This window comes from Bordetella muralis, from assembly GCF_965139205.1.
Lineage (GTDB): Bacteria > Pseudomonadota > Gammaproteobacteria > Burkholderiales > Burkholderiaceae_B > Bordetella_A > Bordetella_A muralis.
On record NZ_CBCSIU010000032.1, the window covers coordinates 1 to 42,098 of the forward strand.

Genomic DNA, 42,098 nt, shown 5'->3' on the forward strand with positions numbered 1-42,098 from the left:
CCCTACGGTGTCCGCNCCGGACCGGCCACGTGAAGCCCCCACGCAGCCACTGCCCCGCATCGACGCCAATAGCACTAAAACCGCCCCACGCCCTACAACATAACTCTCAAATGCTCATCCAAATGCCCCGTAGGCACCACCCTCCACCCACTCTGCGCATACCGCAACCACCTCCCCAACACGAGATGCGTCAGCAAACTAGCCCGAGCACTGACATCCGTATCAACCGGCAGATCCCCATTAGTCACCGCAACACGCAGCGACTGCTTCAGCGAAGCCTCAATCCGATCATTGATGTGATTGATCCGCTCCTGCAACCGATTATCCTCGGTTACCAGCGCATCCCCCGTCAGCACGCGCGTCATGCCCTTATTGCGTTCTGAAAACGCCAGCAACATCGACACTGTCTTGCGCGCCTGCCCCACACCATGCGGCTCGGCTGCGACGATCTGATTGACCAGGGTGAACAGGCTGACTTCGATGAATTCGATCAGCCCCTCGAACATCTGCGCCTTGCTCGCGAAATGTCGATACAACGCTGCTTCGGATACCTGCATGCGCGCCGCCAGCGCGGCCGTGGTGATACGCGCCGCGTGCGGTTGCTCTAGCATTTCTGCCAGGGTTTGCAGGATCTGGGTCTTGCGCTCGCCGGGTTTGCTGGCCATGGCTGACTACAGTTGGTCTGAATCAAGAGAAGAATGAATGCCCGCTATATCACTCGCAGCGGACGGCGACGGAGCAGTAAATCACTGACCGAGTTTACCCGCAAGTCGACGTAGCTCGGACGTTGGTTGTTGCGGCGAGCGAAAGGCGTGCCCGTGTGATAGACATGGACCGTTCGTAAGCCTACTTGGCGAGCGCCGCGCAGATTGGGCAGTGTGTCTTCGACCAGGACCGCTCGCGCTGCCGGCACGCCTTCGTGCGCCAGGACGTACCGCAGCAAGGCGGCAGACGGTTTGGGACGAAACTCGCCATGCAAACGCATGTGCTCAATGGCCCACATACTGTCGAAATGCCGCAAGATACCGAGGTGCCGCAGCACGTCGCGTGCGTAGTGAAACGGCGCGTTGGTGAGCAGGACCTTGCGCCCGGGCAACTGACGCAGCTTGCCCGCCAGGCCCGTCTCTGCACGGATCAACGGACGCACGTCAAAGTCGTGACTCAGACGCAGGAACGCATGAGGATCGATGCCATGATGACGCACCATGCCAATGACCGTCGCTCCATAGCGCCGCCAATATTTCGAGCGCAATTGATTGGCCGTGTCGATATCGACATTGAGCGATTCGGCGACTGCCCGGGTCATGCCATGATCGATACGCGGAAAGATCGCGTGTGAGCAGTCGTGCAGCGTGTTGTCCAGATCGAACAACCACAGGCGTTCGGACACGCCCGTGGCAACGCGGCGCGAGCGACGCTGGCGCGCCGCGGGCCGCAATAGATAGCGTTGTGCTCGCATCAATGCGAGCTGATCATGGTGCCAACGCCTTCGCTGGTCAGGATTTCCAACAACAGGCAGTGGGGTACACGGCCATCGACGATGTGGACGGAATTCACGCCGTTTTTCGCAGCATCCAGCGATGACGAAATCTTGGGCAGCATGCCGCCAGAGATGGTGCCGTCGGCGAACAGCTCATCGATGGTCTGGGCCGACAAGGTGCGCAGCAGTTTGCCAGCCTTGTCCAGCACGCCCGGGGTGTTGGTCATCATCAGCAGTTTTTCTGCGCCCAGGACCTCTGCCATTTTGCCGGCCACCACATCTGCATTGATGTTGTAGGCGGTGCCGTCCTCGCCATAACCAATAGGCGAAATCACTGGAATGAATTGATCGTCCTGCAGGGCCTTGACCACGGCGGGCTCGACCTGCGTGATGTCGCCGACAAACCCGATGTCCAGCGGCTCGGCGGGGTTCTCCTTGTTGGCCATCAGTTTTTTCTTGGCCTGGATCAACATGCCGTCTTTACCGGTCAGGCCGACGGCTTTGCCGCCTGCTTCGTTGATCATCATGACGATGTCTTGCTGGACCTGGCCGCCCAGCACCCATTCGACGACTTCCATCGTCTCGGCGTCCGTGACGCGCATGCCTTGGATGAACGTGCCTTGTTTACCGACACGACGCAGGGCATCGTCGATCTGCGGGCCACCGCCGTGCACGATGACAGGGTTCAGGCCGACCAGCTTGAGCAACACCACATCGTGGGCGAAACTGCGTTGCAGGCGCTCTTCGGTCATGGCGTTGCCGCCGTACTTCACCACGATGGTCTTGCCATGGAATCGTCGTATATACGGCAGCGCTTCGGAAAGAACAGCCGCCTTCAGAGCAGGCGACGAAACGACGGCAGGATCGGGGGTGTCGGTCATGGCAGAAAAACTCAGTCAAAAGGTCAGAAAAAATGAAAATGCCTGCGCCGGCGCGTAGAGATCGGCGCTGCCAGGGCAAGCATACGGCAGATTGTAGACCGCGCGTATGCCATATATCCAAAACCTATGTTGTTATGCCCGACAAATAACTGCTATTCAGGTAAATTGAGGGCGTTTTTGCAACGGCCACGGCTCACGAGGCCAGTGATTGTTTACTTTACGAGGTTATTTATGCGCTTCCCCTTTGTCCGGACGGCCCTGGTGGCCTCTGCATTTTTCCTGGCTGGCGCCGCTCATGCTGAAAAGCTGGTGGTGGGTGCGACACAGGTGCCGCACGCCGAGATTCTGGAGGTTGTCAAACCCGAGCTGGCCAAAGAAGGCGTGGAATTGGACATCAAGGTGTTCAGTGACTATGTGCAGCCCAATCTGCAGTTGGCCGACAAAGAGTTGGACGCCAATTTTTTCCAGCATCAACCGTATCTGGATACCTTTAACAAGGATCGCGGTGCGAAGCTCGTGGCAGTTGGCCTGGTGCACGTCGAGCCCTTTGGCGGCTACTCGCGCAAGCTGAAATCGGTGGCGGATCTGCCCTCGGGCGCGACGGTGGCGATTCCCAATGATCCTTCCAATAGCGGCCGCGCCTTGTTGTTGCTGCAAAAGCAAGGCGTGATCAAGCTGAAAGATCCGACCAACATCACGGCGACTCCGCTGGATATTGCCGAAAATCCCAAAAAATTGCAGTTCCGCGAACTGGAGGCGGCCATTTTGCCGCGCGCACTGGATGATGTCGCGCTGGCGCTGATCAATACCAATTACGCGCTGGAAGCCGGCTTGGTACCGACCAAGGATGCGCTGTTCATCGAGGGGGCGGACTCGCCCTACGCGAATATCGTGGTTACCCGCGAAGACAACAAGGACGCTCCGGCCATCAAGAAACTGGTCAACGCGTTACACACTCCTGCAGTGAAGAAATTCATCGAGGAAAAGTACAAGGGCGCGGTGGTGCCGGCGTTTTAAACCGTACCTGATAGCCGGGCTTGCCTACGAGGGCGGGCCCGGGATGGTGCAACAGTAAAAAGCCGAACCGGTATTCCGGTTCGGCTTTTTTGTATGTTGTCATGGAATGAAATTACGGGTTTTCCCTTATTTGCATACGTATGCAAGGCGTCGAAAGTGCAGCCACTTTAGGACTCACTGACCTTTGCTGGGATGCAATCATGATTCGCTATTTGAAGCGTGGCAGGACCGCTGCCGTAAAAACCGATGACGACACCAAAGTCCGAGCGACTGTCGAAGGCATCATCCGAGACATCGAGGCGCGTGGCGACGAGGCGGTACGGGAATACAGCCGCAAGTTCGACCAATGGGATCCCGCGGATTTCCGTTTGTCGCGCGCCGAAATCGAGGCGGCTCGCAAGCAGTTGTCCGATCGGGAAATCGAGGACATCGCATTCGCGCAAACGCAGGTGCGCAATTTCGCTCAGATACAGCGTGACTCGATGCGCGAGGTCGAGGTCGAAACGTATCCGGGGGTGGTCCTGGGCCACAAGCATGTGCCGATGAATGCGGTGGGGTGCTATATCCCGGGCGGCAAATATCCTCTGCTCGCTTCGGCGCACATGAGCGTTCTGACCGCAAAGGTTGCAGGCGTAAAACGCATCGTGTCGACGGCGCCGCCTTATCAAGGTCAGCCACATCCTGCCATTGTGACGGCCATGGACATGGCCGGTGCAGATGAAATCCTGGTGCTGGGCGGAGTGCAGGCGGTGGTGGCCATGGCTGTCGGGACGCCGAGTGTGGCGCCTGTAGATATGCTGGTCGGGCCCGGCAACATGTTTGTGGCCGAGGCCAAGCGCCAACTATATGGCCGTGTGGGCATCGATCTGTTTGCGGGGCCTACGGAAACGCTGGTGATTGCCGATGACAGCGTGGACGGCGAACTGTGTGCCGTCGATCTGCTGGGTCAGGCGGAGCACGGGCCGACTTCGCCGGCGGTGTTGCTGACAAACAGCGAGCAACTGGCACGTGACACGATGGCCGAGATTGAGCGTCAACTGGCGATCCTGCCGACGGCGGGCATTGCCGCGGTCTCATGGGCGGATTGCGGCGAGGTCATTGTCTGCGACAGTTATGAAGAGATGCTGCAGGTGGCCGACGAGATAGCTTCCGAGCACGTGCAGGTCATGACGCGGGATCCGGACTATTTCCTTAACAACATGACCAATTACGGCGCGCTGTTCCTCGGGCCGCGCACCAACGTGAGCTTTGGCGACAAAGTGATCGGCACCAATCACACGCTGCCGACCAATCGCAATGCGCGTTATACGGGCGGGTTGTGGGTAGGCAAGTTCCTGAAGACCTGCACCTATCAACGCGTGTTGACGGACGAGGCCAGTGCCGCCATGGGGGCGTATTGTTCGCGCTTGTGCCATATGGAAAATTTCGCCGGGCACGGCGAGCAGGCCAACATCCGCGTGCGCCGCTATGGTAATCGTCCCGATTTGCCGTGGTATCAACCGGTCGATGCCGAGGCGAGCGCATGATTGCTTTGCCTACAGGCCCTGACTTCCGGGTGGACGGGCGCCGTGCATTGGTGACCGGTGGCAGCGGCGGGATCGGGTTGGCCGCCGCCGCCGCGCTCGGCCGTGCCGGTGCGCACGTGACGGTAGCGGCGCGGCGTGAGCCCGAGTTGATGCAGGTGTGCGAGGCGCTGCGCGCCGAGGGGATCGCCTGTGCGTCCTTGGTGTTGGACGTGACGGATGCTGCCGCGGTGGACCATGCCATCGAACAGGGTGAGCCCTTCGATATCCTGGTGAATAACGCCGGGATGAACCGTCCCAAGCCGTTAGTCGAGCAACCTATCGAAGATATCGACGCCGTGCTCGATCTCAATGTGAAGGCTGCTTTTTATACCTGCCGCGCAGTAGCGCGCCGTTTATTGCAAGCAGGGTCGGCAGGGTCGATCATCAATGTCTCGTCGCAGATGGGGCATGTGGGAAGCCCGCGCCGCACCTTGTACTGTGCCAGTAAACATGCGTTGGAAGGAATGACGCGTGCGCTGGCGTGGGAGCTGGGCGGCGCGAATATCCGCGTGAACACGGTATGTCCGACGTTCATTGAAACGCCGATGACCGCAGGTATGCTGCAGGAGCCAGGTTTTCGTGATTGGATCTGTGCGCGTAACGCATTGGGACGTGTCGGCCGGCTGGAAGAGGTGATGGGAGCGATCGTCTTTCTGGCCAGTGACGCGTCCAGTCTGATGACGGGCAGTGCGTTGATGTTGGATGCCGGATGGACCGCCGCATGAAAACCGCTCCTCGTGCCCAGGATGTGGCCGATCTGGCGCAGGTGTCGCAGTCTGCTGTGAGCCGCACGTTTACTCCCGGGGCCAGCGTGTCAGAGGAAACGCGGCGCAAGGTATTGGCCGCGGCGCAGAGGCTGGGCTATCGGCCCAATGCCTTGGCACGCAGTCTGATTACGCGCCGCAGCCGTATCGTGGCGCTGGTGATGAGCTATCTCGAAAACCAGTTCTATCCGCTGGTGATCGAAAAGCTTTCGCAGAAGTTGCAGAAAGAGGGCTATCACGTCTTGATGTTCATCGCCGAGGTCGACGAGGCTGCGGATGGCGTGTTGGCGGAAATTCTGCAATATCAAGTCGATGGCATCGTGATGGCCTCGGCCATGCTGTCGTCTAACGTCGCGCAGAGTTGCGCCGAAGTCGGCGTGCCGGTGGTGCAGTTCAACCGGGTATCCATTCTCGGTGGGTTGGCTCGGCATGCCAGCAGCTCGGTGACCTCGGACAACTATGCAGGCGGTGCCAAGGTCGCACGGCTGCTGGTCGAACGTGGATATCGTCGCTTTGGCTATCTCGCCGGGCTGGAGGATTCGTCAACCAGCATTGAGCGGGAGCGCGGCTATCGCGATACGTTGCGTCAACTGGGACACGATGTCAGTTGCCGCGAGGTGGGACATTACAACTTTGATCTCGCGCAGGCTGCGGTGCGTCGCATGTTTGCGGACGATGCTCGTCCCGATGCCCTGTTCGTGGGCAATGATCACATGGCCATTGCGGTTTTGGACGTGCTGCGCCAGGAGGTCGGGCTGCGCATTCCCGAAGACGTCGCTGTGGTCGGGTTTGACGATGTCCCGCAGGCGGCTTGGGGAGCGTATCAATTGACAACCGTACGTCAACAGGTCGAACCCATGGTCGATGCCACCGTCAATCTGCTGCGTGAACAGATGCAGGCCGAGCTACGGCCGCGTGACGTGGTCGTGCCTTGCGACCTCATAGAGCGTGCGACCGTCAGATCCAAACCGAAAGACAACAACCTTTAACGGCGTGTATTGAGCACGCTGGCAATGATTTGCAGGAGACAACATGATCAGTCGTTTTTTTGTTAGCGGACAGTTCCAAAACCAAAACGCCCGCGGTGGAAGCAGCAAGCCGAAGGCGCAGCGCACGGGCTTTTTCATTCGCACCTTGATTGCAGTAGCCGCCATGGGGAGCGTTATGCCGATGGCTCAGGCGCAAGCGAATGACGCCGCGTGGCCCACCAAAACCATTCGATACATTGTGCCGTTCTCGCCCGGCGGCGTATCCGATGGCGTGGCCAGATTGATGGCAGAACAATTGAGCGCGCGGCTAGGGCAGTCGGTGATTGTCGAGAACAAGCCAGGCGTGTCAGGGCTGGTCGGTACGCAACAGGCGGCCCGGGCCGAGCCGGACGGCTACACCCTGGTCGGCGGCACTATCACGACACATGCCGTCAATCCGTTCTTCATCAAGTCGCCTGGCTACGATCCGGTGAAGGATTTCACGCCGGTTGCGCTGGTGGGCATGGTCAGCAATGCCTTGGTGGTTCGCGCCGATAGTCCGTTCAACTCGGTCCAGCAGGTCATCGATGCTGCGCGTGCGGAGCCAGATAATTTGACGTACGGCACCGCGGGCGCAGGGACTTCGCAGCATTTGTCGGGCCAGTTGTTCCAGTCCATCTCGGATACTCGCCTGCGTCAGATCATCTACAAGGGCGGGTCGCAGGCCATGGTGGATTTGATCGGCGGGCAAATCGATATGGTGTTTGAGACGGTCGCCGCAGCGCGTCCGATGATCGATGCAAAACGCGTCAAGGTATTAGGCGTCACCTCGGCACAGCCTTTGGCAGATCTGCCTGGGGTCAAGCCATTGGCTGAACTCGGGCTGCCCGGTTTTGAAATGCAGTCCTGGCAGGGTATCTTTGCACCTGCAGGCACGCCTGCTCCCGTCGTAGACCGGCTGGCGCGCGAGATAGCGGAAATCGTGAAGACACCGCAAGTGCGTGCCAAATTGATGACGCTCGGGGTCGCACCGGACGGCCGGGATTCGGCTGCATTTTCGCAATTCCAGCGCAGTGAGATTGAAAAATGGGGCAAAGTGATCAAGGATGCAGGTATTCAGGCCGATTGATCACACACGTCGCTGTATTCGGAGACAGTAATGACTGATGCACGTTATCCCTTGGACGGGCGGTTACCCGACATGCTGCGCAGTGGCAAGCCTCTGCGAGGTCTATTCAACGGCCTGCCCAGTCCGGCCATCGTTGAAATGTGTGCCTATGCGGGCTTTGATTTCATCATTCTGGACAACGAGCACGGCAGTGCGGATTTCGGGGTGACGGAACACATGCTGCGCGCGGCGCGTGCCACAGGCATCGTTCCCATCGTGCGTTGCTTTGAACCAGACCTGCCGCGCATCCTGGACATGGGGGCCAGTGCGGTGCAGGTACCCATGGTCGAGAGCGTTGCACAGGCACAGCGCCTGGCGGACATGATTCACTACCCGCCGGTGGGCCGGCGCGGCAGCGCATTCAGCACGCGTGCCGCAGGCTACGGCGCATTTGGCGGGGCCGGGCACACTCAGCGCAGCAATGACGGCATCGGATTCATTGCCATGATCGAAACCCCGGAGGCCATTGCCGTTGCAGGAGAGATCGCCGCAGTGGATGGCGTAGACGCGGTGTTTATCGGCCCGAACGATCTGGCCCATGCCATGGGATACGGCAGCGACTGGAATGCCGCGCCCGTGCAGCAGGCCATCGAGCAGGGGCTAAAGGCGATTGCCTCGGCAGGAAAGTGTCCGGGCATCATCGCGTTGACGCCCGCCGATGAGGAAAAGTACGGCGCCTTGGGGGCGCGCTATTTTGCCAATGTGTCGACCAGCATCATTACCAAGGCACTGGCGCAGGCGGCCTCGGGTGGCAAAGAGGCCCAAATGCGATACTGACTGTTGTGATCAGCCAGTCGCCAACGCTTTTTCCAGCGTGGCGTGAAATTCCGCCACGTCGTAGTCGCCCAGATAGCGTTTGATGATGTGGCCTTCCTTGTCGATCAGGAACGCCGTGGGAGTGAGTTTGACGTCGCCAAACGCGCGGGCGAGCTCGCCTTTGGTGTCCAGTGTCACCGGGAAGGGCAGCTTGCGCGTTTCGGCGTAGTTCAACACATAATTGGGCGGATCGTAGCTCATGGCCACGGCCACGGCCTCATAGCCTTTGGGGGCGTATTTCTTGTACGTCTCGATGGCGCCCGGCATTTGCTTGACGCAGGTGACGCAGCTCGTGGCCCAGAATTTCACCAGCACGACCTTGCCGCGCAGGTCTTGCATGCTGAATGTCTTGCCTTCGATCGTTGTGAAGGCGACATCGGGCGCGGTCGGGGCAGGGCGCCACACGAACCAGGCGCCGATGCCAGCCGCCACCAGGACGGCCAGGGTGAGAACGATTTTTTTCATCTTCTGCCTCGAGAAACCGCGGCATTCATACCGGGGAGAAAAGGGCGTAGCCGCAAGGCGGCCGGATTAATCTGTTGACCTATTTGATCGGCATGAGCTCGACACCGTTGGTGGCGTTGCCACTACCGGATTCGATGGGCGCTCTGGTTTGCGACGAGGTACTGGATGACGACGTCGTGCTCGATTTGGAGTCGCTCTGCCCGGACAGGCGCATGGCTTCTTCGCGGCTGATGGTTTCGAAGATCTTCACGACTTTGGTCACGCCGCTGACTGTCGAGGCGGCGTTGGCAGCGTAGTCGCCTTCGGCTTCGGTGACCAGACCCATCATGTACACCACGCCACGATCCGTCGTGATGTCAATCGTGGCAGACGGTACATACTTGGTGTTGATCAGCTGGGTTTTGACTTTGGATGTCAGCCAGGTGTCGTTGGAGCGGGTGCTAAACGACGCTGCAGGCCCGATATTGAGCTGATTGACTACTTTTTTGACGTGCTGGATGCCTTGCGCAATGGACGTGGCCTGGGTCTTGGCCTCTGCCGAGGGGACATCGCCCGTCAGCAGCAACACGTTGTTGTACGAGAGCGCATTGACGCGGGCACTGTCGCCCAGTTTGTCGCCGATTTGCTTCTCGGCCTTGAACTCGATGTTTTTGTCCTCGAGCTGAGCGCCAGACGTGCGCCGGTCCGTGATGACGACTGCGGTGGTAGCCGCGGCGCCGCCCACGATCAACGGGGCGCAGGCCGAAAGGGAAACCGCCGCGGTGGCGATCATGGCAGCCAGAAGCAGGGGGCGAGCAACCTTTTGAGTGTCCAACATTATTCGGTGTCTCCGAGAAGTAAGGCATCGATACCGTCACAGAGCGCATGCAACAGCAGGGAGTGAATTTCCTGGATGCGCATGGTGCGGTCATGAGGCACACATAAATTGACGTCGTGTTCGGTCAATAGTTCACTCATGACCCCGCCACCCTTGCCGGTCAGGACGATGATGGTCATTTCGCGGTCGTGAGCGGCCTCCATGGCGCGGATCACGTTGGCGGAATTTCCGCTGGTGGAAATCGCGACCAGCACGTCGCCCGGTTGCCCGAGCGCGCTGACCTGGCGTTCGTAGATTTCCTCAAAGCCGTAATCGTTGCCGACCGCGGTCAGAATGGCGGTATCGGTGTTCAGGGCGATACCTGCCAAGGGCAGCCGTTCGCGTTCGAAGCGGCCGACCAGTTCAGCAATGAAATGTTGAGCGTCGGCAGCCGAGCCGCCGTTGCCGCAAGCGAGAATCTTGCCATTGTTGGCCAGCGCCGCAAATAGCATATCGACCGCGCTGGCCAGGGGGGCCGACAGCGCGTGCATGCTTTCTTCACAGGCAGCCATGGCGTCGCGAAAGTGCGACGTCATTCTAGAGGTCATATCCATGCGCGCATTATCTCATGGTCGCAGGGGGACGCGGCGGACGCGCCTGCGGGCGGCGAGGTGGGTTCAAAGCGTGTCACGCCGGTATTCGCCCAGGGGCGCAGGCCGGCAAACTCAGGACGACTGTGCGAGGCACATCCGGCGTTCGCAGGAGAGATACACATGTCACCAAAACTATCCGCCTTTCACAGGCTGAATGCCGCCCGCAGCCATTCAATTTCATCGCCGTCAAAGGCGACCACGTCAAAGCGGGCGATCGGGGTATGGCCCTGCCAATACCGGCGTGCCAAGCCGGGCAACAGCAATGTCGCACTGCGAATGAGGCGTGCGCGTTTTTCGGGGCCGACACTGGCCGCGGCGCCGCCGTAGCGATTGCTGGCGCGGGCTCGGACCTCCACAAAGACCAGCATGTCGCCGTCCCGCATGACAAGGTCGATTTCGCCGGCACGACACCGGAGATTGCGTGCCAGCGGAACCAGCCCCGCGTCGATGAGCCGTTGCAGCGCGCGGTCTTCGTGCTCCGCGCCCACGCGTTGTGTTGGGGATGCCGATGGTTCGCGGTCCATGTCGCCATCTGCGGTGGACGCTCGAGCAGCTCGCCGGGCGGCGGCACGGCGCCGCTTGAGTTGACGCTGTTGCGCCTGCTGAGCGCGCGCGTAGGCAATATCCAGAAACGGGTCATGCATGGGGCCGGATGCCATCGTCTTGTCGGGGCGGCTACACTGACATACTTTGCTGTTTGGTGGTGTCCCGAATGAATCAAAATGTCCCATTGGCGCAGGCTGGCGATGCCTGGAGCCGCATGGCCGAGCGCGTGACTGGCCAGTACTGGCCCGAGGCCGCCTTGTACGTGGTGGCCACCCCGATCGGCAACCTGGGTGACCTGGGACTGCGCGCCTGGCAAGCCTTGGCGCAGGCAGATGTGATCGCTGCCGAGGACACGCGCTCCAGCCGCAGTTTGTTGGACGCCTGGGGAATCTCCACGCCGCTGATGGCCGCTCATCGCCATAACGAGGCCGCTGCTGCCCAGGACATTTGTCAACGCTTGGAACAGGGCCAGCGTGTCGCGCTCATCTCCGACGCGGGTGCACCCGCGGTCAGCGATCCCGGCGCACGCGTCGTGCGTGCAGTGCGTGCTGCCGGCTATGTCGTGGTGCCGGTGCCCGGGCCCAGCGCCGTCATCACAGCCCTGATGGGCAGCGGCGTGACCTCCGACGAAAATCCTGCCTATGCTTTCGCGGGCTTTGCGCCGCACAAGGCCGTGGCGCGGCAGCGCTGGCTGCGTTCGTGGTGCGCCTTGCCCGCTCCCGTCGTGATGTTCGAGTCACCGCATCGGCTTACGGCCATGCTGGCTGATTTACTCGAAGTATGCGGTGGACAACGAGAGCTGACGATCGCTCGCGAGCTGACCAAGCGTTTTGAGCAAATCGTCACACTGCCACTGGCGCAGGCCGCCGACTGGTTCGCCGAGGATGCTCACCGCGCCCAGGGCGAATTCGTACTGATCGTACATGCGGCACCGTCATCTGGACACGACGAGTCCGGTCCCGACGATCCTGCGACCCTCGTACTACTCGATGCCTTGCTCGAGACATTATCCGTGCGCGACACCGCAAAGGTCGCCGCAAAAGTCACCGGCCAGCCGCGAGACGTCATGTACGCGCTGGCACTAGCTCGCAAGGCAGATGTATGAAACTCCCTACTGCCGAACATCGCGTGATTTATCTGGACACCGAGACACCCTTGGGTCCAATGCGCCTCGCCGCGGCGTCACTGTCCAGTGCAAACGATGATTTCCCCGCATTGAGCGGCGCTTGGTTTCTGGACCAATGGGACCTGCCGGCCTACTCAGACGCATGGCAAAAGCACCCCGAACACCCGACACTCTGCCAAGCCGAAACAGAGCTGGCCGAGTGGTTTGCAAGCGAACGCCGCGAATTCGAGGTGCCGCTTGCCCCGCAGGGCACGCCGTTCCAACAGGCCGTCTGGGAGGCCCTGTTGGCGCTACCCTTTGGCACGACCAACAGCTATAGCGATCTCGCGTTGTCCATCGGCAAGCCCAAATCCGTTCGCGCTGCCGCCCAGGCCGTCGGTCGCAATCCGATTTCGATTTTCATTCCCTGTCACCGCATCATCGGCCGCGATACCTCGCTGACCGGATTCGGCGGCGGCTTGGAACGCAAACAAGCCTTGCTCAAACACGAGGGCCACCGCTACCTGGGCCATCATCCCCGCGTGCGCCGTGTAGACAACGGCCAGCTAGACCTGCCCTGGTGATGCCGTAACCGTCCTCAATAAGTCGCCAAGCTGGGCAAAATGCCGGTCCGATCCGCCACCTGCTGCGCCACATTCAATGCCGTAGCCCGATCGGCATAAGGGCCCAACCGCACCCGATACAGCGAGCCATTCTGCTGCACGACTGCGGGCACATTCCCCGCCGACGAATTCAACTGACTATTGACCCGCCGCACCAGCGCCTGCGCATTCGCCGGCTGGCTGAAGGCGCCCATTTGCAGATAAACCCCGGCAGGCTGGGCCGAGGCCGGCACAGGCGTGTTGGCTGCACTCGCGACAGCCGTAGCCGTATCCGCGGCAGCAGGGGCACCCGACACAGTGGCCGGCGCCATCGACGCCACCGGCGTGGGTTCCAATTCCGTCATCGTCAATGTCGACGATGGCAGCGGTGTAGGCGTGACCGTGTCTCCCCGGGCGGTGGACGCCGCCTCGCCAGTGGCCGTCACCACCGTCCCCCGCGACTGCGCCAGACGGATCTCTTCGGGCAGAATGCGCTCCACCGTCACCTCGCCGCTGCCGCTGCCGATCAAGCCCAGCTTATGCGCCGCGGTATACGACAGATCCATGATGCGGCCGCGATGAAATGGTCCCCGATCATTGACCCGGACAATGATCGTACGGCCATTGACGCTGCTGGTTACACGCGCGTAACTGGGCAGCGGCATCGTGGGATGCGCCGCCGTCATCGCGTACATGTCATAAGACTCGCCAATCGAGGTGCTGTTGCCGTGAAATTTTTTGCCATACCAGGAAGCCACTCCGCGTGCCTTGTAGGGCTTGTCCGGATCGGTGATCGGCACATAGCGTTTGCCCAACACGGTGTACGGACGGTTGGCCCCGCTAGCCAGCGGCTCGATACGCGGAATCGCATCCGACGTCGTATCGACATCAGCGGGCACATCTTTACCTGGACCGTCGTCCTTGTAATATCCGCCCGCCTTCCGGGGGCTGGTGGACGAGCAGCCTGCGATGATCACGGCCAGGCTGACCACAAAGGGCATCAGGAATTGGCGGGTGCGGATCACGTGTGTTCGTCCGGTAACTGGGCGCGGTGGCGTATCAACAACGGGTCGTGGTCCGCAAAGCGTTTAGCCAGCTGCTCGACGACATAGACCGAACGGTGTTGTCCACCGGTGCATCCGACAGCGACAGTCAGATAATTGCGCGTATCTTGCGTGTATTGCGGCAACCAGCGCCGCAAATAGCCCGTAATGTCGTCAATCATCTGTCCGACAACATCAAAGCTCGCCAGCCAGGTAGCGACAGGCTCGTCACGGCCCGTCAATGGACGCAAGTTGCGGTCATAGTACGGGTTGGGCAAACAGCGTGCGTCAAATACCAGGTCTGCGTCGTTGGGTACGCCGCGTTTATAGGCAAACGACTCGAACGTCAGCACCAACGGCGGCCGATCGTCTTGGATCAGATCGGCAATCCAAGAGCGCAATTGGCCCGGCGTCAGGCCCGAGGTGTCAATGACATGCTCCTGCTCCCGCAAGGGCGCCAGCAGATCGCGCTCGAGCGAAATCGCATCGAGCAGCGAGGGAGCTTGCCCACCCCGTGACAAACGGTCTGTCAGCGGGTGACGGCGGCGAGACTCGGAATAACGCTGGACCAGTGTCTGTGTGTTGGCATCCAGGAAAATGACCCGTAGCGACGTGCCCATGGCGCGCAGCGCGGTCACCACGTCAGGCAGCTCTGCCAGCTCTCCTGGGGAACGCACGTCGATGGCAATAGCGACCCGCTCCAGATTTTCATCGCGCGCGCTGGAGATGAACTCGCTTAGGAAGCGCACCGGCAGATTGTCGATGCAGGTATAGCCGGTGTCTTCGAGCATGCGCAATGCCACCGACTTGCCTGAGCCAGATATTCCGGTAATGAGGACGACTCTTAACATGACCCTGATTGTTGCATGATTTTGGCTACCCGTTCTCTACCGGATGCGTTGTGATGTGATCAGTAGCGCGCGGGAGCCGTACGAGCTTTCTGTACCTATCGGACTTGGCGGCGTAAGATGAGGCCGCCATGTCGTGCCGGCCGTTCATTGTCCTGATTTCTTTCCTTCGCAGCAATCAATGTCAGCATCCTCCATGTCAGCGTTTTCCTGTAGGTATCAAATGGGATGGCCCTTGCGCTGGGCGCTGGGCTGGGCTCTTGTGGCGCTAAGCGCTCTGTCGCCCGTTTCTGCACAATCTACCGCGCCGGGCAACGACATCCTGCAGCCGGATACCATGCAAGCGCGCGTGGCTGCCTGTACCGCGTGCCACGGCGCACAAGGCAAGGCGGGGGCCGATGGCTATTACCCACGGTTGGCCGGCAAGCCCAGCGACTATCTTTACCATCAGTTGTTGAATTTTCGTGACGGTTTAAGGCTATATCGGCCCATGACCCATTTGCTGGCGGGATTGCCGGACGATTATTTGCGTGAAATTGCCTCCTATTTTGCGGACCAGCATGTGCCGTATCCGCCTCCCGTTCGGCCGGTGGTGTCGGCTGATATGCTGGAGCACGGCCGGGTGTTGGCCATGCACGGCGATCCCGCACGCGGTTTGCCCGCATGTGTGGCTTGCCACGGTGCGGCGCTCAGCGGGCACTCGCCTGCGATCCCCGGCCTGCTGGGTTTGCCTCGCGACTATATCGGCGCGCAGATCGGCGGCTGGAAAAACGGACTGCGTCGCGCGGCCGCTCCCGATTGCATGGCTGACGTTGCTCACAAGCTCACACCGGAAGACATCGGCGCACTGTCGGCATGGCTGTCGTCGCGTCCTGTCGTAGAGCCATACCTGCCCGACCCAGCAGGGGCAACCACCTTGCCTGCCGAATGTGGCAGTCAGGCGCAACGCTGAGGGGCGGCATGAAACGCATCATTCAATATGGTCTGTTGACCTTGTTCGTGGCATGCCTGGCGGCCGTGGGCGTCTTGTATTGGATTGGTACCCGTGATGACGTGGCACCGAGTCCGGCTATAGCGCAAGCCGGCGCGGAATCGGCAGTCGCGGGGCAACAACTGATCGAACAGGGGCGCTACCTGGCCAGGCTCGGCAACTGCATGGGGTGTCATACGGTGCCTGGCGGCCAAACCTACGCAGGCGGTACGCCCATACCCACACCGTTTGGCACCTTGTATGGTCCGAACATTACGCCCGACCCCCAAGCCGGTATTGGTGCTTGGACCGCTGACGATTTTTGGCAAGCCTTGCACAACGGCAAATCCAAGGACGGAAGCCTGCTGTACCCCGCATTCCCTTATACGGAGTACACCCGGGTTTCGCGTGCGGATTCCGATGCGTTATTTGCGTTCTTGCGCACCGTGACACCCTCCAGTCAGCCTAGTCGAGCCCATGGGCTGAAATTCCCCTACGATCAGAGGGGGTTATTGGCGTTTTGGCGCGCTTTGTATTTCGAGCCGGGCGTGCTGCCAGAGGACGAGGGTCAATCTGCCCAATGGAATCGCGGCCGCTATCTGGTCGAGGGGCTGGGGCACTGCGCTGCCTGCCACGCGCCGCGCAACAGCCTGGGGGCGACACGAGCCGCAGACGGGCTGACCGGAGGCATGATTGCGGGGTTGGATTGGTATGCCCCTTCTCTGACCGCCGATCCGGTGAGAGGCTTGGGGAAATGGACTGCGCAAGACATCGCGGCGTTGTTGCGCACAGGCATGGCGCAGCACTCGACGGCCAGCGGACCCATGGCCGAAGTGGTGCTGGGCAGTTCGCAGTATCTGAGCGAGGCGGATGCTTTAGCCATGGGGACGTATCTGAAGTCCTTGCCTCCTACGCAGAGCAGCCTGGACGTCTCGTCCAACAACCAGTCCGACGCAGCCGCTCAGCCCTCGAACGCGGTAATGGACCGTGGGGGAAAGCTGTATGCCCAGCATTGTGCACAATGCCATCAAGACCAGGGACAGGGCAGCGGACTGGCATGGCCGCCATTGGCGGGCAATCCCACCGTGACCGCGCCGTCGCCGATCAATGCGATCCGTCTGGTGTTGGATGGGGCTTACGCGCCGGCCACGGCGGCCAACCCTCGGCCGCATGGCATGCCGCCCTTTGGGCAGGTCTTGGGGGACAACGATATTGCCGCGCTGATTTCGTTTATCCGATTCAGTTGGGACAACCGGGCGAGCGCGGTGACGGCATTCGAGGTCAAGCGTGTGCGGGATGCTTCGCGTTGAACTGAGCGCGTTTATTTGCTGCTTTGCAGGATCGCCATGGCCTGCCGTTCCATGAATTCGCCCAGCGTGTCGATGCCGCGCAGTTTCAGGATGGTATTGCGTACGGCGGCCTCGACCAGCACGGCCAGGTTGCGGCCGGCGGCCACCTGCAGCATGACTTTGCGCACAGGCAGGCCCAGCATGTCCTGCGTGATGTCTTGCAATGGCAGGCGCTCGAATTTGTCTTGAGCCGTCGCACGCACCAAATGCACGATGAGTTTCAGGCGCATTTTGCGGCGAACGGAGGTCTCGCCAAAAATGGTGCGGATATCCAGCAGCCCCAGTCCGCGCACCTCCAGCATGTTTTGCAGCAGGGGTGGGCAATGGCCCTCGATCATGTTTGGAGCAATGCGCGAAAACTCCACCGCATCATCGGCGACCAGGCCATGTCCGCGCGAGATCAATTCCAGCGCCAGTTCGCTTTTGCCCAGCCCCGACTCGCCCGTGATGAGTACCCCCAGGCCAAGCACGTCCATGAAGACGCCATGCACGGTGGTCGTGGGTGCGAGTTTCTTGCTCAGGTAGATCCGCAGCAGATCGATCAGCTGGGCGGCGGCTACCGGTGTCGATAGCAGGGGGACCTGATGCTGTTCGCATTGGTCGATCAGGTCCTGCGTTGGTGTCAGGCCGTCGGCCAGCAAAATGGCCGGCACGCCTCCGAGCAAGAGCTCGTCCATGAGGTGGACGCGGCGGCGGCGGTCGATGCGCTGGTAGTAGGCGATTTCCTCTTGGCCAAATACCTGGACGCGAGAGGGGTGGATGAGATTCAGGTGACCGACCAGGTCGGCGGCCGCCATGCCGTCGTCAGGAATCGCCCGTTGGGCCGCATTCTGACCTGCGATCCAGTTAAGGGGAATGTCACCAACGTTATCGTCGATCAGTTCCTGCACCGTCAGCATGGCGTTGTCCCGCGATATCAGCGTTGGCCGGTGGTCAGCATGCGGTGGACTTCGGCCGGATCGGTTTCCGTGGCCAAGGCCTCGCGCAGGGCTTTGTTGGACATGAGCTGGGCCAATTCGGCCAGAATGTCCAGATGCTGTTGGGTAGCCGTTTCAGGCACGAGCAGGCACATCAGCATGGAGACGGGCTCGCCATCGGGAGCATCGAATGCGATGGGCTGTGCCAGCCGCACGAAAGCGGCCAGCGGCGTTTCCAGCCCCTTGACGCGGCCGTGGGGCACGGCCACGCCTTGGCCCAGGGCCGTAGACCCAAGGCGCTCGCGAGCGAACAGGCTGTCGAACACAACGGTTCGGGCCAGACCGTGATGGTTTTCAAAGAGTAGCCCGGCCTGCTCGAATGCTCGTTTCTTGCTGGTAACGGCCATGTCGAGCACAACGTTGCCGGCGGGTAGGATGCGCGACAAATGATTCATGCGGGTCATTATAGAGTTTTATGCCGCAGTGCAAAAAAGCCCCCACGCTGCGCCCTCGGCTTGCTGCCCTCGAGGGGGAGCTTTTTGCCTTGGGGGCGGCCCGGCGGCAAAATCGCTGCGGTCGCTCGCCTGTTTGAATCCGAAAGCATAGTCGGTTCGGGGCCAGAATGAAAAGGGGGACGCCGAGTCAGGGGTGTAACCGGTGACAAAGGCCTGCGAGGGGAAGGGCGAGAATCTTGCCGATGCCCCGGCGGGATTGTTTCATCCTGCGGGACACCGGTGTCAGCATGATCCGTCGAGCGGATCTGGGATGGGGCTAGGTCGCTTACGTGCGAGCCCGTCGTACTGTAGAGGCCTTACGGGGAAGGCGGCGCGCTGAAGTCCGTTTGTCTTTTGACGGATTCAGCTGTATGGCTTTGCACCTTGTCTTTGTGTTTCAGGACTTGACGGTCGATCTTGTCGGCCAGAAGGTCGATGGCTGCATAGAGATTTTCGTCCACGGCTTCGCAGTGGATGTCTTTGCCACGTAGTCTCATCGTGATTTCGGCTCTATGCCGCAGGGGCTCTACTGAGAGCATAACCTGGGTATCGATCACGTGATCGAAATGCCGCAGCACTCGCGCCAGTTTGTTCATGACATATTCCCGGATGGCCGGGGTGACGTCGAGATGACGACCGCAGATGCTCAGGTTCATAGTGCGCTCTCCTTCTATATCAAAGAGAAGTTTGCCGTCAGGCCGTCCGTGGGCAAACGCGCTCCCTCGGGGGAGCAGCAAGCCGAAGGTGCGGCGAGGGCATTACAAGGTGCGCTTATCGCGCGGGAAAGTGAATAAAAGGGTCTCCTGTAGGAAAGATGAAATGGAACTCTGTTAGTACTAGTGTATAGACTCTATCGGGTAAAACAAGTCGGGTTCGCAGCAATTATTTTGCTTACATCCGGAAATGCTCACCCAGGTAAACGCGGCGTACGGCGGGGTCGCCCACGATTTCGTCAGGCTGGCCGTCGGTGAGGACTTTGCCCTCGCTGATGATGTAGGCGCGGTCACAAATACCGAGTGTTTCACGCACGTTGTGATCAGTGATCAGGACGCCGATCCCGCGGCCTTTCAGAAAACGAACGATGCGCTGAATCTCGATCACGGCGATGGGATCGACCCCAGCAAAAGGCTCGTCCAGCAAAATGAAACGCGGCCGTGTGGCCAGGGCGCGCGCGATCTCTACACGCCGGCGTTCGCCGCCTGACAAGGAAATCGCGGCACTCCCGCGGATATGACCGATCTGCAGTTCATCGAGCAGTGTTTCGAGCTGCTCTTTGATTTGTGGTTCGGATAGGGCTTTACCGTGTGCGTCAAGCTGCAATTCCAGGACTGCCCGGATGTTTTGTTCGACGGTCAGGCGACGGAACACAGATGCATCCTGAGGCAGATAAGACAGCCCCATGCGAGCCCGCTTGTGAATCGGCATCGAGGTGATGGCGGTACCATCGATTTCGATCCTGCCTGAGTCGGCCGGCACCAAGCCGACAATCATGTAGAAGCTGGTGGTTTTGCCGGCGCCATTGGGGCCCAGCAGGCCCACCACTTCGCCGCTGACAACCGACAGGGAGACGTCTTGCACGACGGTGCGGCCGTTGTAGACCTTGCGCAGGCCCGTGGCACGCAGGCTGCCTTGCTTGACGCCAGCGGCGGAGGGCGGCGGAGACGGCGTGCGGGTGTCAGTCATTGCTGCGGTACTGAGAGATGAAGAAGGATTAGCCATTAGTTTGTTTGGCCTTTTTGTTGCCCTTGCCGGCCCGGCATTCGGCGACTGCCGCATCGGCCTTGGAGCGCGGCTCGACGACTGAACGCACGCGGCCGCCGGGGGCAGAAGAGTTGGCACCGCCTTGCGCTTGGTAAACGCCGGTTTTTTCGTTGTAGCGTACCCGCTCGCCGCGGATCGTGTCGAACTGTTTGCCGCAGATATAGCGGATCACCACGGCTTGGCCGATCAGGTCGAATTGACTTTTGCTGCTGTCGTATTCAGCGCGCAGGCCCGTACCTTCGATGACGTCAAAAGTCTCGGGGCGCTCTTGGCGGATCGTGACGACTTTGCCCTTGTTCGCAATAGCCGTACCGTGCTGATTGCCCGCCTCGTCTTCGTTGACCTCGAGCTTGTCGGCGGTCAGTTTCATCAGCCCGCGTGTGAGCACCACGTTGCCCGTGAATACGCTTTGGCGTTTGAGGTCGTCATAGTGCAGCGTGTCCGACAAGATCATGGTGCTGGGCTCTTCAGCCGAATCGCTTTGCTGCTGCGCGTGAGCGTTGGCGCCCATACCTAGCAACAGCGTCGTCAGGAGCAAGGCGCCGGCACGTGCCACGCGGTGGCGGCAGGCCAAGGGGGCGACATGGGGGAAAGTTCTGTCTGTCATGGTCAATTCTGGTTGGCGCCGTTTCGAGTACGGCCACGTGTTTCGGAACCGGAAATCTCAACGTCGGTCGACGCGGAGACCTGGAGTTGCCGGGTCTTGTTGTTGTAGTGCATGCCAGTGCCGCTCATGCGCGAATTGCCCTTGAGGACGACGGCGGGCAGGTCGGTATAAATGACATCCTCATCAGGCAGGATGATGAGCTGTTCGCTGCGTACGTCAAGTGCATCGTTTTGGGCGTCTTGCTGGCGGTGCAAATGGGCCTTGCCGTTCATGACGATGCGTTTGCCGCCCTGTTCCATGACGGCGGTGTTGGCCGTCCCGACGGTGATGGGGTTGGCTTCTTGCTGGCCGATCGCACGCGGGGCAGTGACATGGTACGAATCGTCATCGGGGAAGTGCTCCACGTATTTGCCTTCCATGCGATTGATGGGTTTGCCCTGGGGGTCGGTGCGCAGCATGACAAAGTCGCGCGCCCAGGAATCCATTTCGTGTGTCAGACGGCGTGGCGGATCGACGGGAATGGCGCGTTGTGCGTAGTCGGCAGCCCACCAGGTGCAGGCCACCAGTGCAATCAACAACAATAATGCGATTAGTGCGGGAAGTCGCTCTTTCATGCCTGGCCGATGGGTTATTGGATGGCGCCTGCGCCCAGCAGGCCCGGCGCCATCATGAAGGGGCCGAGCCGGCCCTGCGAGGCCAACAGCAGGTCGCAGCATTCGCGTACCGCACCGCTGCCGCCTGGCTGCGAGGCGACCCAGTGCGCCGCCTGAGTGATATAGCCCGGCGCGTTGGGCACGCTTGCGGCAAAGCCCGCGCGCTGCATGGCCGGCAGGTCGATGATGTCGTCACCCATAAAGCCTGTCTGGTTGAGCGCGACGGCGTGTCGTTGTGCGAGTTCCGTCAGGGCACCGGCCTTGTCGCGGATGCCTTGCATGACGTCGGCAATCCCGAGTTCCGCTGCACGGCGGCTCACGATGGGGCCCGAACGCCCGGTAACGAGTGCGATTTTCAGGCCGCCCTCGGTGAGCAGGCGCAGGCCATGGCCATCCAGGGTATGGAACCGTTTCAGTTCCTCGCCGTTTTCACCGTAGTACAGACTGCCGTCGGTCAGTACGCCATCCACGTCGAAGACCATCAGGCGCACCGCGGCGGCACGTTCGCGCACGGCAGGCGGAATGCGGGCCAGCACCAGCGCTTCGGCGGGGTGGGGAGAAGAGCGGGGGATATTCATATTCATACTACCTTGGCTGCCATCAGATCATGCATATGCAAAGCGCCCAGCAGGGCTCCACTGGCGTCGACAACCAGCATCTGGTTGAGCCGTTGCTCGTCCATGAGGCGGGCGGCATCGACGGCCAGCGCGTCGGGGCCTATGCTGCGCGGCATACGGGTCATGCCCTGAGCGACGGTCAGATTGCGGATGTCGCCATGGCGTTCGATGAGGCGGCGCAAGTCGCCGTCGGTGAAAATGCCGACCGGTTTACCCGACGAATCTAACACGATGGTCATGCCCATGCCTTTTGCGGACATTTCTTCGAGGGCGGGGAAGAGTTTGGCGTCCTCCGCGACCAGCGGCAGGGCGGCGCCATCGCGCATGACGTCGCGTACGTGAGTCAGCAAACGGCGGCCCAGGGTGCCACCGGGATGCGACCGGGCAAAGTCCTCGGGGCCGAAACCGCGAGCCTCCAGGCAGGCGACAGCGAGCGCATCGCCCAATGCCAGCGCAGTCGTCGTGCTGGCCGTGGGGGCCAGATTCAGCGGGCAGGCTTCTTGAGCCACGCTGGTGTCCAGGTGCAGGTCTGCCAATTGCGCCAATTCGGATGCGGGGTTGCCGGTGATGGCGACCAGGCGGGCGCCCATGCGGCGGGCGACCGGCAGGATGGTGAGCAACTCCTGGCCCGAACCGGAGTGCGAGACCGCAATCAGGACATCGTCGCGGGTGATCATGCCCAGGTCGCCATGTATGGCCTCGGCGGCATGGACAAAAAACGCGGGAGTCCCGGTCGAGGCAAAGGTGGCGGCGATTTTGCGGGCGATATGGCCCGTCTTGCCGATGCCGCTGACGACAACCCGGCCGCGACAGGCCAGGAGCAGTTCTACGACGCGCGTAAAGTCGCCGTCCAGCCGGGCGGACAGGTCGACGATGGCCTGGGCTTCGATTTGCAGCGTGCGGCGTGCCGAATCGAGTGCCGTGTCAGGCGAGAGAGTGGGATGATCGGTCATGAGCGGATTTTAATCGCAGTATGGTCAGTTGCCGCCGGTCGGGGGCTATGGCATGCTGGCGCGGCAAAATTTCGTTTTTACTCGTTTTTTACTTAGACAGGTTTCTCATCATGTCCTCGTTTCCCGCGCCCGTATTGGGCACGCCCTTGTCTCCCTCGGCTACCCGCGTCATGCTGCTGGGCAGCGGGGAGCTCGGCAAGGAAGTCATCATTGCGTTGCAGCGGCTCGGTGTCGAGGTCATTGCCGTCGATCGCTATGCCGACGCGCCGGGTCACCAGGTCGCACATCGTGCGCACGTGATCACGATGACGGATCCCGAGGCCTTGCGGCGCGTGATCGAGCAAGAGCGCCCCGACGTAGTAGTGCCCGAGATCGAGGCGATTGCGACAGACGTGCTGGTGGCGCTGGAGGCGGCTGGCGCCGTGCGCGTCACGCCGACTGCGCGGGCGGCGCAACTGACGATGAATCGCGAGGGCATCCGCCGCCTGGCGGCAGAAACCCTGAACCTGCCGACTTCACCATATCGCTTCGTGGATACCGAGGCGGCGCTGCGCGAGGCCATCGAGGGCGGTATCGGCTATCCCTGCGTGGTCAAGCCGGTGATGTCCTCCTCCGGCAAAGGTCAGTCGGTGATTCATGGCGCCGACGAGATTGCCGCTGCCTGGCAATATTCCCAGGAAGGCGGCCGTGTCGGTGCGGGCCGCATCATCGTCGAGGGGTTCATCAAGTTCGATTACGAAATCACCTTGCTGACCGTACGTGCGCGGGCCGCAGACGGCAGTATCGAAACGTATTTCTGCGACCCGATCGGCCATCGTCAGGTGGACGGCGATTATGTCGAGAGTTGGCAACCGCATCCGATGTCGCCGGCGGCGCTGGAGCGTGCCCGCGATATCGCCCGTGCCATCACGGGGGATCTGGGCGGCATGGGGGTCTTTGGTGTCGAGTTGTTTGTGGCGGGCGACCAGGTCTGGTTTTCGGAGGTCAGCCCCCGGCCACATGACACAGGGATGGTGACGATGATTTCGCAGGTGCAAAGCGAGTTCGAGTTGCACGCGCGCGCGCTGTTGGGTTTGCCGGTCGATACGTCGCTGCGCCAACCGGGTGCCAGCAGCGTTATTTATGGCGGAGTCGACACCAAGGGCGTGACGTTTCATAACGTCGCCCAGGCGCTGGCTGAGCCGGGTACTGATGTACGGCTGTTCGGCAAACCGGAATCGTTTATTAAACGTCGTATGGGCGTGGCATTGGCGGTTGCTGCCGATGTGGACGCGGCCCGGGAAAAGGCCAAGCGCGTGTCGTCGACGGTGGCCGTCCAGGCCTGACCGCGTTGCATGCAGAATGCCGTGGCACCGCCTGCCACGATGAAAGCGCCTCCCCAAGGGGGCGTTTTTGTTTTGGGGCGGCCCTGCAATGGGAAGACCCCCACGCTGCGCCTCCGGCTTGCTGCCCCCCCAGGGGGCATTTTTGTTTTGGGGCGGCCCAGCAACAAAAAATTCACCACCCATTTGATTTTCGTCATGGCATGACGATTTGTGGGTGGAATCGTCACGACTTATGCATTCTGCAGCCGTATGATGCCGCGATTGCATTTCCAAGTTTCTTGATGGCGGATGGTCGACTTGTGCGCATCGCTGCGCATGAGTCAGTTGTCTTCATGTTCTATTTGTTCGATAATTTCAGAAATTTCTGAATTCAAAGTAACAAAATTATGCCGCTTAGCCCTCAAACAGAACGATTCGTACTGCATTTCGGCGAAATGGGCAGCCGCTGGGGCGTGAATCGCACCGTCGGGCAGATGTACGCATTGCTGTTTCTGTCGCCACAGCCATTACATGCAGACGACATCGCAGAGGCGCTGGGTTTTTCGCGCTCGAACGTCAGTATGGGGCTCAAGGAGTTGCAGTCCTGGCGATTGGTCAAGCTGGTCCATCGAGTCGGTGACCGGCGCGACTATTTCGAGACGCCTAAAGACGTTTGGGAGATCTTTCGCATCCTGATGGAGGAAAAGCGCAAGCGTGAAATCGATCCGACGTTGACGCTGCTGCGCGATACCTTGCTTGAGCCGCCCAAAGGTGAGTCAGAGGCTTATGCCCAGCAACGCATGAACGAGATGCTCGAACTCATCGAGTTGACAACGGGGTGGTTCGATGAAGTGCATGGCCTGCCTCCAGAGACGTTGCAACGCCTGATGCAGTTAGGGAAAAGGGTGCAAAAGGCCTTGGATTTTGCCGGCAAGCTGCGAGGCCGGGATTGACGTCGTGGCGTATATAGAGAAAGTTATGAAGTTGCCTTGTAGGTCCTTGTCAAGAAAGCGTCGGTTTACTCCTGATTTTCTTGGTCCCCGCGGCACACCCGCTGGGTTTATTCACGCCGTTGAGAGTATCGTATGCAACACTCATTGCGTCGGCTGTGGTCCACGCATGCCGTCGGGGTTCGTTGCCTGTCCGGGGAGAGCGGTCCATGGTTGATCTAGACGTTGTGAACCTGTCGCGGTTTCAGTTTGCCGCGACCGCGATGTACCACTTCATTTTTGTGCCGCTGACGCTAGGGTTGTCGTTCATCCTGGCCATCATGGAAAGTGTGTACGTCATGACGGGCCGGGACATCTGGCGCCGGATGACGATGTTCTGGGGCACATTATTCGGCATCAATTTTGCCTTGGGTGTGGCGACCGGCGTGGTGATGGAGTTCCAGTTCGGCATGAACTGGTCCTATTACAGCCACTACGTAGGCGATGTGTTCGGTGCGCCGTTGGCACTTGAAGGCCTCATGGCTTTCTTCCTCGAGGCCACGTTCGTTGGTCTGTTTTTCTTTGGTTGGAATCGCCTGTCCAAGGTCGGCCATTTGGTGGTGACATGGCTGGTGGCGTTCGGCACGAATTTCTCGGCGCTATGGATTCTGATTGCCAATGGGTGGATGCAGAATCCAGTTGGTGCGGTGTTCAACCCCGATACCATGCGGATGGAAATGACCGATTTTGCTGCGGTCATCTTCAACCCGGTCGCTCAGGCCAAATTCGTTCATACCGTGAGCGCAGGGTATGTCGCTGGGGCGATGTTCGTCATGTCGATCAGCGCCTGGTATCTCTTGCGTCGCCGTCACGTGGATCTGGCCAAGCGCTCCATGGCCGTGGCCGCCAGCTTTGGTCTGGCCGCATCGCTGTCTGTGGTGGTGCTGGGAGACGAAAGCGGCTATCTGACCACCGAGCATCAGAAAATGAAGATCGCGGCGATAGAGGCCATGTGGCACACCGAGCCGGCGCCGGCCAGTTTCAATCTGTTTGCGATTCCAAACCAGGCTGAGCGCAAAAACGATTTTGCCATCGAGATTCCGTATGTGATGGGCATCATCGGTACTCGTTCACTGACGACGCCACTACTCGGTATTGACGATCTGGTGAGGCGGGCGGAGTTCCGCATTCGCGAGGGCATCGTGGCATACCAGGCGATGGAGCGCATCCGGAAAAATCCCGGCGACGCCGAAGCGCGCATGGTGTTGGACAAAGGTTGGCCCGATTTGGGGTACGCCTTGTTGGTCAAGCGTTATCAGTCTGACCTGAGCAAGGTCACCGATGCCGATATCAAAAAGGCAGCGCTGGACACGATCCCGAATGTGGCGCCGCTGTTCTGGGCTTTCCGCATCATGGTCGCAGTGGGAATGTATTTGATCGCCTTTTTTGCGGTCGCATTCTGGTTGGCGTCGCGCGGGCGTCTGGATAGCCGGCCGGCCTTGTTGAAGATCGCACTGTGGAGCCTGCCGCTGCCGTGGGTGGCGATCGAAGCCGGCTGGTTTGTCGCCGAGTACGGACGTCAACCCTGGGTGATCGAAGGCGTCCTGCCTACGTACTATGCCGCCTCCGGGCTGACGTTTACCGATCTGGCAATCAGTTTGGGGATATTCCTGGTGTTGTACACCGTGCTGTTGATTGTGGGCGTGAAAGTCATGTTGCACGCGATCAAAGCCGGGCCCAAGACCGAGGCGCCCACATCGCGTCCCACCCAGGCCGACCCCGTGGCGGCTGCTGTTGATGCCTACTGAGCACGGAGACCGCACATGGAAACGTTGATTCCTTTTGACTACGCGACACTGCGCGTGGTGTGGTGGGGGCTGTTGGGCTTCCTGCTGATTGCTTTCGCCGTGATGGACGGCTTTGATCTGGGTATTGCGGCGTTGTTGCCGGTGGTGGCGCGCACTGATGCCGAACGGCGCGTGGTCATCAATGTCGTGGGCCCTGTCTGGGAGGGCAACCAGGTCTGGCTGATTACCGCGGGTGCTGGTGTGTTTGCGGCGTGGCCTCTGTTGTACGCGGCTTCGTTCTCGGGCTTTTATCTGGCGATGATGCTGGTGCTGATCGCGTTGATTGTGCGGCCGGTAGGCTTTAAGTATCGCAGCAAGATGGAAGGCACGCGCTGGCGCAATACCTGGGACTTCGTGCTTTGCGGCTCGGGAGTGGTGGCTGCTCTGGTGTTTGGGGTGGCCATGGGCAATCTGATTGTGGGTGTGCCGTTTGGCTTTGACAGCAATACGCTGCGGCCGGAATACCACGGGCATTTTTATCAGCTGTTCAGTCCGTTTGCCTTGCTGGCTGGGGTGTTGAGCGTGGTCATGTTGATCATGCACGGCGCGGTGGTGCTGGCGTGGCGTACCGAGGGCGCCGTGGCGGCGCGTGCGCGTCAGGCAGGCCGTATTGCCGCGGTGCTGACTGCGGCGTTGTTTGCGGCGGGCGGGTTCTGGGTTGCGGGCGGTCTGGACGGACATGTCGTTGTCAGCGCGACGAATACGCTGGCGGCGTCGGACCCCGCGCTCAAAGAGGTCTCGGTACAGGCCGGCGCATGGATGGCGAATTTTGAAAAATGGCCTGTTGCCTGGATTGCGCCGGCATTGGGCGTGGGTGGCGCGTTGATCGTGGCATTGCTGCTGAGCGTTCGGGTGAATTGGCTGGCCTTCGTCGTGTCGTCATTGGCAGTGGCCGGCGTCATTCTGACGGTGGGGCTTGCGCTGTTTCCGTTCCTGATGCCGTCCTCGACCGTGCCGCGTTTCGGGCTGACGATATGGGATGCATCATCCAGTCATCTGACGTTATGGATCATGCTGCTGGCCGTGGCGTTCTTCATGCCCATCATCACGGTCTACACCGCGTGGGTTTATCGCGTCATGCGCGGCAAGGTCACGACCGAGTCGATCTCGGGTACGCCCAATTCTTATTAGCCGATCCTATTATCAGGAGCGTAAACGTATGTGGTATTTCTCGTGGATTCTGGGCTTGAGTCTGGCCTGTGCGTTTGGCATTTTGAACGCCATGTGGTTTGAACTGCGTGAAGGTGAGGAACACGATCCTATTCGGCTGGCCAAGGCATCTGAGCGCACGTGACGAGCACGCAGTTTGATGCTGTTGATACGGCATCCGGTTCGGGGACTGAGGCAGCCAGGCTCGCGCGTGAACAATCGCGTTGGTTGAGTGCGCAGGCGCGCGTGCCGCGGCTGCCGCTCATTGTGGCTGTCGGGGCGCCTCTGTTGGGTGGGGTGCTGCTAGTGGTGCAGGCTTGGCTGTTGGCCAGGGTACTGGATGCGGCAATTGTCAGCCAGGCGCCTCGCAGTGCATTGCTGGGCGATATCGCGCTGATCATTGTCCTGATGTTGGTTCGAGCGGGCCTGGCCTGGGCCAGTGAACGGGCGGGAGCCCACGCGGCTGAAAGCATCAAACAACGTATTCGTGTGGCCTTGTTCGATCGCCTGGTGGGCCGGGGTCCCGTGTGGTCGCGGACGCAAGTGTCTGGGGAATTGGCTAGCGCCATTGTCGATCAGGTCGAGGCGCTGGACGGGTTCTTTTCGCGGTATCTGCCTGCAGCGGTATCGGCGGCGATATTGCCGCTGGCATTTGCGGTGGTGCTGTTGCCCTTTGATTGGATCGCGGGCTTGCTGTTGCTCGTGACGGCGCCATTGATTCCGCTGTTCATGGCATTGGTGGGATGGGGCGCCGAGGCGGCAAGCCGGCGGCATGTACGCGCGTTTGCCAGGCTATCCGGATTTTTCGCCGATCGTCTGCGCGGCCTGTCCACCCTGAAACTCTACGGCCGTGCTCAAGCCGAGGCCTCGTCGGTCGCCATGGCCAGCGAGGCCGTGCGCAAGCGCACGCTGTCAGTATTGCGCATTGCTTTTCTGTCGTCGGCGGTGCTGGAGTTTTTTGCAGCATTGGGCGTTGCCGGGATGGCCGTGTATTTTGGTTTGTCGTACCTCGGGTTTCTCGATGTGCGGGCGACGCCGTTGACGCTGCAAGTCGGGTTTTTCTGTTTGTTGATGGCGCCGGAGACTTATGCGCCATTGCGTCAATTTGCGGCGCACTATCATGATCGTGCGGCGGCGCGTGCAGCGGCAGCGCAGATTGCCGCATCGTTCGAGGGCTTGCCCGACACGTCGGCGCTGTTCGGCGATTCGGATATTGCCGCCGTGGAGCCAGTCGAGGTGCATGCCGCCGTTGCCTCCGATGAGGACAGCGCCAAGCATTCGTCCAGTGGCGGCTCTGGCGTAGCCGTTTCCGCCGATGCCCGGGCAGTGGTGCAATGGGGCGCCACTCATGTCACGGGTACATCGGCCGACACATGTGCCGCGGGGTTTGCGGTGTCGGTGCACGGCCTGAGTCTTCAAGCGCCGGGGCGTATTTCGCCAGTGATGGACGATGCGTCGCTGTCGTTGTCGGCGGGCGAGCATGTCGCTCTGATGGGGCCTAGCGGCAGCGGCAAGACGACTTTGCTGGAAGTCCTCTCTCGTTTGCGTCCCTGCGCAGGACACATCATGCTGGACGATGTGCCGCTGGCTGAATGGGATGAAACCCTGCTGCGTGAGCGTGTGGCTTTGATCGGTCAGCGGCCCTTTTTGTTTGCGGCCAGTATTGCCGACAACATCCGTTTGGGGCGGCCGCAGGCAACCGACGAACAAGTTATCGAGGCCGCCCGGCGCGCCCGCGTCATGACGTTCGCCGAACCATTGCGCGAGGGGTTGGATACGATGCTGGGGCCGCGCGGCCGCGGTTTGTCGGGCGGGCAGGCGCAGCGCGTGGCGCTGGCACGCTTGTTTCTGCGAGATCCCGGCCTGATTTTGCTCGATGAGTCCACGGCCTCTCTCGACGAGACCACGCAGTCCCAGGTCCTGGACGAAATCCTGGCATTTGCGCACGGACGAACATTGTTGCTGGCAACGCATGCTTCAGCCGTGGCGCAGCGCTTGCCGCGAACGGTCACGCTGATCGATGGCAAATTGGAGCCGGCATGACAGCATTGCTGCGTTTGTTGCCGGCTTTATACCGTCGTCGTCTGGGGGCTTTGCTGGGTGCGCTGTTTCTGGCGTTGCTCACCATCGCAGCCGGTGTCGGCTTGCTGGGTGTATCAGGTTGGTTTCTCAGCGCTGCGGCCTTGGCCGGCGCAGGCTCTGTTTTTAATCTTTTTGTCCCGTCTGCGTTGGTGCGCTTGTTGTCTTTCGTGCGTATCGCGGCGCGTTACGCTGAGCGACTGGTAGGGCATGCTGCCACGTTGCGCTTATTGACGGACCTGCGCAGCCGCGTGTTCGAGGCGCTGGTGCGTCTGACGCCGCGTCAGTTGGGGCGTTATCGCGATGGCGATCTGGTGGCTCGCCTGACAGGAGATGTGGATGCGCTGGATACGGTGTTCTTGCACGTGCTGACACCGATGGTCACGTCGGCGATTGCCGCCGCAGTGTTGGCTGTGGTGGTGGGCGTCTGGGTGCCGGCAGCGGGGTGGGTATTGGCGGGCGCGATGTTGATGGCATGTGTGGTGCTGCCTGTGTGGCAGGCGCGCGCTGCGCGCTTGCCAGGCTTGGCGATCCAGGAAAGTCAGGCGGCGTTGCGTGCCATGACGTTGGAGACGGTGGAAAGCCACGCCGACGTCGTGGCGCTGTCGGCGATCGATCAAGTACGGACCGGCTTTATGTCGCAATGCGCGGATATGACACGTGCGCGCAAAGCGCAGGTACGTGTTGCCGCCAATGGAGCATGGGCCTTGCAGGTTTTGGCGGGCCTCAGTGTATTGGCGATCTTGTGGTTTGGCTTGGACGAGCTCAGCCGGCAGCGTCTGAGCGGGCCGTTGTTGGCGGGATTGCTGTTGGCAGTCATTGGCATTTTTGAAGTGGCGGGGCCGCTGATGCGAGGGGCGGCGCGGCTGGGGGGCGCGGTGGCGGCGGCACAGCGGATTCAGGCGGTGGTCGAACAAGCGCCGGACGACGCTGGTCCAGACCGGCACGTGCCATTGCCCGCGCGGGGCGCGATCGAGCTCGACCAGGTGTCCTTTGCCTATCCCGCAGCTGTCGGCGGGCTGGGGCCGCTGGTGTTGAATACCGTCAGTCTGCGCATCGAGCCTGGTGAGCGTGTGGCGATTACCGGGCCGAGCGGTTCGGGTAAATCGACGCTCTTGCAACTATTGCTGCGGCTGGAGGACCCCGTGTCCGGTTGTATTCGTTTCGGAGGGATCGATCTGCGGCACGCGTCGTTGGCCGACCTGCATCGCCGCATTGCGTGGCTTGCCCAGGATGCGCCTGTTTTCCTGGGGACATTGCGGACCAATTTACTGATTGGCGACGCGGGGGCGGACGATGCCATGCTGTGGTCCGCCTTGGATGCCGCACGCCTGGGGGATTTCGTGCGTGGCCTGCCCGATGGTCTGGATACCTGGGTGGGTGAAACTGGCGCGAGTTTATCGGTAGGACAGGCGCGGCGGCTGTGTCTGGCCCGCGCGTTGTTGACGTCTTGCCCCGTCCTCGCCTTGGACGAGCCGACGAGCGGCCTGGACGAAGCCGCGCAGGCGGCATTCTTCAATGATCTGGCTCACGCCACGGCGGGGCGTACCGTAGTGCTGGTAACGCATGCCGCCCTGCCGCAGGGCGCGGTTGATCGCTGTCTGGTTTTGCGGGATGGTTGTCTGAACGTTTCTGTTCTGGCTTAACCGCATCGGCGCGGTTATAGTTCGCCTTGCTTCAATTTCCCCCGGGGTAGGCCCATGCAGACTGACACCGTCGAACTCATTCGGCGCACTATCCGCAGCATCCCCGATTGGCCTCGCCCGGGTGTGGTGTTCCGCGACATTACGCCATTGTTACAAGACCCGCGCACGTTCCGTGTCTTGATTGATCTTTTTGTCTATCGCTATATGCGGCAGCGCCTGGATTTGGTCGCGGGCGTCGACGCGCGCGGCTTCATTATCGGCAGTGTGCTGGCCTACGAACTGAATCTGGGTTTCGTGCCTGTGCGCAAGAGCGGCAAACTGCCGTATCGCACAGTGGCAGAGGAATACTCGCTCGAATATGGCAACTCGTCGGTGGAGATCCATACGGATGCCGTGCGTACCGGCCAACGGGTGCTGTTGGTGGATGATCTGATCGCTACGGGCGGCACGATGCTGGCCGCGATCAAATTACTGCAGCGTCTCGGTGCGAACGTTGTCGAGGCGGCGGCAATTATCGATTTGCCGGAGTTGGGTGGCTCGGGCAAGATCGCCGCGACCGGCACACCCTTGTTCACGGTATGTAGTTACGATAGCGTGGAGTGAGGCCGCTGCCTCAGGCGGCGTCTGGGATTGTCGCCCACGAGCCCGGATCGGTCAGGCGTGGCTGGATAAAGTCCAAAAACGCCCGCGTCTTGGCGGGAATCGTGCGCGAGGGCAAGAGGGCGAATAGAGGAATCGGGGTCAAGGCCCAGTCGGGCAATACCGGCACGAGCCCTTTGTTTTGAATTGGCTGGCCGATGGTGTCGAAATATAGCAGCGGGGCAATGCCCAGCCCCTGACCCGCCAGGCGCGACAGCATGCTGACATTATTGGCGGCGAGGCGCCCGGACACGGCGACACGTTCGACCTTGTCACCGGAGTGCAGTACCCAATAAGAATAGGCCTCGCTCATCGCGGGGCGCAGGCACTCGTGATGCCCCAGATCGGCGGGCGACCGTGGTGTGCCATGCAAGGCCAGATACTGGGGCGAGGCATATAAACGATGCTCCAGCAGCACGATCTGGCGTGCGACCAAGTTGGAGTCGGGTTGCCGGCCAAAACGCAGCACGAGGTCAAAGGGGTTGCTGATCGGATCGATCGGCTGCATGTTCAGATCAAAATCGCATTCGATATCCGGATACTGGGCACGAAACCCCTGGATCACCGCAGGCAGGAATAACTGCGCCAGGCTCGAAGGCATCGACACCCGCAGACGTCCTTTCGGCTGCGCGGCCATGTCGAGCAACTGATCATGAGCGACGCGGACTTCTTCGATAATGGGTCGGCAGCGTTCAAAGTACATCAGGCCGGCTTCGGTCAGATCGATGCGCCGGGTGCTGCGATTGAGCAGCTTCATGCCGATATTGTGCTCGAGATCGCTCACACGCCGCGACAGCGTCGACGCGGGGATGTTGAGCGCCTCGGCGGCATGGCTGAAATTTTTGCGCTTGGCGACCTCGACAAACAACGCGATGTCGTTTAGCTGGATATCCATGTGATTCTGTATGTTGCGTGCTGGATATAGACAATATCCCAACACTACCAAGAATGTATGCAGCAAAAATGGAAATAACTGTTCCGTTTGCTGGACTAACGCTCGCTGCTATTCAGGGCAAGCCCGTTATTTGTAGGGCGAAGCGGTCTTGATAGGACGTGAATACGGGGAAAACGTTCCTGGTCGCCCTATGAATAGGACTAGTCTGGAGTTCAACTAATATATGACGGAGCAGATGGCTGTCAGACAGCTGGCACAGCGTAAGTGAGGTGGCGTTGATGAAAGGGGGATCCCTCATCAACCATTCGCCCGTTAGTTATAGGTTATAGGGCGTCTGCCGAACACGTGTCAGGCCGACCGTCTCTGCGCCGCGATTGAACAGCCGCGAGCGGTCCGCCGCGGCCCATCATGAGCGACATTGTCGCGAATGTTGTTCAAATGCAACGTTGGTTATTCGCAAATGATCACAAGCCGTCAGGGAATTTGAGGTGGTTGAGCTAAGACAAAACCACCGTCCTTCCTGGGGCTGCCGCCGATTGCTGCGTTGCAAGTCATGGTTTACCCGCATTTATGGAAAACACCTCTCCAAATTTGTGGTTAATCCCTATTGCCCAAGGAAAGATACTTCTAACCGTACATGCGTCGTCCGACGTTGCCCTTGGCATAAAGCGGGTCACGCATGCCCTTTCCTGTCACATCGCTTTAGGAAATCATGATGAAAAAAACGCTACTGGCCGTTGCGCTGGCCGCCGGCTTCGCAGGCGTGGCTCAAGCCGAAACCTCGGTTACGCTGTACGGCCTGATTGACGCAGGTATTGGTTACAACCAAGTCAAGGGCGCGAATGGCGACAAAGCCAGCCGTATCGGCGCTGTGGACGGCGTGAACAGCGGTTCGCGTTTCGGTCTGCGCGGTTCCGAAGACCTGGGCGATGGCCTGAAGGCTGTTTTCACCCTGGAAGGCGGTTTCTCGCCCAACAACGGTAATTCCTCGCAAGGCGGCCGCCTGTTTGGTCGTCAAGCCACCGTTGGTCTGCAAAGCGACAGCTGGGGTCAACTGGACTTCGGTCGTCAAACCAACTTGGCTTCCAAGTACTTCGCTGGCATCGATCCCTCGGGCATCAGCTACGACCAAGCCACCATGGGTACGTCGTTCAGCTCGGCCAACACCGTCCGTCTGGACAACATGGTGTTGTACCAAACCCCGTCTTTCTCGGGCTTCAAGTTCGGCGTCGGTTACTCGTTCAACGCTGACGACAATGCTGACACCGGCGGTAATTTCCGTACCAACGAAAACAACCGTGTGTTGACCGTTGGTGCTCGCTACCAGAACGGCCCGTTGGATGTGGCTCTGTCGTATGACAACTTCCGTCCGGACAGCGGCCGTGTCAAGGGTCAATACGACACCGACAAGGTCCAGTCGTACATCCTGGGCGCTGCTTATGACTTCGAAGTGGTCAAGGTTTCGGCTGCTTTCGGTCAAACGTTCGGCGGCTGGTTCGTCGGCACGAGCATTGATGGCTTGAGCGACGTAGACGGCACGGGCCTGGGTAGCTGGAAAATCGCTGACGGTTCGCGTGTTAACTCCTACCTGTTGGGCGTGAGCGCTCCGATCGGTGGCGCCAGCAACATCTGGGCCTCCTGGCAGCGCGCTGACGTCAACAACAGCCGTCTGGCTGGCGACGACGCCACGAGCAACACGTTCAGCCTGGGTTACACCTATGACCTGAGCAAGCGTACCAACCTGTACGCGATGGGTTCGTACGGCGACAACTGGGCATTCCAAGAAGACCAGCGCAGTACCGCTGTGGCAGTCGGCTTGCGTCACCGCTTCTAAGTACCTCACACGTCCCGGCGCGGGTTGACGAATGTATGGTCTTCTCCGTTATCCATCGAGTGACAACTGACCCCGCGAAGGTTTGCGCCGGGCGTGTGTAGTACCTAGAAAGGGGGGCCTCTTCGGAGGCCCCCCACTTTTTGTGGTTTGGATTGTGGGGCGGCGATGGGGTGGCCCAAAGCGACGGCTACATGCCGGCGCCATACTAAAACGGCCCAGAGCAACGCCCCAGGCCGTAGTGGCAAAACAATGTCGTGATGATTACAGGAACAGCTTGTAGGCCGGATTGTCCGTTTCGTTCCAGTGGGGATAGCCCAGCTCTGCCACAAAGGTCTTGAACAATTTCTTGTCCGACGGCGGGACCTGGATGCCGATCAGGATGCGGCCATAGTCGGCGCCTTGATTCCGGTAGTGGAACAGGCTGATGTTCCAGTTGGGGTTCATCGCATTCAAAAAGCGCATCAGCGCGCCCGGACGCTCCGGGAACTCAAAGCGATACAGCAACTCGTTGCTGGCCAGGGCGGAGTGCCCGCCCACCATGTGGCGCAAGTGCATTTTGGCCATTTCATCATGGGTCAGATCCAAAGTGTCAAAACCGTGGCGCCGGAAGTTTGCCGCGATTTTGTCTGACTCGGCCGGCGAGTTGATCTGAACGCCGACAAAAACGTGTGCGCGTTGGGCGTCGGATATCCGATAGTTGAATTCAGTGACGCTGCGATTGCCCACCAGCTCGCAGAACTTGCGGAAACTGCCGCGCTGTTCGGGCATGGTTACGGCAAAGACGGCTTCGCGCATTTCGCCGACCTCGGCACGCTCGGCGACGAAACGCAAGCGGTCGAAGTTCATATTGGCGCCGCAGGCGACCGCGACCAGCGTTTTGCCTTTGAGTTTGTGTTCGGCGGCGTATTGCTTGGCTGCCGCGACGGCCATGGCGCCCGCGGGCTCTAGCACGCTGCGCGTGTCGGTAAAGACGTCTTTGATCGCAGCGCAGATCGCGTCAGTATCGACCACCACGAAATCGTCCACGTATTTGCGCGTGAGACGGAACGTTTCGGCACCCACCATTTTGACCGCCGTGCCATCGGAAAACAGGCCGACGTCATTGAGTTGCACGCGCCGTCCGGCGCGCACACTGCGCAGCATGGCGTCCGAGTCTTCGGTCTGGACACCAATGATTTTGATCTCCGGCCGCAGCTGTTTGACATAGGCTGCGACGCCAGAGACTAATCCGCCGCCGCCGATCGCGACAAAAATGGCGTCGATGGGGCCAGGGTGCTGGCGCAAAATCTCCATCCCGATCGTGCCTTGGCCCGCGATGACATCCGGGTCGTCAAAGGGGTGGACGAACGTGAGTTTTTCTTTCTTTTCCAACGTCACTGCATGGGCATAAGCATCGGAAAAGCTTTCGCCTGCCAGCACGACTTCGCCGCCCAGGCTGCGCACGGCGTCGATCTTGACCTGCGGACTGGTGGTCGGCATGACGATGACCGCACGGCATCCGAGCCGGCGGGCCGACAGGGCCACGCCCTGGGCGTGGTTGCCCGCGGATGCTGCGATCACACCGCGATTGCGGGCCGCCGGGGTCAGGTTGGCCATCTTGTTGTACGCACCGCGCAGCTTGAAGCTGAACACTGCCTGAGTATCTTCACGCTTGAGCAGAATCGTGTTCGAAATTCGCTGAGACAACTGCGTGGCGGTTTCGAGGGGGGATTCGACTGCGACGTCGTAGACCTTTGAGGTCAGGATGCGTTTGAGATAATCGTCAGACATGATGGCGTAGAAGGCCGGGTGAGAGAAATAAGGCGTGGGCCAGATTACCACAGCGTCCGGCGCGACTTTGCCGTCCGGGCTACACTGCCGCCCATCCGGTATCGATTGATCGATTTTCGCGCGCAGCATTGCGCCTTGAATGGGCCAAACGCATGTCGCGTGTGCGGCTTCGCACCGCGCACATTGCCGGGGCTGTATGAGGAAATATTGGGCAACTCGTCCGTGGCGCCATGGAACAAAGTCTACTGAGTGCGGTGCATTGGTTGTTGGCGGTCTTGGCATTGCCAACAATCGGTTTGCCCGCCATCTTTTTGATCAGTCTGATCTCGGCGACGCTGTTGCCTCTGGGATCGGAGCCGGCCGTCTTCGGGTTCGTGAAGCTGGCCCCCGATATGTTTTGGCCGGCCGTCCTGGTGGCCACGGCGGGCAACACCATCGGCGGCGCGATCAGCTACGCCATGGGGCTGGGCGCGCATCGGGCCCTGGAACGCTGGCGTGAGAAGCATCCCCACCTGTCTTCGGAGGGTGGGGAGCCGGTCATGGACAAGAATATGCGCAGCCGCTGGCATCAGTACGCCCAGCAATGGTTGCATCGTATGGGACCGCCCGCTCTGCTGTTATCCTGGCTGCCCGCTGTAGGCGACCCCTTGTGTGCGGTGGCCGGGTGGCTGCGTCTGGCATTCTGGCCCTGCGTGCTGTACATGGCCATTGGGAAATTGGCTCGCTATACGGTGATGACCGCGGGCCTGTTATGGTTTTTCCCGCAGCCGGTGTAGTGCTGTGAGATGGTCAGCTATATATTCAAGCCTGTCTTAACTCATTGGGATGTATGCGTTTTTCTCGCATTACGTCGTTTCGTCCAGGGGTCGGGGACTGCGGTTTTTCCGGACGCGTCAGCACGCCGCGGGGCAATTTCTGCGCAATGTCATAAAATGATTCTTTAAGGGCCTACTCCCCGTCTTTTCATGAACGCCCCCCTCGCCAGCCAAATCCTCTCCGAGGCGATTCCGCCCGCAGCTACAGCGCGTTTGCGCGAAATTCCGTACAACTACACGTCGTTCTCTGATCGCGAGATCGTGGGCCGTCTGTTAGGCGAAGACGCCTGGCAATGGCTCTGCGATCTGCGTGGCGAACGGCGCACAGGCCGGTCCGCACGGATGCTGTACGAGGTATTGGGCGATATCTGGGTGGTACGCCGCAATCCCTATTTGCAAGACGATCTGCTCGACAACCCGAAGCGGCGCAAGCTGTTGATCGAAGCGCTGCATCATCGTCTGAGCGAGATCGACAAGCGCCGCGAGCCGGACTCGCCCACCGAAGCCGGCCATGACCCGCAGCGCGATAGCAAAGTCGTCGAGCTGTTGGCGCGCGCGCGCTCGGCCATCGCGGCGTTCGAGAGCGAGTTCGACCAGACTCAGCACCTGCGCAAGCAAGCCCAGAAAGTGCTGGGCCGTATCACAGCCAAGGACAATATCAAGTTCGACGGCCTGTCGCGGGTGTCTCACGTGACCGATGCAACCGACTGGCGCGTCGAATATCCCTTTGTCGTACTGACTCCGGATAACGAGTCCGAGATCGCCTCCCTGGTGCGCGCCTGTATCGAGTTGGGTCTGACCATCATCCCTCGCGGCGGTGGCACTGGCTATACCGGCGGGGCGATCCCGTTGACCTGGAAATCGGCCGTCATCAATACCGAGAAATTCGATACGCTGGGTGCGGTCGAGTCCTGTATTCTGCCGGGCCTGACCGAGCCCGCGGCCGTGGTGTTCGCCGGGGCAGGGGTCGTGACCAAACGCGTTGCCGAGGCTGCCGAACAGGCGGGATTCGTGTTCGCGGTGGATCCGACCTCGGCAGAGGCCTCCTGCGTGGGCGGCAACATCGCCATGAATGCAGGCGGTAAAAAAGCCGTGCTCTGGGGCACGGCGCTGGACAACCTGGCCTGGTGGCGCATGGTCGATCCCAACGGCAACTGGCTGGAGGTCACGCGCCTGGATCACAATCTGGGCAAGATCCACGATGTCGAGACCGCGCGGTTCGAGCTGAAATGGTTCGATGGCAGCGGCCAGCCCGGTGAAAAACTGCTGAAGACTGAATTGCTCGAAATCGCCGGCCGGGTGTTTCGCAAAGAAGGCCTGGGCAAAGACGTTACCGATAAATTCCTGGCGGGTCTGCCTGGCGTGCAAAAAGAGGGCTGCGATGGCCTGATCACGTCTGCGCGCTGGGTACTGCATCGCATGCCGCGTCATACGCGCACGGTCTGTATGGAGTTTTTCGGTCAGGCTCGCGATGCGATTCCGTCGATCGTCGAAGTCAAGGATTACCTGGATGGCGAGGGCCGCGCACGCGGCGCCATCCTGGCGGGCCTGGAACACCTGGACGAGCGCTATCTGCGCGCGGTGGGCTACGCGACCAAGAGCAAGCGCGGTACGCTGCCGAAAATGGTGTTGATTGGCGATATCGTCGGTGACGATGAGGACGCGGTGGCGGTCGCTGCCAGCGAAGTCGTTCGTCTGGCCAATACGCGTCACGGCGAGGGCTTTGTCGCCGTCAGTGCCGAAGCGCGCAAGAAATTCTGGCTCGACCGTTCGCGCACAGCGGCGATTGCCCGTCACACCAACGCCTTCAAGATCAACGAAGATGTGGTCATTCCGTTGTCGCGCATGGGCGAGTACACGGATCACATCGAGCGCATCAACATCGAGCTGTCGACGCGCAACAAGCTCAAGCTGCTGAATGCGCTGGACGCTTATCTATCCGAGCCTTTGCCAGTGGGCAAGGCCGAGGATGAGGATGATGAGCTCACGCGCACCCAGACGCTGGCCGAGCGGACCAGCCAGGCGATGGAGGTGCTGGCCGAGGTCCGTCGACGCTGGCAGTGGCTGCTGGACAATCTCGACTTGCCGCTACGCCAGGCATTGCCGGATCTGGCCAGTGTGGGCATGACGCCCTTGCAAGGCGCCTTGTCCGATCGTGTCGCCGCTCAACCCGATGCGCGCCTCTTTGATGTGGTGCAGGATCGCACGATACGCGTGTCCTGGAAAACCGAGGTCCTGGCGCCGCTACAGAACGTTTTTTCGGGTGCTACGGGTACGCACATCGTGGACGAGCTCAAGGCCATACACGCTCGCGTGCTAAAGGGCCGGGTATTCGTTGCGCTGCATATGCATGCGGGCGATGGCAACGTGCACACCAACATTCCGGTCAACTCCGACGATTACGAGATGCTGACCGAGGCCCATCAGGCAGTGGATCGCATCATGCAGATTGCACGGGACCTGGATGGTGTGATCTCGGGCGAGCACGGTATTGGGCTGACCAAGTATGAGTTCCTGACAGAGGCCGAACTGGCGCCATTTCAGGAATACAAGCGCCGTGTCGACCCGCGCGGGCATTTCAACGCCGGCAAACTGATGCCGGGCGCGGATTTGCGCCACGCCTGGACACCCAGTTTCAGCCTGATGGGGCACGAGTCGCTGATCATGCAGCAGAGCGATATCGGTGCGATCTCCGCATCGGTCAAGGACTGCCTGCGTTGCGGCAAGTGCAAGCCCGTCTGCGCCACGCATGTGCCGCGAGCCAATCTGCTGTATTCGCCTCGCAACAAGATCCTGGCCACGTCGTTGCTGGTGGAAGCTTTCCTCTACGAGGAGCAGACCCGTCGCGGCGTGAGCTTGAAGCACTGGGAAGAGTTCGAGGACGTTGCCGACCACTGCACGGTTTGCCACAAGTGCTACAACCCCTGTCCGGTGGATATCGATTTCGGCGACGTGTCGATGAACATGCGGGCGCTGCTGCGACGGATGGGGCGCAAGTCCTTTAACCCGGGCACGGCGGCGGCCATGTTCTTTTTGAACGCGAAAGACCCGGCCACGATCAACGCGACGCGCAAGGCCATGGTGGGCGTCGGGTACAAGGCCCAACGCCTGGCCAATGATGTGCTGTCGTCGTTTGCGCGCAAGCAGACCGCGCATCCTCCGGCCACGGTAGGCAAGCCGCCGCTGCGCGAACAGATCGTGCATTTCATCAACAAGAAAATGCCGGGCGGGTTGCCGAAGCAAAGCGCACGCAAGCTGCTCGACATCGAAGACGCGAATTACGTGCCCATCATTCGTGATCCCAAGACCACGTCGGCAGATACCGAGGCGGTGTTCTATTTCCCGGGTTGCGGATCGGAGCGTTTGTTCTCGCAAGTAGGCCTGGCCACGCAAGCCATGCTCTGGCACGCAGGCGTGCAGACTGTCTTGCCGCCGGGTTATCTATGCTGCGGTTATCCGCAGCGTGGCAACGGTATGAACGACAAGGCCGAACAGATCATCACGGATAACCGGGTGCTGTTCCATCGTGTCGCGAATACGTTGAACTACCTGGACATCAAGACGGTCGTGGTGAGCTGCGGGACGTGTTATGACCAGCTGGCTGGCTATGAATTCGAAAAAATCTTTCCGGGCTGCCGTCTGATCGATATTCATGAATATCTGCTGGAAAAGGGCATCAAGCTCGATGGCATTACCGGTACTCGCTACATGTACCACGATCCTTGCCATACGCCGATGAAGCTGCAGGATCCGATGAAGACCGTGCGTTCGCTCGTGGGCGATGGGGCGATCAAGACGGATCGCTGCTGTGGCGAATCGGGGACCTTGGCGGTGACGCGTCCTGACGTATCTACTCAGGTGCGTTTCCGCAAGCAAGAAGAACTGCTCAAGAACCAGAATACCTTGCGTCAGGATGGATACACAGGGGATATCAAAGTACTGACGTCTTGTCCGTCGTGTCTGCAAGGCTTGTCGCGCTATGAGGGCGATACGGCTATGGATGCGGATTACATCGTTGTTGAGATGGCGCGGAATATTCTGGGTGAGCAGTGGATGGAGGAGTATGTGAGGCGGGCTAACTCGGGGGGGATTGAGCGGGTGCTCGTGTAGGGGCGGTGCTTACTTAGGACGAGGTAGGGGTTCTATTGGTCGT

Annotated in this window: 40 protein-coding genes; 21 read left to right on the top strand and 19 right to left on the bottom strand. The window is 60.4% G+C overall.

Annotated elements, in window-relative coordinates:
* Window positions 1-92 precede the first annotated feature (92 nt).
* From slmA to argB, 3 genes are read right to left on the bottom strand one after another with little or no spacing between them, the layout of a single operon-like run.
* A complete protein-coding gene (slmA, locus tag ACNA0I_RS24925; protein WP_094819645.1) occupies window positions 93-665 on the bottom strand; it encodes a nucleoid occlusion factor SlmA in 573 nt (190 codons plus the stop codon).
* A 44-nt stretch (window positions 666-709) separates the two neighbouring features.
* Entirely contained in the window at window positions 710-1,459 is a 750-nt protein-coding gene (locus tag ACNA0I_RS24930; protein WP_415808716.1) for a pyrimidine 5'-nucleotidase, read from the bottom strand.
* Entirely contained in the window at window positions 1,459-2,361 is a 903-nt protein-coding gene (gene argB, locus ACNA0I_RS24935) for an acetylglutamate kinase (protein ID WP_415808717.1), read from the bottom strand. The genes ACNA0I_RS24930 and argB overlap by 1 nt, the downstream gene beginning before the upstream one ends.
* A 231-nt stretch (window positions 2,362-2,592) precedes the next feature.
* On the opposite strand from argB, the gene ACNA0I_RS24940 reads away from it, so the two are divergent.
* The 6 genes from ACNA0I_RS24940 (at window position 2,593) to ACNA0I_RS24965 (ending at window position 8,620) form a co-directional block, all read left to right on the top strand.
* Window positions 2,593-3,378 (top strand): MetQ/NlpA family ABC transporter substrate-binding protein, encoded by a 786-nt coding sequence (locus ACNA0I_RS24940; protein ID WP_415808718.1) that lies wholly within the window; start codon window positions 2,593-2,595, stop codon window positions 3,376-3,378.
* Between the two features lie 200 nt (window positions 3,379-3,578).
* Window positions 3,579-4,904 carry a histidinol dehydrogenase gene (gene hisD, locus ACNA0I_RS24945; protein WP_415808719.1) on the top strand — a complete coding sequence of 442 codons (1,326 nt, stop codon included), beginning with the start codon at window positions 3,579-3,581 and terminating at the stop codon, window positions 4,902-4,904.
* On the top strand, window positions 4,901-5,668 hold the full coding sequence (locus ACNA0I_RS24950) for an SDR family NAD(P)-dependent oxidoreductase (RefSeq protein ID WP_415808720.1): 768 nt from the start codon (window positions 4,901-4,903) through the stop codon (window positions 5,666-5,668). Before hisD ends, ACNA0I_RS24950 begins: the two co-directional genes overlap by 4 nt.
* Window positions 5,665-6,696, top strand: a complete 1,032-nt coding sequence (locus ACNA0I_RS24955; RefSeq protein ID WP_415808721.1) for a LacI family DNA-binding transcriptional regulator — start codon at window positions 5,665-5,667, stop codon at window positions 6,694-6,696. The genes ACNA0I_RS24950 and ACNA0I_RS24955 overlap by 4 nt, the downstream gene beginning before the upstream one ends.
* A 163-nt stretch (window positions 6,697-6,859) precedes the next feature.
* Window positions 6,860-7,804: a Bug family tripartite tricarboxylate transporter substrate binding protein gene (locus ACNA0I_RS24960; RefSeq protein ID WP_415808747.1), complete on the top strand. Its 945-nt coding sequence runs from the start codon at window positions 6,860-6,862 to the stop codon at window positions 7,802-7,804.
* A 30-nt stretch (window positions 7,805-7,834) separates the two neighbouring features.
* Entirely contained in the window at window positions 7,835-8,620 is a 786-nt protein-coding gene (locus ACNA0I_RS24965; protein WP_415808722.1) for an HpcH/HpaI aldolase family protein, read from the top strand.
* Between the two features lie 9 nt (window positions 8,621-8,629).
* On the opposite strand, the gene ACNA0I_RS24970 is transcribed toward ACNA0I_RS24965, so the two are convergent.
* From ACNA0I_RS24970 to ACNA0I_RS24985, 4 genes are all read right to left on the bottom strand, one after another.
* Window positions 8,630-9,124 carry a peroxiredoxin family protein gene (locus tag ACNA0I_RS24970; protein WP_415808723.1) on the bottom strand — a complete coding sequence of 165 codons (495 nt, stop codon included), beginning with the start codon at window positions 9,122-9,124 and terminating at the stop codon, window positions 8,630-8,632.
* A gap of 79 nt (window positions 9,125-9,203) precedes the next feature.
* Entirely contained in the window at window positions 9,204-9,944 is a 741-nt protein-coding gene (locus ACNA0I_RS24975) for a BON domain-containing protein (RefSeq protein ID WP_415808748.1), read from the bottom strand.
* The gene (locus ACNA0I_RS24980) at window positions 9,941-10,534 is read right to left on the bottom strand and encodes a phosphoheptose isomerase (protein ID WP_415808724.1); all 594 of its coding nucleotides are present in this window, start codon (window positions 10,532-10,534) and stop codon (window positions 9,941-9,943) included. Before ACNA0I_RS24980 ends, ACNA0I_RS24975 begins: the two co-directional genes overlap by 4 nt.
* 182 nt (window positions 10,535-10,716) lie before the next feature.
* Window positions 10,717-11,217, bottom strand: a complete 501-nt coding sequence (locus ACNA0I_RS24985; RefSeq protein ID WP_415808725.1) for a YraN family protein — start codon at window positions 11,215-11,217, stop codon at window positions 10,717-10,719.
* Window positions 11,218-11,285: 68 nt separating this feature from the next.
* Between ACNA0I_RS24985 and rsmI the strand changes: the two genes are divergently transcribed.
* Both rsmI and ACNA0I_RS24995 read left to right on the top strand, forming a co-directional pair.
* On the top strand, window positions 11,286-12,224 hold the full coding sequence (gene rsmI / locus ACNA0I_RS24990; protein ID WP_415808726.1) for a 16S rRNA (cytidine(1402)-2'-O)-methyltransferase: 939 nt from the start codon (window positions 11,286-11,288) through the stop codon (window positions 12,222-12,224).
* A complete protein-coding gene (locus ACNA0I_RS24995; protein WP_415808727.1) occupies window positions 12,221-12,808 on the top strand; it encodes a methylated-DNA--[protein]-cysteine S-methyltransferase in 588 nt (195 codons plus the stop codon). Before rsmI ends, ACNA0I_RS24995 begins: the two co-directional genes overlap by 4 nt.
* 14 nt (window positions 12,809-12,822) lie before the next feature.
* On the opposite strand, the gene ACNA0I_RS25000 is transcribed toward ACNA0I_RS24995, so the two are convergent.
* Together ACNA0I_RS25000 and rapZ are read right to left on the bottom strand one after the other, a co-directional pair.
* Window positions 12,823-13,851, bottom strand: a complete 1,029-nt coding sequence (locus tag ACNA0I_RS25000; protein WP_415808728.1) for a septal ring lytic transglycosylase RlpA family protein — start codon at window positions 13,849-13,851, stop codon at window positions 12,823-12,825.
* Window positions 13,848-14,720, bottom strand: a complete 873-nt coding sequence (gene rapZ / locus ACNA0I_RS25005) for an RNase adapter RapZ (RefSeq protein ID WP_415808729.1) — start codon at window positions 14,718-14,720, stop codon at window positions 13,848-13,850. The genes ACNA0I_RS25000 and rapZ overlap by 4 nt, the downstream gene beginning before the upstream one ends.
* Before the next feature lie 334 nt (window positions 14,721-15,054).
* On the opposite strand from rapZ, the gene ACNA0I_RS25010 reads away from it, so the two are divergent.
* Both ACNA0I_RS25010 and ACNA0I_RS25015 read left to right on the top strand, forming a co-directional pair.
* Window positions 15,055-15,669: a c-type cytochrome gene (locus ACNA0I_RS25010; protein WP_415808750.1), complete on the top strand. Its 615-nt coding sequence runs from the start codon at window positions 15,055-15,057 to the stop codon at window positions 15,667-15,669.
* Between the two features lie 8 nt (window positions 15,670-15,677).
* Window positions 15,678-16,997 (top strand): c-type cytochrome, encoded by a 1,320-nt coding sequence (locus ACNA0I_RS25015; protein WP_415808730.1) that lies wholly within the window; start codon window positions 15,678-15,680, stop codon window positions 16,995-16,997.
* Between the two features lie 11 nt (window positions 16,998-17,008).
* Here the strand turns inward: ACNA0I_RS25015 and hprK are convergent, their stop codons facing one another.
* The 8 genes from hprK to ACNA0I_RS25055 form a co-directional block, all read right to left on the bottom strand.
* Complete coding sequence (hprK, locus tag ACNA0I_RS25020; RefSeq protein ID WP_415808731.1) at window positions 17,009-17,935, bottom strand: HPr(Ser) kinase/phosphatase; 927 nt, start codon at window positions 17,933-17,935, stop codon at window positions 17,009-17,011.
* A gap of 17 nt (window positions 17,936-17,952) precedes the next feature.
* Window positions 17,953-18,408 carry a PTS sugar transporter subunit IIA gene (locus tag ACNA0I_RS25025; protein WP_176456437.1) on the bottom strand — a complete coding sequence of 152 codons (456 nt, stop codon included), beginning with the start codon at window positions 18,406-18,408 and terminating at the stop codon, window positions 17,953-17,955.
* Window positions 18,409-18,764: 356 nt separating this feature from the next.
* Window positions 18,765-19,103, bottom strand: a complete 339-nt coding sequence (hpf, locus tag ACNA0I_RS25030) for a ribosome hibernation-promoting factor, HPF/YfiA family (protein ID WP_094819663.1) — start codon at window positions 19,101-19,103, stop codon at window positions 18,765-18,767.
* A 235-nt stretch (window positions 19,104-19,338) separates the two neighbouring features.
* Window positions 19,339-20,130, bottom strand: a complete 792-nt coding sequence (gene lptB / locus ACNA0I_RS25035) for an LPS export ABC transporter ATP-binding protein (protein ID WP_415808732.1) — start codon at window positions 20,128-20,130, stop codon at window positions 19,339-19,341.
* Between the two features lie 28 nt (window positions 20,131-20,158).
* The gene (gene lptA, locus ACNA0I_RS25040) at window positions 20,159-20,719 is read right to left on the bottom strand and encodes a lipopolysaccharide transport periplasmic protein LptA (RefSeq protein WP_415808751.1); all 561 of its coding nucleotides are present in this window, start codon (window positions 20,717-20,719) and stop codon (window positions 20,159-20,161) included.
* Between the two features lie 98 nt (window positions 20,720-20,817).
* Complete coding sequence (gene lptC / locus ACNA0I_RS25045) at window positions 20,818-21,429, bottom strand: LPS export ABC transporter periplasmic protein LptC (RefSeq protein ID WP_415808733.1); 612 nt, start codon at window positions 21,427-21,429, stop codon at window positions 20,818-20,820.
* Window positions 21,430-21,443: 14 nt separating this feature from the next.
* Window positions 21,444-22,052 (bottom strand): KdsC family phosphatase, encoded by a 609-nt coding sequence (locus ACNA0I_RS25050; RefSeq protein WP_415808734.1) that lies wholly within the window; start codon window positions 22,050-22,052, stop codon window positions 21,444-21,446.
* Window positions 22,049-23,038, bottom strand: coding sequence for a KpsF/GutQ family sugar-phosphate isomerase (locus ACNA0I_RS25055; protein ID WP_415808735.1), 990 nt, complete (start codon window positions 23,036-23,038; stop codon window positions 22,049-22,051). Before ACNA0I_RS25055 ends, ACNA0I_RS25050 begins: the two co-directional genes overlap by 4 nt.
* A 110-nt stretch (window positions 23,039-23,148) precedes the next feature.
* On the opposite strand from ACNA0I_RS25055, the gene purT reads away from it, so the two are divergent.
* From purT to ACNA0I_RS25095, 8 genes are all read left to right on the top strand, one after another.
* Window positions 23,149-24,363 carry a formate-dependent phosphoribosylglycinamide formyltransferase gene (gene purT, locus ACNA0I_RS25060; RefSeq protein ID WP_415808736.1) on the top strand — a complete coding sequence of 405 codons (1,215 nt, stop codon included), beginning with the start codon at window positions 23,149-23,151 and terminating at the stop codon, window positions 24,361-24,363.
* 386 nt (window positions 24,364-24,749) lie between these two features.
* Entirely contained in the window at window positions 24,750-25,295 is a 546-nt protein-coding gene (locus ACNA0I_RS25065) for a GbsR/MarR family transcriptional regulator (RefSeq protein WP_415808737.1), read from the top strand.
* Window positions 25,296-25,501: 206 nt separating this feature from the next.
* The gene (locus ACNA0I_RS25070) at window positions 25,502-27,079 is read left to right on the top strand and encodes a cytochrome ubiquinol oxidase subunit I (protein ID WP_415808738.1); all 1,578 of its coding nucleotides are present in this window, start codon (window positions 25,502-25,504) and stop codon (window positions 27,077-27,079) included.
* Window positions 27,080-27,094: 15 nt separating this feature from the next.
* Entirely contained in the window at window positions 27,095-28,249 is a 1,155-nt protein-coding gene (gene cydB, locus ACNA0I_RS25075) for a cytochrome d ubiquinol oxidase subunit II (RefSeq protein WP_415808739.1), read from the top strand.
* A 28-nt stretch (window positions 28,250-28,277) separates the two neighbouring features.
* Entirely contained in the window at window positions 28,278-28,412 is a 135-nt protein-coding gene (cydX, locus tag ACNA0I_RS25080) for a cytochrome bd-I oxidase subunit CydX (protein WP_415808740.1), read from the top strand.
* 83 nt (window positions 28,413-28,495) lie between these two features.
* Window positions 28,496-30,310: a thiol reductant ABC exporter subunit CydD gene (cydD, locus tag ACNA0I_RS25085; RefSeq protein ID WP_415808752.1), complete on the top strand. Its 1,815-nt coding sequence runs from the start codon at window positions 28,496-28,498 to the stop codon at window positions 30,308-30,310.
* A complete protein-coding gene (gene cydC / locus ACNA0I_RS25090) occupies window positions 30,307-31,992 on the top strand; it encodes a thiol reductant ABC exporter subunit CydC (RefSeq protein WP_415808741.1) in 1,686 nt (561 codons plus the stop codon). Before cydD ends, cydC begins: the two co-directional genes overlap by 4 nt.
* Before the next feature lie 54 nt (window positions 31,993-32,046).
* Window positions 32,047-32,595 carry an adenine phosphoribosyltransferase gene (locus ACNA0I_RS25095; RefSeq protein WP_415808742.1) on the top strand — a complete coding sequence of 183 codons (549 nt, stop codon included), beginning with the start codon at window positions 32,047-32,049 and terminating at the stop codon, window positions 32,593-32,595.
* A 10-nt stretch (window positions 32,596-32,605) separates the two neighbouring features.
* On the opposite strand, the gene ACNA0I_RS25100 is transcribed toward ACNA0I_RS25095, so the two are convergent.
* On the bottom strand, window positions 32,606-33,526 hold the full coding sequence (locus ACNA0I_RS25100) for a LysR family transcriptional regulator (RefSeq protein WP_415808743.1): 921 nt from the start codon (window positions 33,524-33,526) through the stop codon (window positions 32,606-32,608).
* A gap of 715 nt (window positions 33,527-34,241) precedes the next feature.
* On the opposite strand from ACNA0I_RS25100, the gene ACNA0I_RS25105 reads away from it, so the two are divergent.
* Window positions 34,242-35,360, top strand: coding sequence for a porin (locus ACNA0I_RS25105; RefSeq protein ID WP_415808744.1), 1,119 nt, complete (start codon window positions 34,242-34,244; stop codon window positions 35,358-35,360).
* A 261-nt stretch (window positions 35,361-35,621) separates the two neighbouring features.
* Here ACNA0I_RS25105 and ilvA read toward each other — a convergent pair whose 3' ends face one another.
* Complete coding sequence (ilvA, locus tag ACNA0I_RS25110; protein ID WP_415808753.1) at window positions 35,622-37,130, bottom strand: threonine ammonia-lyase, biosynthetic; 1,509 nt, start codon at window positions 37,128-37,130, stop codon at window positions 35,622-35,624.
* Window positions 37,131-37,360: 230 nt separating this feature from the next.
* On the opposite strand from ilvA, the gene ACNA0I_RS25115 reads away from it, so the two are divergent.
* Both ACNA0I_RS25115 and ACNA0I_RS25120 read left to right on the top strand, forming a co-directional pair.
* Window positions 37,361-37,906 (top strand): YqaA family protein, encoded by a 546-nt coding sequence (locus ACNA0I_RS25115; RefSeq protein WP_415808745.1) that lies wholly within the window; start codon window positions 37,361-37,363, stop codon window positions 37,904-37,906.
* 189 nt (window positions 37,907-38,095) lie between these two features.
* Window positions 38,096-42,055, top strand: coding sequence for a DUF3683 domain-containing protein (locus ACNA0I_RS25120; RefSeq protein ID WP_415808746.1), 3,960 nt, complete (start codon window positions 38,096-38,098; stop codon window positions 42,053-42,055).
* The last annotated feature ends 43 nt before the right edge of the window (window positions 42,056-42,098 follow it).

Excerpts from the sequence above, each read along its gene's own strand:
- ACNA0I_RS25120 (WP_415808746.1), top strand. The coding sequence starts at position 38,096 with ATGAACGCCCCCCTCGCCAGCCAAATCCTCTCCGAGGCGATTCCGCCC.
- ACNA0I_RS24950 (WP_415808720.1), top strand. The coding sequence starts at position 4,901 with ATGATTGCTTTGCCTACAGGCCCTGACTTCCGGGTGGACGGGCGCCGT.
- cydB (WP_415808739.1), top strand. The coding sequence starts at position 27,095 with ATGGAAACGTTGATTCCTTTTGACTACGCGACACTGCGCGTGGTGTGG.
- ACNA0I_RS25010 (WP_415808750.1), top strand. The coding sequence starts at position 15,055 with ATGCAAGCGCGCGTGGCTGCCTGTACCGCGTGCCACGGCGCACAAGGC.
- ACNA0I_RS24965 (WP_415808722.1), top strand. The coding sequence starts at position 7,835 with ATGACTGATGCACGTTATCCCTTGGACGGGCGGTTACCCGACATGCTG.
- lptB (WP_415808732.1), bottom strand. The coding sequence starts at position 20,130 with ATGACTGACACCCGCACGCCGTCTCCGCCGCCCTCCGCCGCTGGCGTC.
- ACNA0I_RS25065 (WP_415808737.1), top strand. The coding sequence starts at position 24,750 with ATGCCGCTTAGCCCTCAAACAGAACGATTCGTACTGCATTTCGGCGAA.
- ACNA0I_RS24940 (WP_415808718.1), top strand. The coding sequence starts at position 2,593 with ATGCGCTTCCCCTTTGTCCGGACGGCCCTGGTGGCCTCTGCATTTTTC.
- hprK (WP_415808731.1), bottom strand. The coding sequence starts at position 17,935 with ATGCTGACGGTGCAGGAACTGATCGACGATAACGTTGGTGACATTCCC.
- ACNA0I_RS25050 (WP_415808734.1), bottom strand. The coding sequence starts at position 22,052 with ATGAATATGAATATCCCCCGCTCTTCTCCCCACCCCGCCGAAGCGCTG.
- lptC (WP_415808733.1), bottom strand. The coding sequence starts at position 21,429 with ATGAAAGAGCGACTTCCCGCACTAATCGCATTATTGTTGTTGATTGCA.
- ACNA0I_RS25105 (WP_415808744.1), top strand. The coding sequence starts at position 34,242 with ATGAAAAAAACGCTACTGGCCGTTGCGCTGGCCGCCGGCTTCGCAGGC.
- hisD (WP_415808719.1), top strand. The coding sequence starts at position 3,579 with ATGATTCGCTATTTGAAGCGTGGCAGGACCGCTGCCGTAAAAACCGAT.
- ilvA (WP_415808753.1), bottom strand. The coding sequence starts at position 37,130 with ATGTCTGACGATTATCTCAAACGCATCCTGACCTCAAAGGTCTACGAC.
- slmA (WP_094819645.1), bottom strand. The coding sequence starts at position 665 with ATGGCCAGCAAACCCGGCGAGCGCAAGACCCAGATCCTGCAAACCCTG.
- argB (WP_415808717.1), bottom strand. The coding sequence starts at position 2,361 with ATGACCGACACCCCCGATCCTGCCGTCGTTTCGTCGCCTGCTCTGAAG.
- cydX (WP_415808740.1), top strand. The coding sequence starts at position 28,278 with ATGTGGTATTTCTCGTGGATTCTGGGCTTGAGTCTGGCCTGTGCGTTT.
- ACNA0I_RS24980 (WP_415808724.1), bottom strand. The coding sequence starts at position 10,534 with ATGGATATGACCTCTAGAATGACGTCGCACTTTCGCGACGCCATGGCT.
- ACNA0I_RS25055 (WP_415808735.1), bottom strand. The coding sequence starts at position 23,038 with ATGACCGATCATCCCACTCTCTCGCCTGACACGGCACTCGATTCGGCA.
- ACNA0I_RS24970 (WP_415808723.1), bottom strand. The coding sequence starts at position 9,124 with ATGAAAAAAATCGTTCTCACCCTGGCCGTCCTGGTGGCGGCTGGCATC.
- ACNA0I_RS25025 (WP_176456437.1), bottom strand. The coding sequence starts at position 18,408 with ATGAATCATTTGTCGCGCATCCTACCCGCCGGCAACGTTGTGCTCGAC.
- cydC (WP_415808741.1), top strand. The coding sequence starts at position 30,307 with ATGACAGCATTGCTGCGTTTGTTGCCGGCTTTATACCGTCGTCGTCTG.
- ACNA0I_RS25070 (WP_415808738.1), top strand. The coding sequence starts at position 25,502 with ATGGTTGATCTAGACGTTGTGAACCTGTCGCGGTTTCAGTTTGCCGCG.
- ACNA0I_RS25100 (WP_415808743.1), bottom strand. The coding sequence starts at position 33,526 with ATGGATATCCAGCTAAACGACATCGCGTTGTTTGTCGAGGTCGCCAAG.
- ACNA0I_RS25115 (WP_415808745.1), top strand. The coding sequence starts at position 37,361 with ATGGAACAAAGTCTACTGAGTGCGGTGCATTGGTTGTTGGCGGTCTTG.
- ACNA0I_RS24960 (WP_415808747.1), top strand. The coding sequence starts at position 6,860 with ATGGGGAGCGTTATGCCGATGGCTCAGGCGCAAGCGAATGACGCCGCG.
- rapZ (WP_415808729.1), bottom strand. The coding sequence starts at position 14,720 with ATGTTAAGAGTCGTCCTCATTACCGGAATATCTGGCTCAGGCAAGTCG.
- ACNA0I_RS25095 (WP_415808742.1), top strand. The coding sequence starts at position 32,047 with ATGCAGACTGACACCGTCGAACTCATTCGGCGCACTATCCGCAGCATC.
- purT (WP_415808736.1), top strand. The coding sequence starts at position 23,149 with ATGTCCTCGTTTCCCGCGCCCGTATTGGGCACGCCCTTGTCTCCCTCG.
- ACNA0I_RS24995 (WP_415808727.1), top strand. The coding sequence starts at position 12,221 with ATGAAACTCCCTACTGCCGAACATCGCGTGATTTATCTGGACACCGAG.
- hpf (WP_094819663.1), bottom strand. The coding sequence starts at position 19,103 with ATGAACCTGAGCATCTGCGGTCGTCATCTCGACGTCACCCCGGCCATC.
- ACNA0I_RS24985 (WP_415808725.1), bottom strand. The coding sequence starts at position 11,217 with ATGCATGACCCGTTTCTGGATATTGCCTACGCGCGCGCTCAGCAGGCG.
- ACNA0I_RS24930 (WP_415808716.1), bottom strand. The coding sequence starts at position 1,459 with ATGCGAGCACAACGCTATCTATTGCGGCCCGCGGCGCGCCAGCGTCGC.
- lptA (WP_415808751.1), bottom strand. The coding sequence starts at position 20,719 with ATGGGCGCCAACGCTCACGCGCAGCAGCAAAGCGATTCGGCTGAAGAG.
- ACNA0I_RS24955 (WP_415808721.1), top strand. The coding sequence starts at position 5,665 with ATGAAAACCGCTCCTCGTGCCCAGGATGTGGCCGATCTGGCGCAGGTG.
- ACNA0I_RS25015 (WP_415808730.1), top strand. The coding sequence starts at position 15,678 with ATGAAACGCATCATTCAATATGGTCTGTTGACCTTGTTCGTGGCATGC.
- rsmI (WP_415808726.1), top strand. The coding sequence starts at position 11,286 with ATGAATCAAAATGTCCCATTGGCGCAGGCTGGCGATGCCTGGAGCCGC.